General features: G+C 70.2%; 54 protein-coding genes (2 of these 54 running past the window's edge). 26 read left to right on the top strand and 28 right to left on the bottom strand.

Annotation, left to right across the window (positions count from 1 at the left end):
* Both ACW5F0_RS05470 and ACW5F0_RS05465 read left to right on the top strand, forming a co-directional pair.
* Positions 1–942: the 3' portion of a DUF7507 domain-containing protein gene (locus ACW5F0_RS05470; RefSeq protein ID WP_456999231.1), read on the top strand. It extends 9,189 nt beyond the left edge of the window; the window shows 942 of its 10,131 coding nt (coding positions 9,190–10,131); its start codon lies beyond the left edge, outside the window; the stop codon is at positions 940–942.
* A gap of 20 nt (positions 943–962) precedes the next feature.
* Positions 963–4,667, top strand: a complete 3,705-nt coding sequence (locus tag ACW5F0_RS05465; protein ID WP_456999230.1) for a hypothetical protein — start codon at positions 963–965, stop codon at positions 4,665–4,667.
* 987 nt (positions 4,668–5,654) lie between these two features.
* Here ACW5F0_RS05465 and ACW5F0_RS05460 read toward each other — a convergent pair.
* From ACW5F0_RS05460 to ACW5F0_RS05445, 4 genes are all read right to left on the bottom strand, one after another.
* A complete protein-coding gene (locus ACW5F0_RS05460; protein ID WP_456999229.1) occupies positions 5,655–7,325 on the bottom strand; it encodes a cation acetate symporter in 1,671 nt (556 codons plus the stop codon).
* Positions 7,322–7,630: a DUF485 domain-containing protein gene (locus tag ACW5F0_RS05455; protein ID WP_456965435.1), complete on the bottom strand. Its 309-nt coding sequence runs from the start codon at positions 7,628–7,630 to the stop codon at positions 7,322–7,324. The genes ACW5F0_RS05460 and ACW5F0_RS05455 overlap by 4 nt, the downstream gene beginning before the upstream one ends.
* 119 nt (positions 7,631–7,749) lie before the next feature.
* A complete protein-coding gene (locus ACW5F0_RS05450) occupies positions 7,750–8,079 on the bottom strand; it encodes a hypothetical protein (RefSeq protein ID WP_456965732.1) in 330 nt (109 codons plus the stop codon).
* Between the two features lie 85 nt (positions 8,080–8,164).
* Positions 8,165–9,373 (bottom strand): DesA family fatty acid desaturase, encoded by a 1,209-nt coding sequence (locus ACW5F0_RS05445; protein WP_456965434.1) that lies wholly within the window; start codon positions 9,371–9,373, stop codon positions 8,165–8,167.
* Positions 9,374–9,543: 170 nt separating this feature from the next.
* Here ACW5F0_RS05445 and ACW5F0_RS05440 point away from each other — a divergent pair, with 170 nt between their 5' ends.
* The 4 genes from ACW5F0_RS05440 to ACW5F0_RS05425 all read left to right on the top strand — a co-directional run bounded on the left by ACW5F0_RS05440 (position 9,544) and on the right by ACW5F0_RS05425 (position 14,979).
* Positions 9,544–10,548, top strand: coding sequence for a glutathione S-transferase family protein (locus tag ACW5F0_RS05440; RefSeq protein ID WP_456999228.1), 1,005 nt, complete (start codon positions 9,544–9,546; stop codon positions 10,546–10,548).
* Between the two features lie 112 nt (positions 10,549–10,660).
* Positions 10,661–11,485: a bifunctional DNA-formamidopyrimidine glycosylase/DNA-(apurinic or apyrimidinic site) lyase gene (gene mutM / locus ACW5F0_RS05435; protein ID WP_456965432.1), complete on the top strand. Its 825-nt coding sequence runs from the start codon at positions 10,661–10,663 to the stop codon at positions 11,483–11,485.
* A 37-nt stretch (positions 11,486–11,522) separates the two neighbouring features.
* Positions 11,523–12,086: an ECF-type sigma factor gene (locus ACW5F0_RS05430; protein WP_456965431.1), complete on the top strand. Its 564-nt coding sequence runs from the start codon at positions 11,523–11,525 to the stop codon at positions 12,084–12,086.
* 28 nt (positions 12,087–12,114) lie between these two features.
* Positions 12,115–14,979 (top strand): protein kinase domain-containing protein, encoded by a 2,865-nt coding sequence (locus ACW5F0_RS05425; protein ID WP_456965430.1) that lies wholly within the window; start codon positions 12,115–12,117, stop codon positions 14,977–14,979.
* A 3-nt stretch (positions 14,980–14,982) separates the two neighbouring features.
* On the opposite strand, the gene ACW5F0_RS05420 is transcribed toward ACW5F0_RS05425, so the two are convergent.
* Positions 14,983–15,606 (bottom strand): thymidine kinase, encoded by a 624-nt coding sequence (locus ACW5F0_RS05420; RefSeq protein WP_456965429.1) that lies wholly within the window; start codon positions 15,604–15,606, stop codon positions 14,983–14,985.
* A gap of 98 nt (positions 15,607–15,704) precedes the next feature.
* Here ACW5F0_RS05420 and ACW5F0_RS05415 point away from each other — a divergent pair, with 98 nt between their 5' ends.
* From ACW5F0_RS05415 to ACW5F0_RS05405, 3 genes are all read left to right on the top strand, one after another.
* Positions 15,705–17,684: a UvrD-helicase domain-containing protein gene (locus tag ACW5F0_RS05415; protein ID WP_456965428.1), complete on the top strand. Its 1,980-nt coding sequence runs from the start codon at positions 15,705–15,707 to the stop codon at positions 17,682–17,684.
* A 119-nt stretch (positions 17,685–17,803) separates the two neighbouring features.
* A complete protein-coding gene (locus tag ACW5F0_RS05410; RefSeq protein ID WP_456965427.1) occupies positions 17,804–18,712 on the top strand; it encodes a 5'-nucleotidase, lipoprotein e(P4) family in 909 nt (302 codons plus the stop codon).
* A gap of 764 nt (positions 18,713–19,476) precedes the next feature.
* On the top strand, positions 19,477–20,382 hold the full coding sequence (locus ACW5F0_RS05405) for a hypothetical protein (RefSeq protein ID WP_456965426.1): 906 nt from the start codon (positions 19,477–19,479) through the stop codon (positions 20,380–20,382).
* Positions 20,383–20,388: 6 nt separating this feature from the next.
* On the opposite strand, the gene ACW5F0_RS05400 is transcribed toward ACW5F0_RS05405, so the two are convergent.
* The 5 genes from ACW5F0_RS05400 to ACW5F0_RS05380 form a co-directional block, all read right to left on the bottom strand.
* Entirely contained in the window at positions 20,389–21,111 is a 723-nt protein-coding gene (locus ACW5F0_RS05400) for a hypothetical protein (protein ID WP_456965425.1), read from the bottom strand.
* A 75-nt stretch (positions 21,112–21,186) separates the two neighbouring features.
* Entirely contained in the window at positions 21,187–21,546 is a 360-nt protein-coding gene (locus tag ACW5F0_RS05395) for a hypothetical protein (protein WP_456965424.1), read from the bottom strand.
* Positions 21,547–21,625: 79 nt separating this feature from the next.
* A complete protein-coding gene (locus ACW5F0_RS05390; RefSeq protein ID WP_456999227.1) occupies positions 21,626–22,231 on the bottom strand; it encodes a hypothetical protein in 606 nt (201 codons plus the stop codon).
* 113 nt (positions 22,232–22,344) lie between these two features.
* Positions 22,345–22,641 carry a hypothetical protein gene (locus ACW5F0_RS05385; protein ID WP_456999226.1) on the bottom strand — a complete coding sequence of 99 codons (297 nt, stop codon included), beginning with the start codon at positions 22,639–22,641 and terminating at the stop codon, positions 22,345–22,347.
* 9 nt (positions 22,642–22,650) lie between these two features.
* On the bottom strand, positions 22,651–22,857 hold the full coding sequence (locus tag ACW5F0_RS05380; protein WP_456965421.1) for a hypothetical protein: 207 nt from the start codon (positions 22,855–22,857) through the stop codon (positions 22,651–22,653).
* 156 nt (positions 22,858–23,013) lie between these two features.
* On the opposite strand from ACW5F0_RS05380, the gene ACW5F0_RS05375 reads away from it, so the two are divergent.
* A complete protein-coding gene (locus ACW5F0_RS05375) occupies positions 23,014–23,589 on the top strand; it encodes a GNAT family N-acetyltransferase (RefSeq protein WP_456965420.1) in 576 nt (191 codons plus the stop codon).
* On the opposite strand, the gene ACW5F0_RS05370 is transcribed toward ACW5F0_RS05375, so the two are convergent.
* The 13 genes from ACW5F0_RS05370 to ACW5F0_RS05310 all read right to left on the bottom strand — a co-directional run bounded on the left by ACW5F0_RS05370 (position 23,559) and on the right by ACW5F0_RS05310 (position 35,396).
* Positions 23,559–24,170, bottom strand: a complete 612-nt coding sequence (locus ACW5F0_RS05370) for a hypothetical protein (RefSeq protein WP_456965419.1) — start codon at positions 24,168–24,170, stop codon at positions 23,559–23,561. The genes ACW5F0_RS05375 and ACW5F0_RS05370 overlap by 31 nt on opposite strands.
* Positions 24,170–25,816 carry a LysM peptidoglycan-binding domain-containing protein gene (locus ACW5F0_RS05365; RefSeq protein ID WP_456965418.1) on the bottom strand — a complete coding sequence of 549 codons (1,647 nt, stop codon included), beginning with the start codon at positions 25,814–25,816 and terminating at the stop codon, positions 24,170–24,172. The genes ACW5F0_RS05370 and ACW5F0_RS05365 overlap by 1 nt, the downstream gene beginning before the upstream one ends.
* Positions 25,817–25,945: 129 nt before the next feature.
* Positions 25,946–26,632, bottom strand: a complete 687-nt coding sequence (locus tag ACW5F0_RS05360) for a hypothetical protein (protein ID WP_456999225.1) — start codon at positions 26,630–26,632, stop codon at positions 25,946–25,948.
* A 16-nt stretch (positions 26,633–26,648) separates the two neighbouring features.
* Complete coding sequence (locus ACW5F0_RS05355) at positions 26,649–27,131, bottom strand: hypothetical protein (protein WP_456999224.1); 483 nt, start codon at positions 27,129–27,131, stop codon at positions 26,649–26,651.
* Positions 27,128–28,483, bottom strand: a complete 1,356-nt coding sequence (locus ACW5F0_RS05350) for a FliI/YscN family ATPase (protein WP_456965415.1) — start codon at positions 28,481–28,483, stop codon at positions 27,128–27,130. Before ACW5F0_RS05350 ends, ACW5F0_RS05355 begins: the two co-directional genes overlap by 4 nt.
* Positions 28,480–29,193, bottom strand: coding sequence for a FliH/SctL family protein (locus ACW5F0_RS05345; RefSeq protein WP_456965414.1), 714 nt, complete (start codon positions 29,191–29,193; stop codon positions 28,480–28,482). The genes ACW5F0_RS05350 and ACW5F0_RS05345 overlap by 4 nt, the downstream gene beginning before the upstream one ends.
* A gap of 16 nt (positions 29,194–29,209) precedes the next feature.
* Entirely contained in the window at positions 29,210–29,836 is a 627-nt protein-coding gene (locus tag ACW5F0_RS05340) for a hypothetical protein (RefSeq protein WP_456965413.1), read from the bottom strand.
* Positions 29,837–29,839: 3 nt separating this feature from the next.
* Positions 29,840–30,610: a hypothetical protein gene (locus ACW5F0_RS05335; RefSeq protein WP_456965412.1), complete on the bottom strand. Its 771-nt coding sequence runs from the start codon at positions 30,608–30,610 to the stop codon at positions 29,840–29,842.
* Positions 30,611–30,627: 17 nt separating this feature from the next.
* Complete coding sequence (locus ACW5F0_RS05330; protein ID WP_456965411.1) at positions 30,628–31,053, bottom strand: hypothetical protein; 426 nt, start codon at positions 31,051–31,053, stop codon at positions 30,628–30,630.
* 23 nt (positions 31,054–31,076) lie between these two features.
* The gene (locus ACW5F0_RS05325; RefSeq protein WP_456965410.1) at positions 31,077–31,409 is read right to left on the bottom strand and encodes a hypothetical protein; all 333 of its coding nucleotides are present in this window, start codon (positions 31,407–31,409) and stop codon (positions 31,077–31,079) included.
* 35 nt (positions 31,410–31,444) lie between these two features.
* The gene (gene sctD, locus ACW5F0_RS05320; RefSeq protein ID WP_456965409.1) at positions 31,445–32,632 is read right to left on the bottom strand and encodes a type III secretion system inner membrane ring subunit SctD; all 1,188 of its coding nucleotides are present in this window, start codon (positions 32,630–32,632) and stop codon (positions 31,445–31,447) included.
* Positions 32,633–32,693: 61 nt separating this feature from the next.
* The gene (sctV, locus tag ACW5F0_RS05315) at positions 32,694–34,736 is read right to left on the bottom strand and encodes a type III secretion system export apparatus subunit SctV (RefSeq protein ID WP_456965408.1); all 2,043 of its coding nucleotides are present in this window, start codon (positions 34,734–34,736) and stop codon (positions 32,694–32,696) included.
* A 270-nt stretch (positions 34,737–35,006) separates the two neighbouring features.
* Entirely contained in the window at positions 35,007–35,396 is a 390-nt protein-coding gene (locus tag ACW5F0_RS05310) for a FliO/MopB family protein (protein ID WP_456999222.1), read from the bottom strand.
* 90 nt (positions 35,397–35,486) lie between these two features.
* Here ACW5F0_RS05310 and ACW5F0_RS05305 point away from each other — a divergent pair, with 90 nt between their 5' ends.
* From ACW5F0_RS05305 to sctT, 6 genes are all read left to right on the top strand, one after another.
* Positions 35,487–36,587, top strand: a complete 1,101-nt coding sequence (locus tag ACW5F0_RS05305) for a sensor histidine kinase (protein WP_456965406.1) — start codon at positions 35,487–35,489, stop codon at positions 36,585–36,587.
* Between the two features lie 3 nt (positions 36,588–36,590).
* Positions 36,591–37,196, top strand: coding sequence for a response regulator transcription factor (locus ACW5F0_RS05300; protein WP_456965405.1), 606 nt, complete (start codon positions 36,591–36,593; stop codon positions 37,194–37,196).
* 79 nt (positions 37,197–37,275) lie between these two features.
* Entirely contained in the window at positions 37,276–38,310 is a 1,035-nt protein-coding gene (gene sctQ / locus ACW5F0_RS05295) for a type III secretion system cytoplasmic ring protein SctQ (RefSeq protein ID WP_456999221.1), read from the top strand.
* Between the two features lie 5 nt (positions 38,311–38,315).
* Entirely contained in the window at positions 38,316–39,374 is a 1,059-nt protein-coding gene (locus tag ACW5F0_RS05290) for an EscR/YscR/HrcR family type III secretion system export apparatus protein (RefSeq protein WP_456965403.1), read from the top strand.
* 1 nt (position 39,375) lies between these two features.
* Positions 39,376–39,645: a type III secretion system export apparatus subunit SctS gene (gene sctS / locus ACW5F0_RS05285; RefSeq protein ID WP_456965402.1), complete on the top strand. Its 270-nt coding sequence runs from the start codon at positions 39,376–39,378 to the stop codon at positions 39,643–39,645.
* Positions 39,646–39,648: 3 nt separating this feature from the next.
* Complete coding sequence (gene sctT, locus ACW5F0_RS05280) at positions 39,649–40,428, top strand: type III secretion system export apparatus subunit SctT (protein ID WP_456965401.1); 780 nt, start codon at positions 39,649–39,651, stop codon at positions 40,426–40,428.
* Here sctT and sctU read toward each other — a convergent pair whose 3' ends face one another.
* A complete protein-coding gene (gene sctU / locus ACW5F0_RS05275; protein WP_456999219.1) occupies positions 40,429–41,487 on the bottom strand; it encodes a type III secretion system export apparatus subunit SctU in 1,059 nt (352 codons plus the stop codon). It abuts the gene before it with no gap.
* Between the two features lie 203 nt (positions 41,488–41,690).
* On the opposite strand from sctU, the gene ACW5F0_RS05270 reads away from it, so the two are divergent.
* The 5 genes from ACW5F0_RS05270 to ACW5F0_RS05250 all read left to right on the top strand — a co-directional run bounded on the left by ACW5F0_RS05270 (position 41,691) and on the right by ACW5F0_RS05250 (position 47,189).
* On the top strand, positions 41,691–42,008 hold the full coding sequence (locus ACW5F0_RS05270) for a hypothetical protein (protein ID WP_456965399.1): 318 nt from the start codon (positions 41,691–41,693) through the stop codon (positions 42,006–42,008).
* Between the two features lie 36 nt (positions 42,009–42,044).
* On the top strand, positions 42,045–42,722 hold the full coding sequence (locus tag ACW5F0_RS05265; protein WP_456965398.1) for a hypothetical protein: 678 nt from the start codon (positions 42,045–42,047) through the stop codon (positions 42,720–42,722).
* Between the two features lie 73 nt (positions 42,723–42,795).
* Positions 42,796–43,722, top strand: coding sequence for a hypothetical protein (locus ACW5F0_RS05260; RefSeq protein ID WP_456999218.1), 927 nt, complete (start codon positions 42,796–42,798; stop codon positions 43,720–43,722).
* 61 nt (positions 43,723–43,783) lie between these two features.
* Positions 43,784–46,450 carry a glycerol-3-phosphate 1-O-acyltransferase PlsB gene (gene plsB / locus ACW5F0_RS05255; RefSeq protein WP_456999217.1) on the top strand — a complete coding sequence of 889 codons (2,667 nt, stop codon included), beginning with the start codon at positions 43,784–43,786 and terminating at the stop codon, positions 46,448–46,450.
* Positions 46,451–46,607: 157 nt separating this feature from the next.
* Positions 46,608–47,189: a hypothetical protein gene (locus tag ACW5F0_RS05250; protein WP_456965395.1), complete on the top strand. Its 582-nt coding sequence runs from the start codon at positions 46,608–46,610 to the stop codon at positions 47,187–47,189.
* 4 nt (positions 47,190–47,193) lie between these two features.
* On the opposite strand, the gene ACW5F0_RS05245 is transcribed toward ACW5F0_RS05250, so the two are convergent.
* Both ACW5F0_RS05245 and ACW5F0_RS05240 read right to left on the bottom strand, forming a co-directional pair.
* Positions 47,194–49,305, bottom strand: a complete 2,112-nt coding sequence (locus ACW5F0_RS05245; protein WP_456965394.1) for an Ig-like domain-containing protein — start codon at positions 49,303–49,305, stop codon at positions 47,194–47,196.
* 253 nt (positions 49,306–49,558) lie between these two features.
* Entirely contained in the window at positions 49,559–49,774 is a 216-nt protein-coding gene (locus ACW5F0_RS05240; protein ID WP_456965731.1) for a YdcH family protein, read from the bottom strand.
* Positions 49,775–49,874: 100 nt separating this feature from the next.
* On the opposite strand from ACW5F0_RS05240, the gene ttcA reads away from it, so the two are divergent.
* From ttcA to ACW5F0_RS05220, 4 genes are all read left to right on the top strand, one after another.
* The gene (ttcA, locus tag ACW5F0_RS05235) at positions 49,875–50,777 is read left to right on the top strand and encodes a tRNA 2-thiocytidine(32) synthetase TtcA (RefSeq protein WP_456999216.1); all 903 of its coding nucleotides are present in this window, start codon (positions 49,875–49,877) and stop codon (positions 50,775–50,777) included.
* Positions 50,778–50,885: 108 nt separating this feature from the next.
* Positions 50,886–51,791 (top strand): recombination-associated protein RdgC, encoded by a 906-nt coding sequence (locus ACW5F0_RS05230; protein ID WP_456965392.1) that lies wholly within the window; start codon positions 50,886–50,888, stop codon positions 51,789–51,791.
* Positions 51,792–51,858: 67 nt separating this feature from the next.
* A complete protein-coding gene (locus ACW5F0_RS05225; RefSeq protein ID WP_456965391.1) occupies positions 51,859–52,662 on the top strand; it encodes a M48 family metallopeptidase in 804 nt (267 codons plus the stop codon).
* A 47-nt stretch (positions 52,663–52,709) separates the two neighbouring features.
* Complete coding sequence (locus ACW5F0_RS05220; RefSeq protein WP_456999215.1) at positions 52,710–53,216, top strand: hypothetical protein; 507 nt, start codon at positions 52,710–52,712, stop codon at positions 53,214–53,216.
* Positions 53,217–53,232: 16 nt separating this feature from the next.
* Here the strand turns inward: ACW5F0_RS05220 and ACW5F0_RS05215 are convergent, their stop codons facing one another.
* Positions 53,233–54,075, bottom strand: a complete 843-nt coding sequence (locus tag ACW5F0_RS05215) for an alpha/beta fold hydrolase (RefSeq protein WP_456965730.1) — start codon at positions 54,073–54,075, stop codon at positions 53,233–53,235.
* 59 nt (positions 54,076–54,134) lie between these two features.
* Positions 54,135–55,100, bottom strand: coding sequence for a ferrochelatase (gene hemH, locus ACW5F0_RS05210; RefSeq protein WP_456965389.1), 966 nt, complete (start codon positions 55,098–55,100; stop codon positions 54,135–54,137).
* Positions 55,101–55,279: 179 nt separating this feature from the next.
* Here hemH and ACW5F0_RS05205 point away from each other — a divergent pair, with 179 nt between their 5' ends.
* On the top strand, positions 55,280–55,337 hold the beginning of the coding sequence (locus ACW5F0_RS05205; protein ID WP_456999214.1) for a lipid-binding SYLF domain-containing protein. The gene runs 875 nt beyond the window's last position; the window shows 58 of its 933 coding nt (coding positions 1–58); its start codon is at positions 55,280–55,282; its stop codon lies off the right edge, out of view.

The raw sequence follows: 55,337 nt of genomic DNA, 5'->3' as shown, positions 1-55,337 counted from the left end.
GCGCCGACGGTCGAGCGCCGCGTGTCCTCGGTCGAAGGCGGCTACGAAGTGGCCTATGTCATCTCCAACCAGGGGATCGGCGAGCGCGGTATCCCGGGCGTGCGCATCGCCTCGGTGGAAGGCCTGCTGATCGAAACCGATCAGTACGGTCGTTACCACCTGGCCGACGTGCATGGCGGTGACTGGGGCCGTGGCCGCAACTTCATCCTGAAGGTCGACCCGGCGACGCTGCCGGCGGGGACCGGATTCACCACGGCCAATCCGCTGGTGCGCCGCGTCACGCCGGGCATTCCGGTGCGCTTCGACTTCGGCGTGAAGCTGCCGGTGCGGGTCCTGCCGGACGGTCGCGAGCAGGTCTCGCTGGAGCTGGGCGAGGTGCTCTTCGCCCCCGGCAGCGCCGAGGTGCGCGAAGCCTACCTGCCGATGATCGCGCAGGTGGCCGAGCGGATCGAGGCCCATGGCGGTGGCGAGGTGGTGATCAGCGCCGATGGCGACAGCGAGGTCCTGGCCTTCGCCCGCGCCGGTGCGGTGCGCGATGCGCTGCAGCCGCTGGTGTCGGCCGACGCGCAGCAGGGGCTGGAGGTCGTGCTGCGCACCCGCGTGGACGATCCGCATGCGCCCCTGGTCGCGGGTGCGACCGCCAGCGGGGCGATGCTCGGGACCGTGTTGTTCGACACCGACAAGTCGGCGATCCGGCCGGAGTTCAGCGGCCTGCTCGACGCGGTGGCCGCGCGGCTGGAGGCGATGGGTGGCGGCGTGGTGGTGGTCGTCGGCCACACCGACGTCCGCGGCCCGCATGCCTACAACGCGGCGCTTGGCCTGCGCCGGGCGACCTCGGTCTACGAGGCCTTGCGCATGCGCCTGCGGCCCGAGGTCCGCGAGCGGGTGAGAGTGGAATCCAGCGGTGATCCGGCTGCCCCGACCGGGACGGATGCACGATGAACACGAGCCGGAAAATGAAGATGAAACTGCTTGACCGTGCCCTGCTGGGTCTCCTGGCGGGCCTGTCGCCAGTGGCCATGGCGCAGGACGCGGCGCCGGTCACCGCCCCGGCGGAAGCCGTGGACGCGGCGCCGACGGTGTTCGACTGCGATGCCGCCGGCTGCGCCGGCGACGAGGGCCTGCTGTTCCGCCTGCGCACGCGCAGCTACGACGAACCGGTGACCCATGGGACCGACGGGAACTCGGGCTCGGCTGCGCTGCAGCCCGACCGCCGCGTGTCCTTGGCCCTGGAAGGGCCGGGGCGCGCCGACATCGCCGGCAACTTCTCGATCCGCCTGCCCGGCGGCGGCGTGATCTGGGCCACGGAAGACCCGAACCTCGGCCAGCCGGAGCTGTCGGTCTCTGCTCCGACGATGGTGGCCTTCGCCGACGGTCGCATCCAGAAGCCGGTGCGCTTCTTCGCCCGTGGCAATTACACCGCCTTCATCGAGCGCTACGAGGTCATGGTGTTCCGCGGCAACGACGCCGACCTGGTCGCGCCGGTGGCGCGATTCGCGCTGCCGGTGACGGCGGTCGCGCAGGACGAGTGGGACGGCGAGCTGCCGTCGGCCATCCAGTTCCGCGCGGGCGACGAACTGGTCTACGTGCTTCGCGCCTATGACGCGCAGGGCCGCTTCGACGAGACCCATCCGCGCCGGCTGCAGCTGGTGACCCCGGCCGAGGCCGAGCGCGGCCTGCAGCAGGTGCGCAGCAGCGCCGAGCGCAGCCTCGGCACCAGCCTGGGCGCGGAGCAGGCGCAGGACCAGATGCTGGTCGAGGATGTGTTCGCCGGCAACGGCCTGCGCCAGCAGAACATCCCGGTCTATGGTTCGCGCGTGCGCATCCAGGGCCGCAACGTGCCCGAAGGCCAGACGCTGTCGATCAACGGCGAAAGCTATCCGGTGGACATGGAGCGCAAGTTCGTCGCCGAGTACCTGATGCCGATTGGCCAGCACCGGTTCGACATCGCGGTGTCCGAAGGCGGCGCCGGTGCCGGTGCCGGTGCCGCGGCGTCGAGCTATCCGCTCGATGTCGAGGTCAGCGGCCGCTACTTCTTCGGCGTCGCGCTCGCCGACATCACCGTGTACGAGAACCGGGCCAGCGGGCCCGGGCGCGACCTGGCCCTGGCCGGCCGCGACGACGACATCCTCAGCGACGGCCGCCTGGCGTTCTACCTCAAGGGCAAGACGGCCGGCAGGTACCTGGTGACGGCGCAGGCCGACACCCAGAACCGCCCGCTCGGCGACATCTTCGACGGCTTCACCACCGCCGACCCGCAGGACATCTTCCGCCGCCTGGATCCGGACCTGTACTACCCGACCTATGGCGACGACTCCACGACGTACCGTGACGTCGACACCATGGGCCGGTTCTACGTGCGCGTGGACTGGGACAAGAACGAGGCCCTGTGGGGCAACTTCCACACCGGTATCACCGGCACCGAGTACGCGCAGTACTCGCGCGCCCTGTACGGCGCCGGGCTGAAGTGGCGCTCCATGGACAACAACGCCTGGGGCGATGCGAAGACGCAGCTGCGCGCGTTCGGCTCCGAGGCGCAGACCGCTCCGGGACACAGCGAGTTCACCGGTACCGGTGGCAGCCTGTACTACCTGCGTCATACCGACGTGCTGCCCGGCTCGGACCGGGTGGTGCTGGAAGTGCGTGACCGCACCACCGGTCGCGTCGAGCAGCGCATCGAGCTGCTGCGCGGTGCCGACTACGAGATCGACGAACTGCAGGGCCGGCTCCTGCTGACCCGTCCGCTGGCGCAGATCAGCCGCCAGAACATGCCCACCATCACCCGCGACGCGCCGCTGGACGGCTACGAGCAGCGGCTGCTGGTGGACTACGAATGGGTCCCGCAAAGCTTCGACCCGGACGACATCACCGCCGGCATCCGCGGCAAGCACTGGTTCGGCGACCACGTCGGCGTCGGCCTGACCTGGGTCGACGAGAACCGCGCCGGCGAGGACTACAGCCTGATGGCCGCCGACCTCACCCTGCAGGCCGGCCGTGGCACCTACCTGAAGCTCGAGCACAGCCGGACCGAGGCCAGCAGTGCGCCGGTGTTCTTCTCCGACAACGGCGGCATGAGCTTCGTGCAGACCAACCCGACCGGCCCGCGCGAAGGCGATGCGACCGCGGTTGAGGCGCGTGCCAACTTCATGGAGCTGGGCTGGACCCGGCTCGACTGGAGCGCAGGCGCCTGGTGGCGGCAGGTGGACGCCGGCTACTCGATCTCGCGCTTCGACACCGGTATGGACATCGAGGAACACGGCGCCGAAGTGCTGGGCCAGTTCTCCCCGGACCTGAGCGTGTTCGCCCGCTACAGCAATGCCGAACGCGGTGGCGACGTGCTGCGCCAGGCACAGGCCAGCCTGGAATGGCGCCCGGGCGAGTACAACGCCCTGACGGCCGAGGTGCGCCGCATCGAGGAGCGCCGGCAGGCGCAGGCAACGGCGGCGGGCATGCTGGGTGCGGTGAAGTACACCCATCGCTTCGGCACCGCGCTGGACCTGTACGGCATCGCTCAGGTGACCCTGGACGACGACGGCGGCCAGTACGAGGACAACGATGCGCTGACCCTGGGTGGCCGCTACAACTTCGCCAACCTGTCCACGGTCGGCGCCGAGGCCACCACCGGCGACCGTGGCGAAGGCGCCAGCGTCGAGGCGGAGTACCGGGTGTCGCCGCTGCAGAGCTTCTACGGCAGCTATACCTATTCCACCGACCGCAGCGACTACGACCCGCTGTTCAATCCCGCCGCGCGCAACGGCTGGACGCTGGGGCAGCGCTGGAGGATCTCCAACCAGACCAACATGTTCAACGAGAGCCAGTTCCTCAAGTCGCGCGGCGAGTCCGGCCTGGCCCACACCTTCGGCATGGATTTCTATCCGGTCAAGGGCTGGAACCTCGGCTTCACCCTCACCGACGGCGAACTGACCAACAGCGAGGGCGGCAACATCGACCGACGCGCGGTCAGCGTCTTCGGCGGCCACACCTCGCAGCGCACCGACTGGCAGAGCAAGCTGGAATGGCGCGAGGACACCGGCGTGGAGCAGCGCACGCAGTGGGTGAGCACCAACCGCCTGGCGCACCGGATCAACGAGAGCTGGCGGATCGCGGCGCGCTTCAACTACGCCGATACCGACGACGCCATCAACCCGGCCGCCGGCGCGAAGTTCATCGAAGGCAACTTCGGCTTCGCCTACCGGCCGTGGAACGAGAGCCGCTGGGGCCTGTTCGGTCGCTATTCCTACCTGTACGACCTGGCCACGCTGGGCCAGTTGGGCGGCGCCGACCACGACCAGAGGACGCAGGTCCTGTCGCTGGAGGGCGTGTACCGCCTCGGGCACCGCTGGGAAGCGGCGGCCAAGCTGGCGCGTCGCGAAGGCGAGGTGCGCTACGGGCGCGGCACGGGTGACTGGTTCGATTCGGCGACCACCTTCGCGGCCGGCCAGCTGCGCTACGAGCTGACCCACAAGTGGCACGGCCTGGCCGAGTACCGCTGGCTCGACGTGGACGACGGCGGCACCCGCCAGGGCTGGATGCTGGGCGTGGACCGCGACATCGGCCAGAACTTCCGCATCGGTGCCGGCTACAACTTCACCGACTTCAGCGACGACCTGACCGACTTCGATTACGACCACCGCGGCTGGTACATCAACTTCGTGGGCAGCTACTGAGCCCATTCGCGGCCGGTTCCGATCGGAACATGCGAGCCCGCCTGCATGCGAGTGCAGGCGGGCTTTTTAATGGTTCATCTCCCAAGTCCGGGGAAACCGCTTCGACGAGGAGTGCCTGCTTCTTTCGCTACGCCTCACCGTGACCTGGAGGGCCCCGCCGCGGCCGGGAGGCCTTCGCGGCTCATGTCCCCCGGCATCCGCCCGGCGGCGGATGCCTCCTCCTTTACTTCCCCGCGAAGGCCTCCCGGCCACGACGGGGCTCGGGTTCCGCTGCAGATGTGCGAGATCCCGGGCTTTGCTTCCGGGTCACCGCGTACTGCTGCGCACCGGGTGCCAAGGCCCTTGAGAGCGAAGTCAAGGAGGAGGCGATGGCCGCAGGCCAGCGCCGGGGGACATGAGCGCTCAAGGGCCTTGGCACCCGGCACCCGCGCTATCGCGCCATTCCCTCAGTTGGGAGAAGAACCTTTTTTCCTCGTGGGTCCTGCGGGATGGCGGCGCGCTACGGGTGACGGTGATGTGCAGGCAATTCGCGGCATGTCGCAGCTATAGCCGCTCCCACAGATAGAAGCGCTGCGCCCTCCTGGTGCCATCAACCTCCCGTGCGGCCGTCTGCTCTTCCCATCAGCCGCCGCCATGTTCTGATGGCAGGTCGATGGGTGCGCAGTGGGCATTCGGGAGCGGCGCAGCCGCGACGCCCACGGAGTACCCATCGATCTGCCCCTCGCAGCGCACGCCGCTGCAGCTGTCACCAGCGACATCGCTGATGTCGACGCTATTGGTTCTGGTTCTGGTTCTTGTTCTGGTGTGGCTGTTGGTGTTGGTGTTGGTGTTGCGTAGGCGTAGGCCTTGACGTTGCCGCGACCCGCGACCTGCGACCTGTGGCAAAGATGAGGGCATGGCGCTGCAATGCGTCGCAAGCAAAAAAAGAGGGGCGTGCACTCGGTGCACGCCCCTCCTTTCTACTCTGTCGCTATGCGGCGTGGATCATCAGTGGTCGCTGGCCGACGTCGCCCCGATGCCGGTCTCGCTGCGCACGCGCAGCGCGTCGAATGCGGCGCGTTCACTGGTGGCGCGTGCACTGCGGTCCAGCGTCGAGAACAGCCAGATCGAGATGAACGCCAGCGGGATCGACAGGATGCCCGGGTTCGGGAAGGGCACGATCGGCGCGGCGTTACCGAACACGTCCACCCAGACCGTGCTGCTGAGCAGCACCCACACCGTGGCCACGGTCAGGCCCACGAAGCCGCCGATGGTCGCACCGCGCGTGGTGCAGCCGCGCCATGCGATCGACAGCACCAGCACCGGGAAGTTGGCGCTGGCCGCGACCGCGAAGGCCAGGCCCACCATGAACGCCACGTTCTGGTTCTCGAACACGATGCCCAGCAGGATCGCGATCACGCCCAGGGTGACGGTGGAGATGCGCGAGATCTTCAGCTGCTGCTTCTCCGTGGCCCGGCCACGCGCGAACACGTTGGCGTACAGGTCGTGGGAGATCGCAGCCGCACCGGCCAGGGTCAGGCCCGCCACCACCGCCACGATCGTGGCGAAGGTGACCGCGGCCAGGAAGCCCAGCAGCAGGCTTCCGCCGACCGCGTTGGCGAGGTGCACCGCCACCATGTTGGTGCCGCCGATCAGGCCCTTGATCATGTCGAAGGAACCGTCCGACGCGACTTCGAAGAACTGCGGGTTCCTGACCAGCAGGGCGATGCCACCGAAGCCGATGATAAAGGTCAGCAGGTAGAAGTAGCCGATGAACGAGCTGGCCCAGATCACCGACTTGCGCGCTTCCTTGGCGTTGGGGACGGTGAAGAAGCGCATCAGGATGTGCGGCAGGCCCGCGGTACCGAATGCCAGGGCAAGCCCGAGCGACAGCGCGTTGAGCGGATTTCCGCTGACCTGCGAACCCGGGGCCATGATCGCGCTCCCGGTCGGATGCACCCTCACGGCCTCGGCCAGCAGGACGTCGGGATTGAACTGGAACGCCATCAGCACCAGGAAGGCCATCAGCGTGGCGCCGATCAGCATCAGCACCGCCTTGATGATCTGCACCCACGTGGTCGCGGTCATGCCGCCGAAGCCCACGTACATGATCATCAGCGCGCCAACGATCACCACCGCCAACTCGTAGCGGATGCCGAACAGCAGCACGATCAGCTTGCCCGCGCCCACCATCTGCGCGATCAGGTACAGCGCGATCACCAGCAGCGAGGCGCTGGCAGCGAGCACGCGCAGCGGGGTCTCCGACAACCGGTACGAAGTCACGTCGGCAAAGTTGTAGCGGCCGAGGTTCCGCAGCCGCTCGGCGATCAGGAACATCACCACCGGCCAACCGAACAGGAAGCCGATGGCATAGATCATGCCGTCGAAGCCGCTGACGTAGACCATGCCGGCGATGCCGAGGAAAGAGGCGGCGGAAAGATAATCACCGGCGATCGCCAGGCCGTTCTGGAAGCCGGTGATGCCGCCGCCGGCGGTGTAGAAGTCCGACGTGGTCTTGGTGCGCTTGGCCGCCCAGTACGTGATGTACATCGTCGCGGCGATGAAGACCAGGAACATGACGATGGCCGGGGTGTTGGCCTGTCCTGGAGCCTGCGCAAACGCCGGCAGGGGGAGCAGGGCCGCAGACAGGGCCACTGCGGCAGCGATGCGGGCCCTCATGCGACGTCCCTCACGATGGCGTCGATCAGCGGGTCGTAATGCTTGTTCGACAGGTGCACGAAGGCGGCGATCATCAGCACCGCGCTGACCGCCACGATGACCGCGGCCAGCACGCCCACGCTCATGGTGTAGCCCGCGCCGATCGGCTGCGCGAACACGTCCGGCCAGAAGGCCAGAGTGAGGATGAAGCCGGAATACACCACCAGCATCAACAGGAAAAAGCCGAGGCTGGCACGACCACGCCGCCTGTGCAGTTCCTGGTACTTGGGATGCGCGAGCACCCGTTCCACCAGATCGTTCGTCATTGCGTGTCCCTCCCGGTTGTGCGGACGCTGCCCGAATGTAGGAGCAGGCCCGGGGAACCGGACAGACGACTTTGGTAGTAGGTCGGCGACGGAGCGGCGCAAACGCCGGCGGGTGCGCGCTATCGGGGCGGAGCGGCCAGCTCCGCGGCGTCGAGGAAGCCGTCGCCGTTGGCGTCCTGGCGCACGAATCGCGCGGACAGGCGCTCCCGATGCTGCTCCAGGCTCACCGCGCGGCCGCGGCCACCCGGGAGTTCGTCCGGGGTGAGCACGCCGTCGCCGTTGCGGTCCATGCCGTGGAAGGCGTAGCCCATCCAGTCGATGTATTCAGCCAGCGACACCCGGCCGTCAGCATCGCTGTCCATGCGCTCGAGATACTCGCGCGTCGCGGTGACCTGGGCCGCTGCCGGCACCGGCGTGCCGGCCGCGTAGATCCCCGCGGCCAGGGCAATCGCGGAAACGAAACGGCCCGGCTGTCTCCAGCCGGGCCGTCGATGGATGCGTGGCGCCACGGACACCGTGCCTGCGCCCGCCGCCTCAGCCGCGCGCCGGCTGCAGCGAGTAGCCCTTCAGCCGCGCGGCGTAGTCCTGCAGCGCGCGGATGCCGCTGGCCTCGGCCTCGCGGCACCAGGCCTGCAGGTTGGCCAGCGATTCGGAGGCGTCGTGGCTGCGCGCCTCGAGCAGCGCCGCCAGGCGGGCGCGGTGTTCAACCACGGTGCGGATGCGCGGGCGCTGCTGGACCCAGTCCTGCAGCTGCGCGCGTGCATCGGGCTTGAGCCAGCGGCCGTCGTCGACCAGGCCACGGCGGAGCTGCCGGGGCAGCAGCGCGCGCAACTTGGCGCCCGCGGCGGCGGCCTCTTCGCGCAGGGCCGGCTTGAGCACGCGCTTCTGGTAGTCGGTCATGGCCTGGAAGCGCAGCGCCAGCAGGGCCTTGAGGGTGTCGGTGTCGGGCACGTGGATGTTCGGGCGCACGTCGAGCGAGGGCGCGACACGCAGCACCTTCGCCAGGCGCAGCGCCTGCAGGCCCTTGATCACGGCCCAGCCGATGTCGAACTCCCAGCGGCGCAGGGCGAACTTGGCCGAGCTCGGGAAGGCGTGGTGGTTGTTGTGCAGCTCTTCGCCGCCGATCCATACCGCCCAGGGGCTCAGGTTGGTGGCGGTGTCGGTGGTCTCGAAGTTGCGGTAGCCCCACCAGTGGCCGAGGCCGTTGACCACGCCCGCGGCCCAGAACGGGATCCACGCCATCTGGATCGCCCAGATCGCCACGCCCGCCGCGCCGAACAGGAGGATGTTGATGGCCAGCATCAGCACCGGTCCCATGGTGGCGTAGGGGGTGTAGAGCTTGCGCTCGATCCAGTCGTCGGGCGTGCCGCGGCCGTACTGCTCCATGTCCGCGCGGTTCGCACGCGCCTCGCGGTAGAGCTCGGCGCCGCGCCAGAAGACCGCCTTGATGCCCTTGTGCATTGGGCTGTGCGGATCTTCCTCGGTCTCGCAGCGCGCGTGGTGCTTGCGATGGATGGCCACCCATTCACGGGTGATCATCGACGTGGTCAACCAGCCCCAGAAGCGGAAGAAGTGCGCGAGCACAGGGTGGAAATCCACGCCGCGATGGGTCTGGCTGCGGTGCAGGTACAGCGTGACCGTGAAGATCGTCAGCTGGGTGACAACCAGGAAATAGGCGAACAATCCCCAGAGACCGGATTGGACAAGGCCGCCGGCGAGGAATTCGAGCAGGGAGACGGGCATGGCGTTGGGGGGTCAGGGCAAGTACGCCATCCATGATGGGACGCGTTCGGGCCGATTGCCACCCCTGCGCCGGCGCATGCGACAGGCGGGCGACAGGTCCGGGCGGGCGTTGCCCCACCGTGACGCCACCGCGTGCATGCTTGGACGCCACGCCACACGGGAGCACGGCCATGGGCCTGCTGATCGACGGCCGCTGGGTCGACCAGTGGTACGACACCTCCAGCACCGGCGGGCGCTTCGTCCGCACGGACGCCCAGTTCCGCAGCTGGATCACGCCCGACGGCCGTCCGGGCCCCAGCGGCGAGGGCGGCTTTGTCGCCGAGCCCGGGCGCTACCGCCTCTACGTCTGCCTGGCCTGTCCCTGGGCGCACCGCACGCTCATCTTCCGCGCGCTGAAGGGCCTGGAGGAAATGATCCCGGTCTCGGTGGTGAACCCATACATGGGCGAGCACGGCTGGAGCTTCGCGCCCGGTGACGGCGTCGTGCCGGACCCGGAGGGCGCGCGCTATCTCTACGAGGTCTACCTGCGCGCCCGGTCCGACTACAGCGGACGCGTGACGGTGCCGGTGCTGTGGGACCAGGCCAGGCACACCATCGTCAACAACGAGTCGGCGGAGATCATCCGCATCCTGAATTCGGCCTTCGACGATGTCGGCGCGCAGCCCGGCGACTACGCGCCCCCGGCGCTGCTGCCGGACATCGACGCGCTCAACGCCCGCGTCTACGACGCCATCAACAACGGGGTGTACAAGGCCGGCTTCGCCACCGGACAGGACGTCTACGAGCAGGAGGTGGGCCGACTGTTCGACGCGCTGGACGACATGGACCGACGCCTCGCGGGGCAGCGCTACCTGCTGGGCGAACGCGTCACCGAGGCCGACTGGCGGCTGTTCACCACCCTGCTGCGCTTCGACCCCGTGTACCACGGCCACTTCAAGTGCAACCTGCGGCGCATCGCCGACTATCCCCATCTGTCCGGCTACCTGCGCCAGCTCTACCAGTGGCCCGGGGTGGCCGGCACCGTCGACTTCGACCACATCAAGCAGCACTACTACCGCAGCCATCCCACGATCAACCCGAACGGCATCGTGCCGCTCGGCCCGGTGCAGGACCTGGACGCACCGCACGGGCGCGGACACCTGCCCGCCGCACCGGCGCCGTCCACGGCCGCGTAGGCGCAAGGCGCGGGCAGCAGCGTGGCGACCGCGCGCCGACCGCGGACGCCACCCGCCTGACTGCCGGCGTCCGCGGCTTGCGCCATCGCGCGCCCATCCCCACCTTGCACCCATGCCCGAGCTGCCCGAAGTCGAGACCACCCGCCGCGGCCTGGCGCCGCACGTGGAAGGCGCGCGCGTCCAAGGGGTGCTGCTGCGCCGCCCCGACCTGCGCTGGCCGATCCCGGCCGAGGTCGGCGCGCAGCTGCCAGGCCAGCGCATCGACGCCGTGCGCCGGCGCGCCAAGTACCTGCTGCTCGACACCGCCGCCGGCAGCGCGCTGCTGCACCTGGGGATGTCCGGCAGCCTGCGCGTGCTGCCCGCCGACACCACGCCCGGGCCGCACGACCACGTCGACATCGCCCTCACCGGCCGCGGCGGCGCGGCGCGCGTGCTGCGCATGACCGACCCGCGGCGCTTCGGATGCCTGCTCTGGCAGCCGCCGGGCGAAATCCATCCGCTGCTGGCCGGCCTGGGGCCGGAGCCGCTGGGAGACGACTTCGACGGCGACTACCTCTTCAGCCGCAGCCGGGGCCGCCGGGCACCGGTGAAGTCCTTCCTGATGGACCAGCGGATCGTGGTGGGCGTGGGCAACATCTACGTTGCCGAAGCGTTGTTCGCGGCCGGCGTGTCGCCACTGCGCGCCGCGGGTCGCGTCTCGCGGGAGCGCTACGGGCGGATCGCAGGCGAGATCCGCACCGTCCTGGCCCACGCCATCGCCCGCGGCGGCACCACCCTGCGGGACTTCATTTCGCCCGACGGTGCACCGGGCTACTTCGAACAGGAGCTTTCGGCCTACGGCCGCGGCGGCGAGCCCTGCCCGCGCTGCGGCCGGCCCCTGCGCCAGGCCCTCGTCGCCCAGCGGGCCACCGTCTGGTGCGGCACCTGCCAGCGCTGAGCGCAGGCGCTATGATCGGACGTCCGAGGGGAGCCCCATGTCCGACACCGCAGAGATCACGCTGTTGCTCGACGCCGCCCGCGACGGCGACCGCGGCGCGCTCGATCGCGTGCTCGCCACCTTGTACCAGGAGCTGCACGGCATGGCCCGGCGGCAACTGGCGGGTCAGTATGGGCAGACACTCGACGCCACCGCGCTGGTGCACGAGGCCTACCTGAAGCTGATCGGCCGCCGCGAGGCCCGCTTCGACGACCGCGCGCACTTCTTCGCCTATGCCGCATCCGCGATGCGCAGCGTGGTGGTCGACTACGCGCGCCAGCGCATGGCGCAGAAGCGCGGCGGCGACCTCCACCGGGTCACCGACCTGCCCGAGGACATCGAGGGCGGCCTGCGCCTGGACGAGGACATGCTCGCGCTCGACGTCGCGCTCGACCGCCTCGCCGCGGTCGACCAGCGCCTGGCCCACGTGGTCGAACTGCGCTACTTCGGCGGCCTGTCCGAGGTCGAGATCGCCGAGCTGCTCAAGCGTTCCGAGCGCAGCATCCGCCGCGACTGGCAGAAGGCCCGGCTGTACCTCCTCGCCTCGCTGAAGGCGGACTGAGGAGGCGCCCGGCGGGCGCGCGCGGCTGATGGATGCCGACCGCTGGCAACGCCTGTCCCCGCTGCTCGATGCCCTGCTCGAGCTCGAGCCGATGGCGCGCGCGCAGAGCCTGGCCTCGCTGCGCGAAGACGACCCGGCGCTGGCGGCCGACCTCGAAGGCCTGCTGGAGCTGGAAGAGGGCCAGGAAGATTTCCTCTCCGAACCCGTGGTCTCGCAGCTGCCGCTGGCGCGCGCGGACGCGGTCATCGGTCCCTACCGCCTGGAGCGCATGCTCGGCGAAGGCGGCATGGGCCAGGTCTGGCTGGCCAGCCGCGCCGATGGGCTCTACCAGCGCCGCGTCGCACTGAAGCTGCTGCGCCCGGGCCTGGCCGATCCCAACCTGCGCCTGCGCTTCACCCGCGAGCGGCAGATCCTGGCGCGCCTGGAACACGCCCATATCGCACGCCTGCTCGACGCCGGCATCAGCGCCGACCAGCAGCCCTACCTGGCGCTGGAGTATGTGGATGGCGAGCCGATCACCGACTGGTGCCGGATGCGCGAGCCCACGGTCGAGGCGCGCCTGCGCCTGTTCCTGCAGGTCTGCGAAGCGGTCAGCCACGCCCACGCCAACCTGATCGTGCACCGCGACCTGAAGCCCTCGAACATCCTGGTGACGCCGCTGGACGAGGTGCGCCTGCTCGACTTCGGCATCGCCAAGCTGCTCGACACGCCCGACGTCGGCGCCGAGGGCACGCGCACCGGCGTGCGCGCGTTCACCCTGCACTACGCGGCCCCCGAACAGATCCGCGGCGAGCCGGTCACCACCATGACCGATGTCTATTCGCTGGGCGTGGTGCTCTACGAGATGCTGTCGGGCTGCAAGCCGTACCGGCTCAAGCGCAAGAGCGATGCCGAGTGGGAAGAGGCGATCCTCAGCGCCGACCCGGCGCGGCCGTCGGTGGCGCTGCAGCGCGCGGCCGCCGAAGCCGCCACTGAGTCCACGCCGACGGTGCCGGCACCCACCACGGCCCAGGTCAGGCGCGATGCGCGCCGCATCGCCGGCGACCTCGACAACATCGTGCTCAAGGCGCTGTCGAAGCGGCCCGAGCAGCGCTATCCCTCGGTCGAAGCGATGGCCCAGGACGTCCGCCGGCACCTCGATGGCAAGCCGGTGCGCGCGCGCGCGCAGAGCATCGCGTACCGGGCGCGCAAGTACCTCGGCCGCCACCGCTGGGCGCTGGGCACCGCGGCGGCGATCGCCGTGGTGCTGGTGGCGGCGCTGGCGATCGTGGGCTGGCAGGCACAGCAGGCGGTGCAGCAGGCCGCGCGTGCACGCGCCCTGCAGAGCTTCATGGTGGGCCTGTTCGAGAACGCGGGCAGCGCGCCCGGTGGCGCGCACATCGACGTGCGCCGGCTGCTGGAAGACGGCGTTCAGCGCGGCGAGCTCGAGCTTGCGCAGCAGCCGGTGGCGCTGGCGGAACTCCTGGGCGTGGTTGCGCGGTTGCGCGCCGGCCTCGGTGACTACACCCAGGCGCTGGCGCTGCAGCAGCGCCAGGCCGCGGTCATCGCCGACATCGCGCGGCCGCCAGCGGCCCTGAACCTGCAGGCCGCGACCGACATGGGCCGCATCCGCCGGCTGCTCGGCCAGCCCGGCGCCTGCCGCGCCGCAATGCAGCCACTGCAGGCCGTGGCGCTGCGGGAACAGGAGCGGCTGCCGCAGCTGGCGGCGGACTTCCACACCCAGCTCGGGCGTTGCCTGCGCGACGAAGGCGAACTGGATGCCGCACGCATGGGCTTCCAGCGCGCGCTGGCGATCCGCCGCACGGCGGCGCTGCCAGATACCGGCGTGGTCGAAAGCCTTTCAGACCTTGCCACCCTGCGCGCGGCGGCGGGCGAGAGCGCGCTGGCGCTGCGTGAGCAGCGCGCGGCCCTGGAGCTGCTGCGCACGCGCGTGGGACTGCGCCACCCGGAGGCGATCGCGATCCTGCGCGCGACCTGCTCGCTGCACCGCGAGCTGGGCGACCTGCATTCGGCCGAAGCCGATTGCCGCGAAGCGCTTGAACTCGCGCTCGAGATACGCGGCCCGCAGCATCGCGACACGGTGGATGGGCGCCGGCAGCTGGCCGCGCTCCTGGTCGACAACGGACGCCTGGGCGAGGCCGAGGTGATCTTCCGTGACGCGCATGCGTGGCTGGTGTCGCGCCTGGGCAGCCAGCACGCCGACGTCGCCCGCAACGACAACAGCATGGCCATCGTGGCCTGGGAGCGCGGCGACCTTGGCGACGCCATCGCCGGACTCGAGCGGTCCAACGCGCTCTGGCGGAAGCTCGGCAACGAGACGATGCTCGCCGCGGGCCTCTTCAACGAAGCCCTGGTACTGCACGAGGCCGGCGACCAGGTGCGTGCGGCGCGGCTGCTGGAGGAGTCACTGCAGCTGCGCAGCGAGCGCTTCGGCAGCGACCACGGCCTGGTCGGCGCCACCCTGCGCCTGGCCGGCGAAGTGGATGCCGCGCGCGGCCATGACGCCACGGCGCTGGCGGCGCTGCGCCGTGCGGTGGCCCTGACCAGCGCGGGCTACGGCGCGGCGCACCCCGCCGCCCGGCGCGCCGAGCTGGCGCTGGCGCAGTTCGAGGCCACGCGCGGTACGCACGGCGCGCTGGCCCGGCTCGACCACCTCGCCGGCCTGCCCAAGACCGACACCGAGCTGCGCAAGATCGCCTGGCGCGCTCAGGCGGTCGCCGCCGCGCTGCGCTGCCACGGCCCGCGGCGCGAGGAATCCCTGGCCGTGTTCACCGCGCTGGAGCAGCTGGTCCAGATGGCACGCCCCGAGGGCGGCGTGGTGGTGCGCGAAGTGCGCCACTGGCGGCGGCACTGCGACGCACCGCTGGCCTTCGCGGCGGTCGCCGCGGACTGAGCCTCAGTCGAGTTTCAACGCCGGCTGCAGCGGCTCGATGCGGCCCTCGCCGCGCCGGATGCGCTTGAACTCCGCGCGACTGACCGAGACATAGCGCTCGTTGCCGCCGATCTCCACCTGCGGCCCGTCCTGCACTGCGCGTCCCTGGTCGTCCACGCGCACGGTCATCGTGGCCTTGCTGCCGCTGTGGCAGATGGTCTTGATCTCCTGGATCTCGTCGGCCCAGGCCAGCAGATGGCGACTGCCTTCGAACAGCTCGCCCTGGAAATCGGTGCGCAGGCCATAGCAGAGCACCGGCACGCCAAGCGCATCCACCACCTCGGACAGCTGCCAGGCCTGTGACCGGCTGAGGAACTGCGCCTCGTCCACGAGCACGCAGTGCAGGCGCCCTCCGGCGGCGATGTCGGCCTGCACGACCGCTTGCAGGTCGGAGTCGCGGCCGAAGGCCAGGGCCTCGGCCTGCAGGCCGATCCGGGACGCCACGCGGCCGCTGCCCGCGCGGTCGTCGAGCGCGGGCGCAAGGATCAGCACCCGCATCCCGCGTTCGCGGTAGTTGTGCGCGGATTGCAGCAGGGTGGTGGTCTTCCCCGCGTTCATCGCCGAATAGTAGAAATAGAGCTTGGCCATTCGGGGAATTCTAACGGGAGCGCCTGCGCGTGCGCTGCCCGCGGCGCCCGGGCCGGGTGGCCGCTTTGAGTACAATCGCCGGCCGTTCCGGAGTTCCCATGCACGGCCTGAATCCCCAACAATCCGAGGCCGTTGCCCACTGCGAAGGTCCGCTCCTGGTACTGGCCGGCGCCGGCAGCGGCAAGACCCGCGTGATCGTGGAGAAGATGGCGCACCTGGTCGGGTCGGGACGGTATCCGGCGAAGCGGATCGCGGCGATCACCTTCACCAACAAGTCCGCGCGCGAAATGCGCGAGCGCGTGGCCAAGCGCATCCGCGGGGACGCCGCGGACGGCCTGACGGTGTCGACGTTCCACGCCCTGGGCCTGCGCATGCTGCAGATCGAGCACGAGCGCGCCGGCCTGCGCCGCGGCTTCTCGATCTTCGACTCCGATGATTCGATGGCCCAGTTCAAGGACCTGATGCCCGGCGCCAAGCCGGATGCGATCCAGGCCGTGCAGGGCCTGGTGTCGCGGGCCAAGAACGGCGGCCTGTCGCCGGAGCAGGCGCGCGCGCTGGCACGTTCGACGCCCGAACACGAGGCGGCGATGGTGTACGAGCTCTACCAGGCGCGGCTCGCGGCCTTCAACGCGGTCGATTTCGATGACCTGATCCGCCTGCCCGTGCAGCTGCTGGAGTCCGACGAGACCTGCGCGCTGGGCTGGCGCGAGCGCATCGGCTACCTGCTGGTCGACGAATGCCAGGACACCAACGACGCCCAGTACCGCCTGCTGAAGGCGCTGGCCGGCGACAAGGGCAACTTCACCTGCGTGGGCGACGACGACCAGTCGATCTACGCCTGGCGCGGCGCCAATCCCGAGAACCTGTCGCAGATGGCGCGCGACTATCCGGCGCTGCGGGTGGTCAAGCTCGAGCAGAACTACCGCTGCTCCAATCGCGTGCTGCGCGCGGCCAACGCGCTGATCGCCAACAACCCGCATGAGCACCTGAAGACGCTCTGGAGCGCACAGGCCGACGGCGAGCGCATCCGCATCTGGGAGTGCCGCGACGCCGCCCACGAGGCCGAACGCGTGGCCGCCGAGATCCAGTTCCTCAGCAGCGCGCGCAAGGCCGAGTGGAGCGAGTTCTGCATCCTGTTCCGCGGCAACCACCAGTCCAAGGCGCTGGAAAAGGCGCTGCAGATGCTGCGCCTGCCCTACCACCTGTCCGGCGGCACGGCCTTCCTGGATCGCGGCGAGGTCAAGGACGCCCTGGCCTGGCTGCGCATGCTGGCCAATCCCGACGACGATTCCGCCTTCCTGCGCGCGGTGCAGTCACCCGGCCGCGGCGTCGGCGCGACCACGCTGGCGAAGCTTGCGGAAATGTCCCGCCACGCCGGCATGCCGATGTCGCGCGCCATCGAGTCCATCGGGCTGCTCAAGCAGCTGCATCCACGCGCGGCCTCGGCGCTGTCCGCCTTTGCCGAGGTGGTCCGCGGGCTGCGCACCGACGCCGTGCGGCTGTCGCCGGCGGAGCTTGTGCGCGTGCTCAACGAGCGCTCGGGCCTGCTGGCCGCGCTGCGCGCGCAGTGCAAGACCGATGAGATGTTCCGCATCCGCCGCGGCAACCTGGACGAGCTCGCCGACTGGTTCGACAGCGCCCGCGGTGGCGCCGGTCCCGGCGAACTGGCGGCGTCCCTGGCGCTGCTCAGCCACGCCGACAAGGGCGACGCCGGCAACCAGATCCGGCTGATGAGCCTGCACGCGGCCAAGGGCCTGGAGTTCCGCTACGTCTTCATCGTCGGCGTCGACGACGACACCCTGCCGCACGAGGCCAGCGTCGAAGAGGGCCGCATCGACGAGGAGCGGCGCCTGCTCTACGTCGGCATCACCCGCGCCAAGGAACAGCTGTGGCTGTCCTACGCGCGCGAGGCGCAGCGCTGGGGCGAGCGACTGCGGCTGGCGCCGAGCCGTTTCCTCGTCGAACTGCCGGCGGCCGAGCTGCAGCGCGACGGCGCCGACCCGGTGGCGGATGCCGCGAGGAAAAAGGAGCGCGCCGACGTCGGTTTCGCCGCGATCAGGGCGCTGCTGGACGGCTGAACGCCGGCGCTTTTCCCCGCGTGGCGGCCTTTCCGCCCACGCCCTGCATGGCGGACATTCGTCGTGGGGATTCGCCTGCCTCGGCTAGACTCGGCGCCTGTCTTCGACCAGGTCCCGCCATGCGCACGCCCCTGTACACCGTTGCCCTGCTCGCCACCGCCCTTGCACTGGCCGGGTGCCACACCGTCCCCGCCCAGGCGGACGTGCCCGTGACCGCGCCGCCGCCATCGGCCGCGGATACCGTGCCGGCGAACGACAACCTCAACGCAGTCCTGTGGCTGCAGCGCTCGATGGAATACCGGGCCCTGTCGGAAACCGTGTTCCGCGCCGCCACCGAACGCCTGGACGCCGCATTGGCCGATCCGTCCTGGGATGCGCTGGTCCCGGCCGAACGCGCCGCGGCCGGCGACGCGGCATCGCTGCCGCCGGCGGTCATCCTCGACATCGACGAGACCGTGCTCGACAACTCGCCCTACCAGGCGCGCCTGGTGGTGGACGGCAAGGAGTTCGCCGACGCCACATGGGATATGTGGGTGGAAGAGCGCAGGGCGACCGCGCTGCCGGGCGTGGTGGCGTTCACCCACGCCGCCGCCGACAAGGGCGTGACCGTCTTCTACGTGTCCAACCGCAGCGCGGCACTGACCGAGGCGACGCTGGCCAACCTGCGCAGCGAAGGCCTTCCCGTGCAGCACGAAAACGTGTTCCTGGGCCTGGGCATGCAGGTGCCGGACTGCGAGCAGAAGGGATCGGGCAAGACCTGCCGTCGCCAGCTGGTCGGACGGGAGCACCGCGTGCTGATGCAGTTCGGCGACCAGCTGGGCGACTTCGTGCAGGCCACGGCCAACACCAACGCGCAGCACGCACTGCTGCACGCGGAATACCACGGCTGGTTCGGGGAGCGCTGGTGGATGCTGCCCAATCCGACCTACGGCGCGTGGGAACCCGCCCAGTTCAATAATGACTGGAGCCTTCCGGCAAGCGAGCGGCGCCGGCAAAAGCGTGACGCGCTGCGCATTGATCGCGATTGATATCAATGACTTAAGTATCTACTCCTAAGGTATTGCATAAGGAGCCGGGCGGCGCTAGGCTGTCCGCGCCACAACATAGTCCTCCGGCTCCGGCCGGTTTTTACGGGAGGCCCCAGGGCCTCCCGTTTTTTATGGCGCCGCCCCTGGGGTTTACCCGAGGCTGCGGTCAGGCACCGCTGGGACTAACGTGCGTGTGGAGGGGATCCACCCGCCATCGCTGGCGGAGCACTCCTGCCTGCGCGAGGCGTCCGATGTCGATCGACCCCATCAGCTCGCTCATGAACGCGCTTTCGAAGGGACCGCCCCTTCCGGGCGCGCACAACAAGAGCTGGGTATCCAACCACGGGCAGGCCCATGACGGGGGCCGCGGCGGGTTTCCACTCGGCCTGGGCGGGGGGCCAGCGGATCTCGGGCGCCAGCTGCCCGGCTTTGGCGGTGATCGGCCCCAACACCCGCACGGCATCGATCGACCGAACCTCCCCCACGGCGGCGCGCCGGGACTGGATCGACCGAATCTTCCCTACGGCAATCCACCCGGGTTCGATCGACCGAACCACCCCCATGGTGGACCGCCCGGCCTGGACCGCCCGAACCAGCCGCATGCCGCACCACCTGGTGTTGATCGCGCGCAGCCCGGGCTTGTCAGCCAGGTGCAGGGCGTGGTCCGCGACGTGATCGGCCTGCCCCAGCAGCTTCCGGGCGCTCCGCCGGCGGGTCCGCAGGGCCCGGGCAATTCGCAGCCCGTGCAGTTGCCGGCGCCAACCATGGCTGCCGCCCAGGCGCACTCGACCCCGGTGCCCATGCACGCCGCGCAGGCCCAGACCGCCCATTTCGCTGGCTTCGCCACGGCCACCGCGCAGCAGGCGCTGGCGCCGCAACAGGCACAAACCGCCCTGCCCGTGCGGTCAGACGTGGCAACGCAGGTTGCACACGCAGCGCAGCCCCCACGCGCCGATGCCATGCAGGCTCCGCCAGCGCGCGCCGAACTGGCGCAGGTGCCACGCAGCGATGCGGCCGCAGCCGAACGCATGGCGATGCTCCAGCGAACCGCCGCCGCACCCATGCCGCTTGCCAGCATGACGACTGCGACCACCGCGGCGAACACCGCTGCAACCCAGGCCGCCGCCGTCGCCACGGCCGCTGCCGGCACCACCATGGCCTCCGTACCAGCCGCCACGATGGCCACCCAGGCCATGGAAGCGCGCAGCGTGAACCCGCTGATCGCGGCTGATCGCGGACAGGTGGTTGCGCGCACCGATGCCGGTGGCACCTATACCGGCGAAGGCCCGTATCGTCGCGGCCTGCGAAGCGCGGCACGGGCGCTGCCCGGCGGCCTGTCGACCCTGCTCATGGCGCTCGGCGCCCAGGGCAGCACCGGCGCATCCGGACGCGACCCGGCGGCCATCGAGCGCGAGCTGCGCGCGGCGATGATGCAGTGGCTGTTCTGGCTGCTGGCGATCATCGCCTACGGCTGCGTCGCCTTCGCGGTCATCGGACTGCTGCCGCCGGGCAGCCTGGGCGGAGGCGCCAGTACGCCTGTCGACAATCGTGCGTGGACCGGCGGTTTCGCCCTGGCGGGCCTGGTCGCGGCACTGGGCGCCTGGTGGTTCGCGCGCGGCATGGCGCATGGGAGTGGCGATGGATCGCGCGACGGGGATGACGATGCCTGAGCTGCCTCAGCGCCGGCACTCCGGCACCCGCACCATGCCCATCGCTCCGCCGCTGAGGTTGGGTACGAGCTTGTTCCGGTAGACCACTTCGCGGCACCCGCCCTTGGGCGTCCTTCCACCCTGTCCGGGCGCGCGCTCGAAGGGGCGCCACAGGTCGTAGCGGAACTGGAAGCGGGTCCCCGCCGGGAACCCGCCGCCGCTGTCCGCCAGCAGTTCGATCTCGAAGAAGAGGTCGAGCCGGCGCCGGTCGATGCTGCCCTCGATGGTCATCGCATTGCCGCCTGCCTCGCCGCCCCCGGAAATCGCGCCGTCGGGTTCGATCCGCAGCGTCACACCGTCACTGCCGCCGCTCCAGCCGCCGCCGGCGAACCCGCCGTCGGCCGCAAAACCGGCGTCGGCCTCCTGGTCGATATCGCCCACCACCACCAGCCGTCCGGAGTCCTGGAGCTCGGCGCTGCCGGTGCCATTGCGCGACGTGGCGCGCGCGTCCGAGCCCTCGGGCGGAAGCACCCGCACCTTCACCACCCCGATATACGCGCCCCCGGCGAGCGCGCGGATGCCGGGAGATCCACGCGCGCCTTCCTTGCCATCGCCGCGTTCGCTTTGCGCCTCCGCGCTTGCGGCCGTCGGCCCAGAGGCACGGCCTGCCGTCTTCGCATCGCAACCGGGCAGCGCCGCGCCCACCGCGATCGCTGCGAGCAGGACCATCGACGCCACCGTGATGCGCATGCCTTTCCTCGCCCTGGAAACGAAAACGGCCCCGGATTGCTCCGGGACCGTCGTGTTGCAATCCCTTGGAGAGGATTACTGCTTGCGCGACACGTCCCTGTTGGCTTCGCCCACGCTCTTGATCACGGTGTTCATGGCCTGCATGAACATGTTCATGATCTGGGTCTGCGCCTGCAGCTGGGCGGTCAGCTTGTTCTCGCCCATGCCGCCCGGATCCTTGTCGTCGTTCTTGGCCTTGGCCTTTTCGTCCTGGAGATTGTCCAGCTGGTCGGCCAGGTCCATCACCCGGTCAAGCATCTTGTCGGCGATGTTGCCGAGCATGATGGCCAGCGCCATCAGGTAGCTGCCGCCCTCGGCCGCTCCGCGGGCTTCGCCCTGGCGCTGCATCTGGACGTTCTGGATGAAGGAGAAGTTGTAGCTCTGGATATCGCTCATGGTGGTGCTCCGAAAGTCTTGAAGGGTGTGGTGCCACGGCTGCGCTTGCCGGCCGGCCGCGGATGCGGCCAGCGGCGCGTCATCGCCGCGGCGGACCCCTCAGGCGATGCGAGCGGGCGTTGACCACTTCGCTGCGCAGGGCCGCACCGGTGTTCTCGCGCTGCGCACCGCCCGCAGCGCTGGTATCCGCAGTGCCGGCGGACGCCTTCATGGCCTGGGTACGGAACCAGGCCAGCGCCTTTTCCTCGCCTTCCGTGGCGAGCAAGCGTGCAAACTCGAGCGCAACCCGCGACTCGCGACGCTCCAGCGGCTGCAGCGAGGCATCGAAGGTACGGATGAGCTCGTTGGCTTCTTCGCCGCCGATCGCGCCGTTGTCCTGCAGCGCCTGGACGGTATCGGACCAGGACGCACGATCCGGGATCGATGCGGTGGCGCTGGCCGCCGTGGCGGCCGCGTCTTCCAGGGCACGCGAAAAATCACCCTGCAGCTGCTCGCGCATCTCGCGGTCGATGGACGGGTTCGCCGCCAGCACGGCGTCGAACTCGCCCATCAACTGGCCCATCAACGCCGCCGGATCGAAACCCGTGCTCGCCCCGTCACCCTGACGTCCCGCGAACGCAGCGCCAGCGTCGGCGTTGGCGCCGGCCCAGGCTTGCATGTCTGCGGGGGTCTTGGTTCGGGACATCGCGGGCTCCGGTCTGGAGTGGGGATGAGGATGGCTTGGTTTCGAGTCTGTCCAGCGTGAAGGTGGCCGGCAAGCTGGGGCAAACCCTTGCCGCCGGGACACCGAGCGCAGGATCAGCCCGTGACCACGCGCAGCTGCTCGGTGATCACGCGGGTGGCCTCGCCATGGCGACGGCCGAGGTCGGCGGCAATGTCGCGCAGCCATGCGTTCGCCTTGTCCAGGCCGTCCTCGCGGATGCGCCGGTTGTACTCGGGCTCGAGCTTCGCCTTTTCATCGTTCATGTCGCGGAGCATGTCGTCGTAATGCCCGAGCAGGCGGGCTTCCTCGCCGGTATCGAGCACGCCCTGCTGGCGCAGGTCGGCGAGGCGTTCGGCCAGCGCTTCGCGCGTCTTCGGGGGGGCGCCATCCATGGACATGCGTCAGCCGTTCCCGAAGCCGAGGTCGAAGCCGGCGCCGTAGGCGTTGCCGAACAGCGAGTCGAAGTTGAAGCCCACGGCATCGGTCATCTCGCTGCCGAGCGCTCCGCCGAGCCAGGAACCGATCTGCTGGCCGATTGCCTGGCCGATGGGACCACCGAAATATGTGCCGACGAGGCTGCCGACGACTGAACCGATTTGACTGCCCATGTCCTTGTCCTCTCTTGATGGGTGTTGGAAGCCCGGGTGGACTCCGGGTGCAGGTTCAAGTTTCCGCAGCGGCGCGGCGGCGCCAAGCTGGTGCGTACCCGACCTAGGGCCGGCCCGGGGCGCGGCCGCGGCGGTTCGCGACGGCATACTCGCGCCATGGCCATCGCTCCCGACGACGAGTTCCTGCGCACGCGCCGCCTGGTGCTGCGCGGACTGCGCCCGGGCGACGTCTTCGACCTGCAGCGGCTGGGGCGCGACCCGCGGGTGGCGCGCGCGCTGCTGGACGCCCCCGTGGACGACATCGCATCGGCGGCCGCCCTGGTCGAGACCGCGCGCCGCATCCAGCGCGAGCGCCCGGGCCTTGGGCTGTGGCGCGCGGACGATGCCACGGGCTTCGTCGGGTTCTTCTCGCTGGTGTCGGAGTACGCACCGGACGAGGTCGAGATCGGCACCCGGCTGCTGCCGCGCGCCTGGGGCCGCGGCTATGCGCTGGAGGGCGGGGCGGCGCTGTGTGCGCACGCCTTCGACACGCTTGGGCTGCCAGCGCTGGTGGGGCTGTGCAACCCGGCCAACCGCTCGGTACCGCCGCTGTTGGCGCGCCTGGGCTTCACGCCCGACGGAAAGGTCGAGCAGTTCGGGAAGCCTGCGCTGAGAATGCGGCTGCAGCGTGCGGACTGGCGCGGCGTGCGCCGCCGCAGCGATCAATCGCGAATGACGGGCGAAGCCACGTAGACAGCGCCGTCGTGGCGCACTTCCAGGTCGCGATCACCCTCGCGCTGCAGGCGCAGGTCGCGGAAGCCGTGGCTTCGCGAAGGCAGCGCTTCCACGGCGCGGGCACGGCCGGCGGCAAGCAGGAGGCTGCGACCGGCGGCGTTCTCTGCATACAGCCACCAGTCGGCGCCATCGGCATCGCTGAGACAGGGGTGGCGGCCTTCGACCAGCCAGTCGGCGCGACCGTCGTCATCGAGGTCAACCCGGTGCGCGAGCACCCAGTCGGGGGCGAACGCCGAGCGGCCATCGACCACACCCTGGTCGCAGGCGAGCACGCGCACGTCGGTGGAGAGGCCGCGGACGATGTCGTCCGCCAGCGTCTCGCCGGATGCGGGGGCACCGGCGACGAAGCGGATGCTGGCGGCGGGCGGGCCGGGGGGATCACTTGCATCGTCGCCCGGCGGTCCCGGCGGCATCGTTGCCGATGACGTTGCCGGCACCGCGCGCACGGCCTCCGCGTCATCGGGCTGCGCACGCTCGCAGCCCGCCAGCGCAAGGCCGGCGGCCAGCAGCGCCGCCAGCCAACCCGGCGGGTGCCGCACTACTGGCGACGCCCGTCGAAGCGGCCGTCAAGCAGGTCGTGGACCCAGCGGTCGATCGTCGCGGTCGAGGCTTCGATGTGCACGTGCGGGCCGGTGGAGTTGCCGGTCGAGCCCTGGTCGCCGAGGTCCTGTCCGTAGGCCACGCGCTCGCCGGCGCGCACGTCGATGCTCGACATGTGGAAGATGTAGACCAGCTGGCCCTGGTCGCCGCGCAGGATGACCGCGTTGCCGGCGTTGCCCATCGCGCCGGCCGACACCACGGTGCCCGCGATCGGCGCCGGGATCGCCTGGCTGGTCTGCGACTGGCCGTTGCGATGCAGGACGATGTCGCGCACCTCGAGCGTCTGCCCGTCGCGCACCTGCGTCTGGTAATCGTGGTGCGGCTGCATCTGGTCGGGGTGGGATACCGAAATCGCCGGCTGGTGGCCGGTGCTGTACACGGTGTACGGCGCATAGGTCGGCGCGTCGCCCGACGGCGGCGTGGGGCCGGGCGCGGGCGACGGCGCACCCGGCCCTGGCGCGGGTGCTTGTCCGCCGCCGCCACCGGGCACGTGGACCGTCTGTCCCGGGTGGATCAGGTTCGGGTTCGCGATCTGCGGATTGGCCGCGACCAGTGCATTGAGCGACACGCCGTTGCGCGCGGCGATGCCGGACAGCGTGTCCCCACTGCGCACGGTGACCTCATGGGTGGCACCCGCGCCGCCCGGCAGCCTGATGGTCTGCCCCGGATGGATGAGGTCCGGGTTGCTGATCTGCGGGTTGGCCGACAGCAGTGCGCCGAGCGACACGCCATTGCCCGCCGCGATGCCCGACAGCGTGTCGCCGCTGCGCACGGTGACTTCGCCGCCGCCGCCGCCGGGCAGGTGCACGGTCTGGCCGGGATAGATCAGGTTCGGGTTGCGGATCTGGGGATTGGCGGAGAGCAGTTCGCCCAGCGAGACGCCGTTACGCGCGGCGATGCCCGACAGCGTGTCGCCACTGCGCACGGTGACGGCGTCTGATGGCATCGGAGCGGGCGTGGGGGACGGCGAGGGCGAAGGCCCCGGCGCCGGGGACGATGAAGGCGGCGGCGCGTCGCCATCGATACGCTGGCGCACGAAGGACGTCGCCTCGCCGGCGGTGATCCGGCCATCGCGGTTGACGTCCAGCGGTGCGTTCATGCGATACGCGGCGCTGCCCTGGCTGAAGAGGGTCGCATCGGGATCGGGACGCGGACTTCCGTAGAGCACCGTGGTGTAGACGCCCTCGAGCGTGTTGAGGTCGCCCGGATCGGAGCGGTTGTTGAAGTAGCGCTCGACGTACTGCAGCTGGTCCAGAGCACTCATCCGCGCCAGCGCATCGGTCGAGGTGCCGAGTTCGCGCGCGGTATTGGGCATGAACTGGATCAGGCCGGTGGCACCGCTGCCCGCGCCGTTGCGCACGCCGGGACTGAAGCTGGCACCGGTCTCGAAGCTCATCACCGCCAGCAGGTACTCGGGCTGCGTGCCCAGGCGCTGCGCCATCGCCTCGACCTGGGTGATGAAGGCGGGCGTGACGTTGGCATTGCCCTGCACGCCCTGGATGCGGTTGTAGTCGAAGCCCGACGGGCTGAGGTGGTCGCCGACGGCGTTGTGCCCGCCGCCGTTGCCGCTGACCGGATCGACCATGGCTTGGCTCCTGCTTTGATGCGACACATGCCGCGCATGCGCCCATTACAGGAAGCAAGACGATGGCTTGCCAGCTAGGTCAGACCCTAAGGCGGGCGTGCAGGGCGCACACTCCGCGCGGCAAAACGCTCAACCGTGGAAGTGCGGATCCACGCGCAAGCTGCCAAGGTTGCGCTCGGCGAAGCGCTTCATCAGCTCCGGCGCCGCATCGCGGATGGCGTCGTAGCTTCCGCGCGAGCGTACGTCGGCACGCAGCACCCAGCCGTCGCCCTCGCGGCTGAGCAGCAGGTCGGTACCCGGCAGGGTGGCGTCGGCCATGCGCAGCAGCACCTGGCCATCGCCCTGGGGATCGGCCGCACCGCCGGCCACGGCGAGCTGGCGCACGTGGCGCTCGATCATTTCCAGGACCGCGTTGCTTGCGCCCACCGGGGCAGGCATGGCGGCAGGGGCATCGCCGCGCAGGGCGTGCTGCGCCTGCCACAGCAGGGCGGGGTCGAGCAGCTTGGCTTCGCCGCCGTCGGCGCCGTCATTGGCCTGGCCACCACTGTCGCCGCGCTCCCGTTCACCGGTGCGGTGCACGGCGTCCTCGGTCACGGTCTGGCGCAGCTCCGCGGAGTCGCCATGGTCGATCTCGGCCTGGCCTTCGCCCAGGCGCTGTGGCTGCTGCTGCACGCCCTGGCGCGCATGGTCGAGCGCGTCGCGAAAGCGGTCGGTCTGTTCGCGGTTGGCCGGCGGACGCTCGCGCGCCTCCGCCGTACCCTCGCGGGCGCGGGCGGCATCGGCGGCGGAACTCTGGCTGGTGCGATCGATCGACATGGAGGAACTCCTTGGCTCAGGCGCCGGCCAGGTGGCGTGCCTGCAGCAAGTCTTCGGCGGCGCCCTCTTCCTGGCGCAGCTCATGGGCATTCTGTTCGCCGCGCCAGACGTCGCGGCGCTTCTCCAGCGCATCCAGCCGCGCCTTCGCGCGGAAGAACTCCGTGCGCGCCTCGGCCACCGCGGCCTCGGCGGCGCGCAGCGTTTCCTGGGCCTGGAACAGGCGCTGGCGCGCGGCGTCCGCCTGCTCGCCCAACAGGCCGATGTGGGCCTCGCGCTGCGCCAGGGCATTCGGCCACGGCACGCCCGGCGGCGGCGCGTCGAGCAGGCGCACGCGCTGCTGCTTCTGCTCGAAATCCAGCGCGATGATCTCGCCCTCGATCTTCAGGCACGCATCACTGCAGGCCTGTGCTTCGCGCTGGCGCTCGAGCACCCGCTGGCGCGCGGCTTCGGTGCGGTGCTCGCGCAGCCTGATGAGCGTCTGCAGCGGATAGCGCTTCACGGAAACAGGCCCTTGAGCGCGTCGGCCGACTGCGCGAACGGCACCAGCTCGTGCGCCGATTGCTGCAGCAGCTTGCGGATCGGTCCGATCTTTTCGATTGCGGCATCGGCATCGGGATCGGTGCCCCGCTTGTACTCGCCCAGCTGCAGCAGCAGCTCGATGTCCTGGTATTTCGCAAGCAGCTTGCGCAGCTGTCCGGCCGCGCGCACGTGCGCATGGTCGACCACGCGCGGCATCGTGCGGCTCAGGCTGACCAGGACGTCGATCGCCGGGTAGTGGTACGCGGCCGCGAGTTTTCGCGACAACACGATGTGGCCGTCGAGGATCGAGCGCACCTCTTCCACGATCGGGTCGCCGCCGTCTTCGTCTTCCGCAAGCACGGTATAGAAGGCGGTGATCGAACCCTTGTCGTTGTTGCCCGCGCGTTCGAACAGCCGCGGCAGCGCGCTGAACACCGAGGGCGGGAAGCCGCGCCTGGCCGGCGGCTCGCCCACGGCCAGGCCGACGTCGCGCAGCGCACGCGCGAAACGGGTGACCGAGTCGACCAGCAGCAGCACGCTCCGGCCCTGGTCGCGGAAGTGCTCGGCGATCGCGGTACCGACCCAGGCCGCGCGGCTGCGCTCGAGCGCCGGCCGATCGGAAGTGGCGACCACGACCACCGACTTCGCCAGGCCCGCGGGCCCGAGGTTGTCGTGGATGAATTCGTTGACCTCGCGGCCACGCTCTCCGACCAGGACGATGACGTTGACGTCGGCATCGCCACCGCGCGCGAGCATGCCCAGCAGGGTGCTTTTGCCGCCACCGGCCACGGCGAAGATGCCGATGCGCTGGCCTTCTCCCGCGGTCATGGTGGTGTCGATCGCGCGCACGCCGGTGGAGAACGGCCGCTCGATCAGCTTGCGCGCCAGGGGATTGGGCGAGGCGGCATAGATCGGCGCGTCGACCGTGTGGCCGACCGGGCCAAGGTCGTCGATGGGTTCGCCGTGGGCATCGAGGATGCGACCGAGCAGGCCCGGGCCGACGCGCACCGCCGCCTGGCGGCCACTGGCGTAGACCTCGGTGGTGGCGGAGACGCCGTCCAGCGCGCCCAGCGGGGTCAGCAGCGTGTGCTGCTTGGACACGCCAACCACTTCGGCGGCAAGGCGGAAGGATGCATCGCCCTCGCCGCGCGGGTTGCGCAGTTCGCACAGTTCGCCGATCGCGGCCTTGAGCCCGGTCGCGCGGATCAGCGTTCCGTAGGCTTCGGCGACGCGGCCGACGCGTTCGATCGATTGGACCCGCGCCAGCGCATGCAGCAGCGGATCGGGATCGCCGACGAGACCCGTGAAGGGTGCGGGCGCCGTTGCGCTCATGCCCGGCGCTCCGCCTCGGCCGCGCTGCCCGCCTGCGCGGCGCTGCCGGCCAATGCGGTCCGGATGGCCTCGATCTGCTGCGCGACGCCGGCGCGGACTTCGCCGGCTTCCGACACCACTACGCAGCTGGTGGGCTCGAGGCTTGGATCGTCGACGAGCTCGATCACGCCGACCGCGGGATGTGCCTGGCGCACCGCGCCGAGGCCCGCGGACACGCTGTCACGCACGCTGGGATGCACGCGGATCAGCAGGAACTGCTCGGCCTGCGCGGCCTCGACCGCCTGCATCACCAGCGGCGGCACCACGCTGCGCGCATCGAAGCCCGGCGCGATGCGATCGACGATCGCGCAGGCAAGTTCGGTGATGCGGCCGCTCGCCTCGCCCAGCACGCGGGCACGACGTTCGTTGAGCGACGCGAGCTGCTCGGTCATCTGCAGCTTGGCGGCCGCGATGCCCTCGGCGAAGCCTTCGGCATGGCCCTGTTCGCGCGCGCGTGCGATGTCGGCGATGGCCTCTTCGTACAGCCCGTTGACGCGCTCGAGCAGCGCATCGAGCTCACCCAGCTGCGCCCAGGCCGCAGCCGGCACGACGCTGGCGCCAAGCGAGCGGCTGAACTGACGCTGCTCGAACACCGCTACGCCCGCTGCGGGTGGGCTGCGGCCGGCAGGCGCTTCGCGGGTGGCGACGGGGAGGGTGGATTCTGCGTTCATGGGTGCGTGTGCGCGCTCATGCGGCGCGCGCCTCGTGGTGCGTATAGACCCGGAGCACCGGCTTTTCAGGCAGGTGCACGGGGCGCTCGTCGGCCGGTGGATGCAGCAGGTCGCACCAGTCGGCCAGCGCGGGATCGCGACGCCGGGCCCAGGCACCCAGCTCCGCGCGGCCCTGCAGGTCGAAGAGCGCGAACAGCGGCGCCGGATCGTCGTCGGCCATGGTCGCGGCCAAGGCCGCGCTGAAGTCGGCGCCAAGCGCCTGCAGCCTGGCAGGCGGCAGCGTCCCTTCCCACACGGTCCGGTCGAGCGCGAGCATGTAGCTGTGGCCAAGCGCCGTCTTCAGGCGTCGGACCGGTTCGCGGCGCACCTCCGCGCGGATCGGTGGCGCATGGGCCAGCAGGCCGAGGTCGCGGCACAGGGCGTCGAGCCGCGGTCGCGGCCAGCGCTTGCGGATGTCACCCGGAGCGCGCGCCGGGTCGGGTGCCAGCAGTGATGCCGCCGGGCCTTCGGCCAGCCGGCTGGCAAGCAGGCGGCGGCCAAGCGCACTGTCGCGCGCGCGCGCGACCAATGCCGCGTCCAGCGGGGCACCGGCGTCTTCAAGCCATCCGGGGTCGACCTCCGCCAGCAGCGCCCGCAGCGACATGCCTCAGCCGTTCCAGACCTGGTCGGACGTTTTCTTCGGTTGTACCGCGGCCCGCAGCCGGCCCCAGAAAGCGACCAGCAGGCCGAGCAGCACCACGACGCCGGCCGCCATCGCCAGCGTGACCGGACTGATCGCCGACAGCGCCGGCCCCTGCGGACGGCGCGCCGGCAGCGGCGGCGCCTCGGCGAACTTCACCGTGACCTTGTTGATGTCGATCAGGCCCGGCACTGCGTCCTTGATCAGGAGCTTGATGTCGGCCTCGCGGTCGCGGGCGCTGGCACCGGCGTATTCGAAGATCGCGACCGACGCGGAAGAATCCTGGCTGGACCCGCCCAGAGGATCGCGCTCGGCCAGGGTCACGTGCACGCGGGCGTCGACCACGCCCGGGAAGCGGCTGAGCGTGTCGGCCAGCTCCTGCTGCAGGCTGCACTGCTCGCGGCCACGCTCCTCGGTGGACGAGGACGCGAAGCCTTCCTTCTTGAACACGTCGCAGGTATTGGCGAACTGGGCGCGCGGCAGGCCGTGCGCACCAAGCAACTGCATCGCGTACGGGAAATCCGACGCCGCCACCCGAACCTCCCAGCCGACCTTCGACGGCGACGGGTTCTTGTCGGCGTCGATGCCGGCTGCGATGAGCACGCCCATGATCTGGTTCGCCTGGTTTTCGTCGAGCTGGCTGTACAGCGGCTTGCCACCGCAGGCGGCGAGCAGCGTCGCCGCCGCCAGGGCGAACAGGGCCGCGCGCAGTGCCCGCGGCCGTTGCTTGGAATCCATGGACTTGCCCCCTTCCGTCAGGACTGCTGCCGGAACAGCTGCTGGATGCCGTCCGAAGTGCGGTTGGCAACGTTCGAGGTCAGCTCGGCCTGGAACAGGAACTGATGGCACTTCATGGTCATTTCCATCATCTGCCCCGGCGTGAGCTCGGCGACGTTGCCGCTCATGCTCTGCGACAGGGCGTTGATGTTGTCCGCGCCCGTGTTGAGGTTGTTGATGGCCGAGATCAACGCCCGCGTGCCTTCGGACGGCTGCGCCGGCGTCAGGTCGACCGGCGCCGCCTGCTGCTGCGGGGCGACGCCGCCGCTGCGCTCGAGCGAGGCGGCGAAATCGCGGATGTCGTACGGCGTGGCCTGTGCCTGCCCGCCGCCGCCCGCACCCTGCATGCCGGCCTGGCCGGCCATCGCCGGGTCCATGGCTGCTACCTGGATGGCTTCGATCATGTGATCCTCCCGCGCTTGCGCGCTTAGTTGCGCTTGCCCAGGGTCTCCAGCGCCTGGCCCACGCTGTTCTGCGAGGTCGCGGCGTTGTTGGACATGAACTGCATCTTCAGGCTGGCGGCGGTCAGCTGGACCATGTCGGAAGGCTGGTCGCTGCCGCTGCTGATGTTGGCGGACATGTCGGTGATGACGGCGGCCTGCGAGTCCAGGGTCTGGCCCCAGGCGCGCGACATGGCTTCGTACCAGCTGCCACGGTCACCGGCGGACGATCCGCCGCGGATGCCACCGGCGCCACTGGTGGCGGCTGCGCCGGCGATGAACTGGCCCAGGCCGGGCGTACCTGCTGCGATGTTGGTCATGGTGCTCTCTCCTCTTCTTCGGTCTTTTCTGCGATTTACATCCGCAGCGGCATGACGTCGCTGCGCACGTTGGAAAAATCCTGAGGTTCCGGCGCGTCCTCGCCGGGCTTGGGCGCGGCCTCGATCTTCAGCCGCTCGAGGCTGCCGTCGGGCCGCAGCGCGTGCGCGGTGCCCTCGGTGATCGACACCAGGGTGCCGATGCCCGGCAGTTCAGCGCCAACCTGGTAACGGTCGCCCTTGCCGGACACCACGTGCGGATCGTCGCCACGCACGATCGCGGCCACGCGGATGCGCACCGGCTTGGCGGGAACGGCGGGCAGGTTGCGCTTGGCTGCGGCGACCTCGGACACGTTCACCGGGATGACCCGGACCACGCCTTTTACTTCCCGCATCGCGCGCGAATACGACGCGGCCTCGAGGGCGGCGCCGTCCTCGAAGGCGCCCCTGACCTCGACGTCGCCGTTACCGAGATAGCGCGTGCGCGCGCTGATGCCCTGGCCGCGCAGGATCTCGGCAACGTCGCCGGCGATGTCGTCGCCGGTCCGCAGTTCCAGCCGCGCGTCGATCTTCTCCTCCGCGATCCGCCGCGCGATTCGTTCGCGCGTGGCGGCATCCGGAACCGTTCCGGTCAGCACCAGGCGGCCCTGCTGGTCGATCGCGGCCAGCCCGTCGTCGATGCCGTATTGGGGGACCAGGCGCTGCAGCTGGGCGCGCGGATCCGGGACGTCCTGCTGCTGCGGCACGACCATGGCGAAGATCGCGAGCGACACCAGCGACAGCACGGCCACCGCGGCCACGGCGGGCAGGCGGCGCAGGTAGGGGCGGGCGGGCCGGTCCGGCGCCGGGCGCGGCCCGAGCCCGCCGGGCACGAGGCGGTCCCAACCGGCGTCATCAGCGGCGCCGAAGGCGATCGCGGCCTCGCCGATGCCCACGCGCTGCACGCGGTCCAGCTCGATCGGATCACCGGGATGGACCATGGCGGTAGCGACGTGCAGCGGTGCGTCCAGCGCGCGCAGCGAGAAGCGGCCATTGACGAAGCTCAGCAGCGCGTGGCGCGCGGCCACGCCCGCGTCCGCCAGCACCATGTCGCAGTCGTCGCCGCTGCCGATGAGGATCATTTCGCCACCGGCAAGCTCGCGTTCGGCACCGGCGTGGAGACCCGACACGACGCGCAGCACGATGCCGCGATCGTCCAGTGCCTCCATGTCGTTCTCCCTTCCCATGCCACTCTCCGTTTGACCGAATCCTGCAGCTGTCCCGTTACCTTGCGGTGAAGCCCCAGGGTCAGGCGTTCACCTGCCCGGCCTGCACGATGCGCAGGTCAGGCGCGAGTTCCTGGTACGACAGCACCGGGAGCTCGAAGAAATCCACTTCCATCAGCTTGCGCAGATGCCTGCGCACATCCAGCGAACACAGCAGCACCGGACGCACGCCTGCGGCCTGTCGCGCCAGGTGCGCGCGCACTTCGGCGCCCAGGCGCGACGCCAGCTCCGGCGAGATCGCGAGCTGGCTGGCGCCACCAGCCACGCGCACCGACTGGCGCAGCTTGTCTTCGAGTTCCGGGTGGATCAGCAGCACGTGCAGCGTGCGCTCGGTATCGGCGTGGCGTTCGGCGATCTCGCGCTTGAGCGCGACGCGCACGTACTCGGTGAGCAGCACCACGTCCTTCTCACGGCCGCCGACATCGGTGATGGCCTCGAACACATCGCGCAGGTTGCGGATCGGCACGCCTTCCTCGGCGAGGCGGCGCAGGACGTCGGCCACGCGCTGCGGCGCGACCACGCGCAGCATTTCCTTCACCAGGTCGGGGTAGTCGCGCTGCATGCGCGCGAACAGGTTGGCGGTTTCCTGAATGCCGATGAAGCCGCCGAGCCTGCGCTGCAGCGCGCCACGCGCATGGGCGGCGAGCAGGTCGTCGGCGGCCAGCGCACCCTCGCTGCCCGGGGCGACCCACTCGCCTGCGAGCGCCGGGAAGAATCCACCCTGTCGATTGCCGCCATCGGCGGCGGCCACGCCCTGGCGGAAGGCCGCATCGGTGCGCAGCTGCCCCGAGGCGAGCCGAGCACCGAACGCACTCAGGCGATAGCCGCCCTGGCCCAGGCCTCCCACGGTGCGCGTGGCTGGCGCAGGCACGGGCACGCCGAATTCGTCGCGCATGTCCTGCGCCACCGCGGCCACGCGCGAACGCAGCAGCTCCTGCATCGGCGCCAGGTCCGGCGACAGGTCGAGCTGCAGGGGCGCGGGCGGCGCGAGGTCGTCGACCTGTGCCGGGCGCTCGGATTCCGCGACCTCGCCCTCCGGTACGCCGAAGGCGCGTCGCAGCACCTGGAACCCGTGCCGGTAGCGCCATGCGCTGATGCCGATCAGGACCAGGCCAAGCACCAGGAACACGATTTTCGGGAAGCCCGGCACCAGGGTCATCAGCAGCGCAAGGATGCCGGTGATCAGCAGCACCCTCGGCTGGCCGCTCACCTGGCGGCCGATGGCGGCGCCCAGGTGCTTGTCGTCGACGTCGCTCGTGGTACGCGTGACCACCAGGCCCGCGGCAATGGTCGCGAGGATGGCCGGGATCTGCGAGACCAGGCCGTCGCCGATGGTCAGGATGCTGTAGGTGCGGGTGGCGTCGGCCAGCGCCATGTCGCGCTGCAGGACACCGATGGCCAGGCCGCCGAGCAGGTTGATGATGATGATGACGATGCCGGCGATGGCGTCGCCCTTGACGAACTTCATCGCGCCGTCGAGCGCGCCATGCAGCTGGCTCTCGCTCTCCAGCAGGCGGCGCTTGGCGCGGGCCTCGTCCTTGTCGATGAGCCCCGAGCGCAGGTCGGAGTCGATCGACAGCTGCTTGCCGGGCATGGCGTCGAGGGTGAAGCGCGCCGAGACCTCGGCCACGCGCTCGGCGCCCTTGGCGATGACGATGAACTGCACCACGGTGATGATCAGGAACACCACCAGGCCGACCACCAGGTTGCCGCCGGCGACCATGTCGCCGAAGGTCTCGACGATGTGGCCGCCCTCGGCGTCGAGCAGGATCGAACGCGTGATCGCGATCGAGAGCGCCAGCCGGAACAGGGTGGTCAGAAGCAGCACGCTGGGGAAGCTGGAAAACGCCACCGGCGTGGGGATGTAGATCGCCAGCAGCAGCAGGCCGAAGCCGATGGAGATGTTGATCGCCACCAGGGCGTCGATCACCACCAGTGGCAGCGGCAGGATCATCACGCTGATGATCAGCACCGCGGAAACCGCGAGCACGATGTCGCTGTAGCCGAGCCGCGCGCGCTTGGTGTTGGCCGGCGCCGCGAAGAGGTTGGCGATCAGCGCGCGCACGGCGTCATCGTGTCCACGGACGGCGCCAGGAAGTGGGTCTGCCCACTGCCTTGCATGTCCCTTGCCACATCATCGTCCTGCCGCATCCGAGCACTGACCCCATGCGTCACTTTGTGGCAAATTACGATAGTCTCGCTACAAGAGCAATCGCGGAAAATTTAATCCGGGCCGCGCGTGAGAGACGTTCCGGCTGTTCATGGAGGTGAAGGCAAACGCCTGTAATGAAAGGGAAATTTTGCGGTAACAAGAAACCGTGACCGCTGTCCCGATCTAGGGCTTCGCATCCTCGGGTCTGCCCGGGCTTGCGATATCGGCCTCGTCCAGGTCAGTGATGAAATTCACGTTCTGGGCAGCGACACCCACGGTGAAGACGCGGCCCGAACGGGACTTCACCAGCACCAGGCGTTCACGCGGGCCAAGCGGAAGGATCTGCAGGATCGACAGCGGCGCATCGGGGCCGGTCAGGCCGTAACGCCGGCGGAGCAGGCGCAGGACGACCAGCAGGCCGGCAATGATGAAGGCCAGCGGAAGCACGATGGCCAACAGCTCCCCGGCAAAGGACGACGCCGCCGGAGCATCGGGAATGGCTTCGGCCGACATGGCAGTGCCACTTGCGAGGGACAGGATGGCGAAGATGGCAGTCAGGGATCGTTTGGACATGGGCGGATGCATGGGCCTGCTGTGGCGCACGGAAGGTGCGGGCGCAGCCTACCGCAGCCGCTGCGGCGCGCGCGGCACCGGGGCCACTGCATGACGCCGGCCGGGCGCGCGGGCGGCCGCATGCAGGTCGCTGCCGGCGACAGCGCCGTGACCGCGATGCTGGAGGCGATCCCCTTCCCCTGCGCTGCCTTCGCAAGCAACGGCGGCGGCCTGGTAGCTGCCAACAACGCCTACCGGCAGGCCTTCGCCGGCCTGGAGGGCCACGACCATCGCGCCCGCCTGCTCGCCGCCCTGGCCGACGGCGACCACGATGGCGACGAGGCCGGTGGCGCGCCGCGCGAGGTCAACGCGCCGCACAGCAACCGCTGGTACGCGCTGCACTGGGGCACGGCGCAGGTTGAAGGCACCGCGATCGACCTGCTCACCGCGGTCGACATCAGCGCCCGCATCGAGGCGCTGGATTCACACAAGAGCCGCCAGGAGAAGCTGCTGTTCACCTCGCGGCTGATGACGGTGGGCGAGATGGCGGCGACCCTGGCGCACGAGCTCAACCAGCCGCTGGCGGCGATCGTGAACTATCTCAACGGCAGCCTGCGCCTGGTCGACCAGGCCGGCGGGCCGGTGCAGGTGGAGCGCGCGCTGCTCGCCGCGCGCACGCAGGCCGAACATGCCGCCGCGGTGATCTCGCGGCTGCGCGAATTCGTCCGCGCCCGCGAGCCGCGGCGCGATGCGCGCGATCTGGTCGAGATCACCAACACCGTGGTCGAACTGCTGCGCCTGGAGGCGGAGCGCCTGCAGCTGCGCATCGAACTCGCGCTCGCCCCGGGACTGCCGGCGGTGTATGCCGACCGGGTCATGGTGGAACAGGTGCTGCTGAACCTGGTGAAGAACGCGATCGAAGCCATGCGCGAAGTCCCTGCCCACCACCGCGGCCTGCGCATCGAGGGCCGGGTCAACCTGGACGGCGAAGTCGAAGTCCGCGTCTGCGATCGCGGCGAGGGGCTCAGCGAGGAACAGGGCGCGCAGCTGTTCTCGCCCTTCTTCACCACCAAGAGCGACGGACTGGGCATCGGCCTGGCGATCTGCCGCTCGATCATCGAATACCACGAGGGGCGGCTGTTCTTCGAGCCGCGCGAGGGCGGGGGCAGCGTATTCGGATTCACGCTGCCGCCGGCGGAAGGAAGGGGATAGGCAATGACGGTGACACGCGTCTACCTGGTGGACGACAACGATGGTTTCCGCGACTCCACCGCATGGCTGCTGGAAACGTCCGGCTACGAGGTCGAGGCCTTCGCCTCGGGGCCGGCATTCCTCGCCGCGTTCGGGGGCAATCGCCACGGCGACGCAAGCGAGTGCCTGGTGTCCGACATCCGCATGCCGGAAATGAGCGGGCTGCAGCTTCAGGACGAGCTTGGCCGACGCGGCATCCAGCTGCCGGTGGTGTTCGTGACCGCGCACGGCGACGTGCCGCTGGCGGTGGAGGCGATGCGCAAGGGCGCGGCGAACTTCCTGGAGAAACCCTTCTCCGAGGATGCGCTGATCGACGCCCTGCGCACCGCCCTGGCCAACGCGCGCAACCGCGGCGCCGGCGGCGGCATGGCCAATGAGCTCCTGGCGAAGCTGAGTCCACGTGAACGCCAGGTCCTGGACCTGGTGGTGGCCAGCAAGCCGAACAAGATCATCGCCGACATCCTCGGCATCAGCATCAAGACCGTTGAACTGCACAGGGCGAACATGATGGGCAAGCTGGGCGTGCGCTCCCTGCCGGAGCTGATGAAGGTGGCGCTTGGCCACGCCTGAGCGCGGCGCGCGCAAGGCGACGTCGCGACGCACGCGGACGCCCGCGACCGCGTTGCCGGCTGCACCCGGGGCACGGCCGTTGCGCGGCCTCCTGCCCGAGGTCGATGCGCCTAATTGCGAGGCTCTGCGCGCGTTCTTCGCGGCGCCGCGCTGGTGGCTGCTCGGCGACGGCGCGGCGATCCAGGCCGAACCCGCGAACAGGGCCACCGCGTCGTTCGCGGTCGATGCCGAAGGCACGCGGCTGCGGCTGCACGTCGAAGGCCCTGCGTCGGCGGGCGTCGATGATCCCCGCCTGCGCTGGAGCGACCATGCCGGGCGCGCGCGCGTGCTCGCTTGGAGCCTCGCCCACGAAACCACGCTGCGCCGGCTCAGCGAATGGCTGGGCAGCTCGCTGTTGCCCGTGCTCGACGACGCCGGCGGCGATGTGCCCGCGCCATCGCTGTGGCTCGCGGTCCGCATCGAGGACGCGCCGGCGAACGACGGCGGCGACGCCGGTGCGCCCCCGCTGGCCGTGACTGCCCACCTGTGCCTGCCCATCGCGTGGCTGCAGGCGATCGCCGCGCGCGGCGAGCCGCCGCATGAAGACGACCCGGTGCCCGATGCCGGGCGCTGGCGCACGCTGCAGGCCGCGGTTTCGCTGCAGTTCCCGACCACCCTGGCGATGCGCGAATGGCGCGCGCTGCGACCCGGTGACGTGATCGTCGCCGGCCATCGCGGGCAGCCGCCGACCTGCATCGCCCGCGCCGCCGGCCGCGACTGGCCGCTGGCGCCCGCGCCTGGCGGCTGGGCCGTGCAGGGCCAGCCGATTCCTTCCCCCACTTTCCACGAGGAACTTTCGATGAGCGAAGCAGAGCAGGACGGCGGCGTGCCGCCCGAGGCCGCCCCCGTCGCCGACCCCGCGCGCAGCCTGCCGGTGCAGCTGGGCTTCGAACTCGGCCGCACCGAGATGAGCATCGGCGAACTCGCCGACCTGCAGCCCGGCTACGTCTTCCCGCTGGCCGCGGCGCTGGAGGGCAGCAACGTCACCATCCGCGCCAACGGCCGCGTGGCCGGTCGCGGCGAGCTGGTCGCCGTCGGCGACACCCTGGGCGTGCGCCTGCTGTCCTGGAGCTGACGGGAATGGACTTCACCACCTTCTCGCCGGCGGTCGTCCTCGTCACCGTCGTCTTCATCGCGCTGGCACCGTTCGTGGCGGTGATGGTGACCTCGTTCACCAAGATCGTGGTGGTGCTGAGCCTGCTGCGCAACGCCCTGGGCCTGCAGCAGGTTCCGCCGAACGTCGTGATCAACGGCCTGGCGATCGTGCTGTCGGCCTACGTGATGTCGCCGGTGATCCTCGATACCCAAGCCGCGGTCAGCGCCTACCTGGCCGGGCAGCCGCCGCCGCCGCAGATCCAGGAGCAGATCGAAGCCCGCGCCGTCGCCCGCGCCGAACGCATGGCGGCGCGCGTCACGCAGTCCCCGGCCCCGGCGACACCGGGCGCGATGCCGGCAGCGACCACCGCGGCCGGCACGCGCGCCGACCCGCCGCCGGCCAGCCCCGCCGCCGCCGACGCCCTGCGCGCGGAGGCCGAAGCCCGCGCTGGCGGGGACGGCAACATGGCACCCGATCCCGCGGGCGCCGAGCGTTCGCCGCTGTTCGCGAACGTGGACAACGGCAGCGGCGTCACGCCTGCCGACGGCCCCGAAGGCGGCGCGGATGCCGGCGAGCAGGGACCCGTGGTGATCACCGCCACCGGCGCGCCGCGCCCGCCAACCCCCGTCGAAGGCGCGCCCATGGACGCCGCGCGGATGCTCGGCATCTTCGAGGCCGGCAAGGAGCCGCTGCGCAGTTTCCTGATCCGCCATTCCAACGACGCCGAACGCGCCTTCTTCCTGCGCAGCGCGCAGCGCCTGCTGCCGGCGGACCGTCGCGACGACCTCGATGTCGACGACTTCATCGTGGTGATCCCGGCGTTCACCGTGAGCGAACTCACGACCGCGTTCCAGATCGGCTTCCTGATCTTCCTGCCCTTCCTGATCATCGACCTGGTGGTGGCCAACATCCTGCTGGCGCTGGGCATGATGATGCTGTCGCCGACCACGATCTCGCTGCCGTTCAAGCTGCTGCTGTTCGTGCTGGTCGACGGCTGGGCGAAGCTGGTCCACGGCCTGGTGCTGACCTACGGGGGCGGATGACATGAACGAGGTCCTGGAGCTCACCAAGGAAGCGCTGTTCCTTGTCATGCTGCTGTCCGGCCCGCCGATCGGCGCCGCGGCGCTGGTCGGGCTGGTCATCGCGTTCCTGCAGGCCGCCACCCAGCTGCAGGAGCAGACGTTCGCCTACGCCTGTAAGTTCCTGGCGATCGTGCTGATGCTGTTCGTGACCGCGGCGCTGATCGGCGGCTCGCTGTACAACTACACCGACCGCATCTTCCGCGACTTCCCGGGCCTGACGGTGCGGAACTGACGGGTGTTCGACTTCCTCGGCAACCCGCTGCTGGCGCTCGCGCTGGTGCTGCCGCGGGTGATCGGCGCCTTCCTGATGCTGCCGCTGATGACCCAGCAGACGGTGCCGGCGATGGTGCGCAACAGCTTCATGGTGAGCCTGGGGATCATCGTGCTGCCGGTGGCGCTGGCCGGCCTGCCGATGGAGAACCTGGGCACGATCGAATGGCCGCTGATCGTGTTGAAGGAAATCTTCATCGGGGTGGCGATCGGCTTCTGCTTTGGCATCGTGTTCTGGGCCGTGGCCGCGGTAGGCAGCGTGATCGACACCCAGGTCGGCATGTCGATGGCGCAGGTCTTCGATCCCATCCAGGGCCACCAGGTCACCCTGCACGGCGAGTTCCTGTCGCAGCTGGCGACCTGGCTGTTCATGGCCAGCGGCGCCTTCCTGGTATTCCTCGACCTGCTGATGGGCAGCTACGTGCTGTGGCCGGTGGCCTCGTACTTCCCCAACCTGCCGGCGGCGGGGATGAACCTGTTCGTCGGCCAGTTCGACTACATGATGACCACGGTGCTGGTGCTGGCGGCGCCGGTGATGGTGGTGATGCTGGTCATCGACCTGTCGTTCGGGCTGGTGAACCGCTACGCGCCGCAGCTCAACGTGTTCGCGCTCACGATGCCGATCAAGGCCTGGCTTGCGACGGCGCTGATCCTGCTGCTGATCGGCGTCTACGTGGAAATCCTGCTCGAGCGCCTGGGCAGCAACCGCTACCTGCTCGGCGTGCTCAAGCACGCGCTGGGCTGATCACTCGCCGCGGCGGATGCCCTCGGCCCAGAACAGCACCTCGGCCACCGCGTCGAAGAACTCGCTGTCGATGTAGTCGTCGACCTCGACCTTCTCGTTGAGGCCGCGCGCGAGCGGGATGTTCTGCAGGATCGGCACGCCGGCCTCTTCGGCGACGCGCTTGATCTCCTCGGCCTGGTGGCCCTCGCCCTTGGCGACGACCAGCGGCAGGTCGGTGACCCCGGCCTCGAACTGCAGGGCGACGGCAATGTGCGTTGGGTTGGTCACGACGACGTTCGATCCCCGTACGGCATTGAGCATGTTCTGCTGCGACCACTCCTGGTGCAACTGCTTGCGGCGCTGCTTCACGTACGGATCGCCCTCGTTCTCCTTGACCTCCTGCTTGATGTCGCGGCGGCTCATGCGCAGCTGCTTGAGGTAGGAGAACTTCTGGTACCAGGCGTCGAGCACCGACACGAAGAAGAACACGCCGATGGTCCAGATGCCGATCCGCACCAGGGCGTGCCAGATCGCGGTGCCCATCGCCCCGGGCGGTGCATGAGGCATCTGCAGCAGGCTGTGGCGCATGCCGTAGAGCACCACGGCGCCGATGAAGATCAGCGCCGCGCTCTTGAAGATGGCCTTCACCAGCTCCACCAGGTTGTCCATCGAGAACATCTTCTTGACGCCCTCGACCGGGTTCATCTTCGACACGTCCGGGGTGAGCTTCTTCATGCTCGCTACCGGCCCGGTCTGCAGGAACTCGACCACCACCGCGAGGAAGAGCGCCACCAGCAGCAGCGGCACGCTCAGCGCGACCAGGGTCCAGAAGGCCTGCAGCCCGAGCGCCGGCGCGGCCTCGAGGAAGGGCGTGCCGATGGCATCCAGGCTCGCCTGGAACAGCGCACGCATCCGGTCCCACATGAAGCCGAGCATCATCCAGCCGCCCACCAGCCAGCCCAGCACGAGCACCGTGCTGGTCAGCTCCTTGCTCTTGCTGACGTTGGCGTCCTTGCGCGCGTCGCGGAGCTTCTTGGGGGTCGGCTGCTCGGTCTTGTCGGCGCCCTGGTCCTGGGCCATCGCGTCTCTGCCTGGTTCGCGGCGGAACGCTACCATGCACGACCTTGCAGGCGCGGCTCCGGCGCGCAGTTGCGCGGCACGCCGGACTACCGGCAGCTGAACGGGTCGCGGCGGCTAGGGTCGGCCCGAGGTGGCAGGCGCAGCCCGCGGCGATACAGTCTGCCCATCGCCCCGAATCCCCCTCCAGGTCCCACGGCATCGCCATGAGCACCATCGGTCCCGACTCCCACCTCAACCTCGCATCCGGCCTGCATCGGATCGACGGGCCGCTGGACGACCTCCGTCGCCAGCAGGGCGGGGATGCGCACGAGGTCCAGCCCGGGAGCTCCGTCGCCGAGGTCGAGGCCGCACCGGTCGCGCTGGCGGATGCCGGCGAACGGGTCCTCGCCGCGCCGGCCTGGGACAGCGCCGGTCCGCGCATGCTCGCCGGCGACCTCGCCCTCGAGGCCCGGCTGGGTGCCCTGCCGCTGGCCCAGGCCGCCGAGGGCGCCGTGGATTCGGTGCTCGACGCGTTCGCCTGACCCGCCGGCACCACCAGCCGCGATAATGCCGCGGCCATGACCGATTCCCTGCCCACCCCCGCCGCCCTGCGCACCGCCGCCGACCGCCTGGTGTCGGCGCTGGCGGCGCATGCCGATCCCGAATACCGCCTGGCGGTGCTCAAGCGCCTGGTGCGCCGGCTGGGCGAGGAGCGCTATCCACTGTTCCTGCGCATCGTCGGCGTGGTGGCCGAAAGCGACGACGAGCGCGCGCAGCGGCTGCTCGCCGAGACCTTCGGCGTGGCCCTGCGCCGGATGGACCTGCCGGGCGGGGCCCTCAGCTCCTGGGGCGCCACCGGCCTGCCCGACCCCGGCGCGCCGATGGCCGCCAGCGCGCTGTCCGGGCACTTCTTCGGCGCCACCCCGCGGCGCATGCTCGGCCCGGTGGAATACCTGGTGGTGTGGCACCTGCAGCGGACCCAGCGCACGGCGCTGTCGGCCGAGGCCTTCCGCACCAGCCTGGCGCGCATGATCGCCATGCTCAACCGCAGCGAGGAGGCGCGCCTGCTGTACCCGCAGAAGCTGGCCGCCGACGCCCAGAACGAGCTGGAAGGCGCCTACACCCGCGCCACCCGCGACAGGCTGGCCGCCATTGCCGCGGCCTGGGCCGCCGGCGAACCGCCGGAACGCGTGGCCGAAGCCGCCATCGATGCGCCCGCTGCCGCCGCCCACGGCTGGGTGGTCCGCGACCTGTGACCGGGTAGGCTTGCCGCGGCTGCCGGCCGGCGGCCAAGATGCGCCCTGCTGCCCGGGGAGGGATGCGATGCCCATGCCACCGTTCCTCCGGTCGCTGCTGGCCGCCGCCGCAGTGACCGCCATGCTCGCGGCGTGCCGGCCCGTGACGCCGGATGCACAGACACCCGCAGCCAGCGACCTGAGCCGGCCCGCGCTGGCCGTGCAGGTGCTGGGCGGCCACATGCGCAGCGGCGATCTCGACGCGTTCGCGCGCGATGCCGTGCCGCCAGCGCTGCACACGCGGCTGCAGCTGGCCTGGCGCGCCGGCCACACACGCTGGCCGCTCGACGAGCTGCCGTTTTCGGAGCAGTTGCCGCAGGTGCTCGAAGCACTGGCGGCGGACGATGCCGAGACCGCCCTGCTGGCCGGCTTCGAACGCCAGTTCGCCGGTTCCGCGCGCGAAATCCGCGCCGCCGCCGCGACCATGGGCATGTTCGGCGTCCAGTATGTTGAGCATCAGGGCGACTTCAGCGACTCCGAGCGCGACCATTACGCGCAGCTGGTGTCGGCCGTGGCGCAGTGGGCCGCAGGGGCGCCACTGGCCGATCGCGAGCACGCGGCGGCCGCGATCACGCGCCTGGCCATCGCGGCGCGCGCCGTGGGCGCGGTGTCGGCCGAAGGCATCGCCGCGGCCGGCATGGATGCGTCGCTGGGGCGCATCGGCGCCTTCACCCTCGAGGCCCGGTCGGTGCTGGCCGGCTACGGCCTGGACCTCGATGCCGCCTTCGACAGCGTCGAGGCCGGCCTGCAGGTGCAGCAGGGCGACCGCGCCACCGTCCGCCTGCGCTACGTCCTGGCGGGCAGCGCCATCGACACCGTGGTCGACATGGAGCGCATCGACGGCCGCTGGTACCTGGCTGATTACCTGCGCCATGCCCGCGCGGCCGCCGGTGCCACGGACCTCCCGGCCGAGACGCAGCCCGCGCCCGCCGCACCGCCGGCCCCGGTGGCTGCTCCCTGAACCGGGACGCGTCCCGGCCGCTGCGCGGGGGCCGGAACCGCCCACGGGCATAATGTCGACGATGCCGAACCAGCCTTCCCTCTTCGATTCCAACTCCACGCCCGACGACCGCCCCGACGCCGACACCGGTCCCGGGCCGGCCGTTGAAGCCACCGTGCCCGGGCGTGGCCCGCGCCCCGGCCGCCCCTCCCGCCGCACGCGGCCGTGGTGGGCGCGCCTGATGGGGCGCGCGCTGTCGCCATGGATCGGGCTGAGCACCGAGCCCCAGGCCCCGGGCGAGGCAATCGACGACCGCCAGGTCTGCTACGTGCTCGAGGATTACGGCCTGTCCAACGCGCTGATCCTTGATCGCGCCTGCCGCGAGGCCGGACTGCCGTCGCCGCTGGTACCGCTTCCGGGCGACCTGCTCGGGCGCAAGCGCGCCTACGTCGCGCTGTCGCGGCGCAACGCCGGCAGTGCGCTCGACCTGGCCACCCGGATCGCCACCCAGCGCAAGCCGGAAAAGAAGAAGAGCCACTCCGACTCGCTCGCGCGCCTGCTTGAAGCGCACCACGACGACCCCGCGCTCGACGTGCAGCTGGTGCCGGTGTCGATCTTCGTTGGCCGGGCGCCGGACAAGAACAGCGGCTGGTTCTCGGTGCTGTTCTCGGAGAACTGGGCGCTGGTCGGCCGCTTCCGCCGGCTGCTGGCGATCCTGCTCAACGGCCGCGACACCTTGGTGCGCTTCGCGCCGCCGGTCGCGGTGCGCGACATCATCGCCGAGGGCCTGGAGCGCGAGCGCGAGGTGCGCAAGCTCTCGCGGCTGCTGCGCACGCACTTCAACCGCATCCGCGCCGCGATCATCGGCCCCGACCTGTCCACCCGCCGCCTGCTGGTCGACAAGGTCCTGTCATCGTCGCCGGTGCGCGACGCCATCGCCGACCAGGCCCGGCGCGAAGGCGGCGATGCCGCCCGCGGCCAGGCCGAAGCCTGGAAGAAGGCGCACGGCTACGCCTACGAGATCGCCGCCGACTATTCGCATCCGGTCGTGCGTTCGGCCAGCTTCCTGCTGACCACGGTCTGGAACCGCATCTTCCGCGGCGTGCTGGTGCACCACCTCGACCAGCTCAAGGCCGCGGCACCGGGCCACGAGGTCGTCTACGTGCCCTGCCACCGCAGCCACATGGACTACCTGCTGCTGTCCTATCTGCTGTACACGCGCGGCATCGTGCCGCCGCACATCGCCGCCGGCATCAACCTCAACCTGCCGGTGATCGGCACCATCCTGCGCAAGGGTGGCGCGTTCTTCATCCGCCGCAGCTTCCGCGGCAACGCGCTGTACTCTGCGGTGTTCACCGAGTACGTGGCCAAGCTGGTCGCCGGCGGCTATTCGATCGAGTACTTCATCGAGGGCGGGCGCTCGCGCACCGGCCGCCTGCTGCAGCCCAAGGGCGGCATGGTGGCGATGACCGTGCGCGCGTTCCTCCGCCAGCCCACGCGCCCGGTGCTGTTCCAGCCGGTCTACATCGGCTACGAGAAGCTGATGGAGGGCAACAGCTACTTCGACGAGCTGTCCGGCAAGCCCAAGGAAAAGGAATCGATCTGGGCGCTGCTGTGGAGCATCCCGAAGGTGCTGCGGCAGAACTACGGCCAGGTCGTGGTGAACTTCGGCGAGCCGATCGCGCTGGCCGACATGCTGGCCGAGCACGCCGCGAGCTGGGACGGCACGCCGCTTCCCGACGAGGACAAGCCCGACTGGCTGGCGACCACGGTCGATGCCACCGCGCAGCGCATCCAGGAGCGCGTCAACAGCGCCGCCGACGTCAACCCGATCAACCTGCTGGCGCTGGCGCTGCTGTCCACGCCCAAGCACGCCATGGGCGAGGGCGACCTGACGGCGCAGATCCTGCTCTCCAAGAAGCTGCTGGCCGAAGTGCCCTACAGCCCGCTGGTCACCGTCACCCCGCATTCGCCGCAGCAGATCATCGCCCACGGCGAGGAGATCGGCGTGCTGCACCGCGTGGTGCATCCGCTGGGCGACGTGCTGCGCGTTCACGGCGACACCGCGGTGCTGCTGTCGTACTTCCGCAACAACGTGGTGCACCTGTTCACGGCCTCGGCGTGGATCGCGTGCTGCTTCCTGCACAACCGGCGCATGGCGCGCGAGACCCTGCTGCGCATCGGCCGCAGCATGTACCCCTTCCTGCAGGGCGAACTGTTCCTGCCCTGGGACGAGGACGGCTTCGCCGAACGCATCGACGCGACGATCGAGCTGTTCGTACGCGAGGGGCTGCTCGAGCGCGTCAGCGAGGACGACGGCGGGATCCTTGCCCGCCAGGCAGGACAGTCGGACGAGGTGTTCCGGCTGCGTGCCATCGGCCATCCGCTGCAGCAGGCCTTCGAGCGCTACTACATCGCGATCTCGGTGCTGGCCAAGAACGGTTCGGGCACGCTCGGCGCAGGCGAGCTCGAAGGCCTGTGCCAGCTGGCGGCGCAGCGGCTGAGCCTGCTGTACGCGCCCGCGGCACCGGAGTTCTTCGACAAGGCGCTGTTCCGCGGCTTCATCCAGAAGCTGCGCGAACTCGGCCTGGTGAAGCTGGACCACAACAGCAAGCTGGCCTTCGACCAGCGCCTGGACACCTGGGCGCGCGACGCCAAGGTGATCCTGGGCCGCGAGCTGCGCCACACGATCGAGAAGATCAGCCCGGAAGCGGCGCCGGCCACGGCGCCGGCCACGCCCGGGCCCTGACGTTCGTCGGCCGGTCCATCACCGGCTTCACTCGCGACGCGGCTGCCCGCACAATGCGCCCACGCCATGGGGAGTGGCGTACGCAGAGGCGCCGATCCAGGCTCGCCCCTGCGAACCGCACGCGCGGCGGCCCGGCCGCGACACACAGGGGAATTCCATGCGCTTCCGCAACGCCATGCCGGCGCTTGTCGCCGTTGCCATCGCCACCGCAGCCACGCCCGCCATCGCCCGCCAGGCAGGACAGACCGAAGGCTTCCTCTGCTGCAACATGCGCGCCTTCGACGGCGAGATCTACGACATCAACTACGACGACGAAGGCGCGCGCATCGTGCCCTTCGGCAGTCCGCTGACCGTGACCCGCCAGGACCGCCGCAAGCTCAGGCTGCTGGTCGACGGCAAGCGCCATGTGATCGAGAACCATTACAGCCGCGACCTGTCGGAAGCCGAATTCGCCGCCCGATACGTCGTGGCCGAAGACCCGCGCATCGCGGCCGCGGGCTTCCCGGACAAGATCCGCGAGGCCATCGCCAGCGCGCGCATCACGCCGGGGATGACCCGCGAGCAGGTGGCGATGTCGCTGGGCTGGCCCGTGAGCAGTGAGAACCCCAACCTCGAGGCCGAGGTCTGGCGCTTCTGGCTCAGCAGCTTCGACGAGATCCAGGTCGAGTTCGACGCCAACGGGCTGGTGATGGATGCCAGTGCCAGCCCGGTGACGCGACGGAAGATCTGGCTGCCCTGAGTCGTCAATGCGGCGGCGGGGCATCGATCTCGTAGAAGTTGCCGCGCTGGCTGAGCAGGACCAGGGGAAGCAGGCCGGTCGTATCCACGGCCGTCCAGAGTTCCTCGTGCAGGTAGATCCGGCCGCCGGCACGGGACACCGGCACCCAGCGCCGCTCCATGAACAGGTAGCAGCCATCCACGCCCAGGGTGCACTCGGCCTGCCAGCCATGGTGGTTCCGGTACCGGCGCGCCACCATCACGCCGTCGACCAGGTCCCAGCTCAGCGGCGTGCTGCTGATACCAACGTCCGGATAGATACTCACCTGCCTTCCCGTCTGGTCCGGCCCATCGAGAACGATGTAGAAGCCGAAGAAGTTCTCGAAATCGTAGGCGGTCTGCGAGATGTCGAAGCCCGATCGCCAGGGCCGGGCCAGGTTCGCCGTGGTGAACTCCAGGCTGCCGTCCCGCACCGATGACAGGGCGTAGATCGTCTTGGAGCGGCCGTCGGGCAGCTGGTAGGCGGCGATCACACCGTCGCCCTTGGCGCCATCGCGCACCAGGCGTACGAGCTCGGCGACTTCGCCGTCTTCGTAGACCAGCTGCAGGCGTCCGTTGCCGGCCAGCGACCAGGTGAACGCCTGGGCATCGTCGAGCACGATGCCGCCGCCACCGCTGTTGAACCGATGCAGGGCGTAGTTGGAGCCGTTGGTCTGCTCGCTGCCGTCAACGCCGTAGATTTCGGGCCGATGCAGCTGCAACGTGCGGTCCGCCGGGAACTCGTCCGCGCGGAACGGGATCTCTGCCACCCCCTCGCGATAGGACAGCATGCTGCTGGTCCCGGCGGTGACGACGTCGGGATACTCCGGGTTGTCCGGATACGACTGCACGTAGTGGTACGTGATGCCCACGAGGTCGCGGCCACTGGCGCCGCCGTCGACCAGGCGGGTGAAGTCCAGGCGCCCAAGACTGGAAACCCTTCTGACATCCGCGCCGTCCCGGTAGTGGAGGTGTTCGGTCTCGCGCGGCGTATCCAGGACGACGGCCGCCGCTCCGCCGACAACGACCCAGCTCGCGCCCGTATCGAGCGCCGGCACGGTATCGACGTAGGTGCCGACGCCGCCCTCTTCCAGCGCCAGGTGCTGCCCGGTGATCAGGCCCACGCGGATGGTGCCGGTGGCGCCGGGAGGTGCCAGCCACTTCGCGCCGACCATTCCGGCCGCGTCCGTCGGCACCACGACATCGGCATCGGACAGCGTGTACGCAATGGCGTTGTCGATCGCCTCGGGGTCACTGGATCGCACCGCCTGCACGAACTGCTGGTAGGCATCGGTGTCGCTGATCAGCGCCATCGTGTCCGCAACGCCCTTCGGGAGTGCGTGCGTTCCATCGGCCACCAGCTTGATCGCGGCCGACATCTCCAGGAGCACGTCGAGGTCCATCGCGCCCTGCGCCGCCGCGAGCTGTCCTTCGGACTCCACCGGGGCCCCGCCGTTGGCCAGCTGCAGCAGGTAGGCAAGCGCTGCGCTGAGCCGGGTCACCTGCACCTGGTTGTTTTCCTCGCGCGTGAGCACGCCGTCCTTGCCCGCCTCGGCCAGCAGGCGCTCGAAGCCACCGACGATGCTCGCCAGGGCCACCTCGCCACGGCTGCTTTCCAGCCTCACCATCTCGCCCTCAAGGCCGATCACGTCGATCGTGTAGGCACCGGTGGCATCGGCCTTGGCGTGGAAGCGCCGCTCGCCGACGCGGGCCGATACCGCGGCGCCCGGGCCGCGCTCGGTCACCCTGCCCTGCAGCCTGAGGGCGTCGCCGACGTCCACGGTCACAGTGGCGACGCCGAAGCTGCGTCCGGTCTTGACCGAATACGCGAGGCTGTCGCGCCCGGTGAATCCCGCGGCGGGCGTGTACAGGAGGCGTCCCTCGCCCACCTGCACGCTGCCGTGGGACGGCTGCCGGTACACGCGGAGGTCGGTCCGGGGCGTGGTGCCCGGATCGTTGGCCAGCACATCGATGGCGATTGCGTTGCCGCGGGTGGTCACGGCCACATCGTCGCCAGGCGCGTGGTCAAGGCCGGCGGCGGCCGCGGCGCCGGCCAACAGGCCGCCAAGCAGCAGTGCGGCGGCGGGGATCGTCTTCATCATCGGGTTGTCCTCGTAGGTCCGGGCGGAAGCGTGCCCGGGCGGAAAGCCAGCCGCGCGGCGACCAGGCCGGGAGAGAGGACCAGATGCGCCACGAGGCTGGCAGGGGATGTCCGCCAGGCCGCCGCCCGGGAAGGCATGCGGCCGAAACGGCTTGTCACCCCATATACGAGGAAACGGGGACAGAACCGACAAACGCGCCACGCATGTTGCGGTCCGGCGTGGCACCGCCGATCAGCGGCTGCCGCCAGCCTCAGGCCGGCTCGTCGGGAATCAACGCCGATTCCAGCAGCTCGATGCAATCGCGCAGCTGCAGCTTGCGCTTCTTCAGCCGCTTCACCATCAACTCGTCTGCGCCCGGGTCGAGCTGCAGCCGGGCAATGGCGGCATCGAGGTCGCGATGCTCGGCCTTCAGCGCCACGAGGCGCTGGGCGAGTCGGGCCTGTTCAGCGGCGTCGGAAGAATGCATGGCGTCCGAGAGTACACGCTGCCTGCGTTGCTCGACCATCGTCCGCCGCGACCCGCGCCGAAGCGGCGGCCGTGACCGGTACCGTTAGAATGCGTGCTCCATGAGCATCGCTCTCCCCCTCGCCGAACCCGCACCACGCGCACGCCGCGCAGCCCACGGGACCCAGCGCCTGGGCAAGCGCCTGCGCCACCAGGTCGGTCGCGCGATCGCCGACTTCGGCATGCTCGCCGACGGTGACAAGGTCATGGTGTGCCTGTCCGGCGGCAAGGACAGCTACACCCTGCTCGACGTCCTGCTGCAGCTGCAGAAGAAGGCACCAGTGTCGTTCTCGATCACCGCGGTCAACCTCGACCAGAAGCAGCCCGGGTTCCCGAAGCACGTGCTCCCCGATTACCTGCGCTCGCTGGGCGTGGACTTCCACATCATCGAACAGGACACCTATTCGGTGGTCTCGCGCGTGGTGCCCGAAGGCAAGACCATGTGTTCGCTGTGCTCACGGCTGCGCCGCGGTGCGCTGTACGCGCACGCCACCGAACATGGGTTCACCCGCATCGCCCTGGGCCACCACCTCGACGACATGGTGGCCACTTTCTTCCTCAGCATGTTCTTCCACGCCAGGCTCGGCGGCATGCCGCCGAAACTGCTCAGCGACGACGGCCGCCACGTGGTGATCCGCCCGCTGGCCTACGTCCGCGAAGACGATATCGCCGCCTACGCCGAGGCGAAGGCGTTCCCGATCATCCCCTGCAACCTCTGCGGCTCGCAGGAGAACCTGCAGCGCAAACAGGTGCAGCGGATGATGGCGCAGTGGGAGCGTGAATCGCCCGGACGCGTCGAGCAGATCGCGCGCGCGCTCGGCAACATCCGGCCCTCGCAGCTGGCAGATCCGAAGCTGTTCGATTTCCTCGGCCTGGGCCACCGCGACGCGGCGGCCATGGTCGACGCACGCGACTGGCTGGCCGGCGAACCCGACGACACGCCGCACGCCGGCCACGGCGCCTGATGCCGCAGCCCGGCAGCTCCCATCCCGCCCGCGCGGGACGCCAGCGCGTCCCCTGAGACAGCGCACACGCATCCTTCCCCGAACCCACCACCACGGCCCCCGATACCCATGTTCTTTCGCAACCTGACCCTGTTCCGTTTCCCGACCTCGCTCGACCTCGAAGGCCTGGAGGAGGCGCTTGCAACGCATCCGCTCAAGCCCGTCGGCCCGCTCGAGCTTTCTTCCCGCGGCTTCGTGCCGGCCCTTGGCCGCGACTCCGAAGCCCATGCCCACCGCATCGGCGACGCCGCCTGGGTGGCCGTGGGCGGCGAGGACCGCCTGCTGCCCTCCGCGGTCGTCAACGACATGCTCGCGCGCAAGCTCGACGAAGCCGAGGAGCGCGAGGGCCGCCGCCCGGGCGGCCGCGCGCGCAAGCGCATGAAGGACGAGCTGGTGCACGAGCTGCTGCCGCGCGCCTTCGTCCGCCCTTCGCGCACCGACGCCCTGCTCGACCTCAAGCACGGCCTGTGCATCGTCGACACCTCCTCGCGCAAGAACGCCGAGGCCGTGGTCTCGGCGCTGCGCCAGGCGCTGGGCAGCTTCCCGGCGCTGCCGGCAAATGCCGAAGTCGCGCCGCGCAGCGTGCTGACGGGCTGGATCGCGGGCGAGCAGCTGCCCGAAGGCCTGTCGCTTGGCGAGGAGTGCGAACTCAAGGACGGCAACGACACCGGCGCGATCGTGAAGTGCCAGCGCCAGGACCTGGGCAGCGAGGAGATCACCCACCACCTCGAAGCCGGCAAGCAGGTCACCCGTCTTGCGCTGGTGCTCGACGACCACGTTTCGTTCGTGCTCGGCGAGGACCTGGTGGTGCGCAAGCTGAAGTTCCTCGACGGCGCGGTGGACCAGCTCGAGGGCAACGACCGCGACGACCTGCACGCCGAACTCGACGCGCGCTTCGCGCTGATGTCGGCCGAAGTCCGGCGGCTGTTCGAGATCCTGGAGCCTGCGCTGAAGCTCTCGCGCGTCGATGCCTGAACGCAGTCGCATCGCAACCGCGCCCACGGATGCGCGCGACGCGGGTGCACGCCGGTAGAATCAGCACATGTCGTCCCTGCTCCGCCTGCTGCTCACGAAGTCCGATGCATCGGGCACCCGCAACATCCAGCGCGACACCGTCGCGCTTGCGATGGACGACGGCAGCCATGTCGAAGTGATGCGCGTGCGCGATCCACGCGCGCGTCGCCTGCGGCTGTCGGTCGACGAACGCGGCGCGCGCCTGACCCTGCCGCCGCGCGCGAGCGCGATCTCCGGTGAACGCTTCCTCGAACAGCACCGTGACTGGGTGCTTGCGCAGCTGCGCGCGCACGCCATCGACGACCTGGTCGCACCACTCGCGCGCGACACCACGACCGCGCTGCCGCTGCGCGGGGTGATGGTGCCGCTGCGCTGGGAAGCCGGGCGCTACGCCTGCGTCGTCCGTGACGGCGACGGCCTGGTGTTCCGGCATACCGGCCGCGGCGGCGACGCCGCCCTGCGTCGCGCGCTTCGCGATTTCTACGAAGGCGAGGCCCGCGCCGACATCGGCACCTGGCTGCCACGCTACCTGCCCGGCCTGCCGCGCGCACCGGTGCGCGTGCGCTTGAAGGCGATGTCATCGCAGTGGGGTTCACTGGCGCCCGACAGCACCGTGGCGCTCGACCTGGCACTGGTGCTGGGCCGGCCTTCGGCCTTCGAGTACGTGCTGGTGCACGAGCTCTGCCACCTGGTGCATGCCGACCACTCGCCCGCGTTCTGGGCCGAAGTGGATGCGCGCTGTCCGGACTGGCGCGTCGAACGCGATTACTTCCGCGACCACGGTCGGCGCTTGAAGGCGATGCTGAGGCTCCTGTCCGGTCCGGCGGCCTGAGAGCGTTCTACGGGTAAGGCATCTGTCGGCGAAGTCCCAGGAGATCCATGCGCCATTTTCTCTTACCCCTGCTCATGGTCGGGCTCGTGGTGACCGGCAGCGGCTGCCAGCGCGCCGCCGACGCCGCAGCCGAGGCCGCCATCGAACGCGCCAGCGGCCAACAGGTGGAGGTGGACCGCGATGGCAACCGCATGCGCATCCACACCTCGGAAGGCGAGATGAGCATCGCCACCGGCGCCGGCATCGCGCTGCCGGCGGATTTCCCCGGCGACCTGTTCCTGCCGGCCAGCTATGGCGTGAGCAGCGTGATGGACATCGGCGGCGCGCGCCTGCTGAGCCTCGAGTCCGACGGCACGGTGGCGTCCATGTTCGACGACGCACGCGCTGCCATGGCCCGCGGCGGCTGGACCCAGACCCTGGCGATGCAGCAGGCCGACAGCGCCATGCTCGGCTTCAGCCAGGGCGAGCGCGAAGCGACCTACACCTTTACCCGCCACGGCGACGCGCAGCTCATGGTCGGCATCCAGCTGCGCGAGCGGTCCACGCAGCAGTAACCGGCGCGCGCACGCTTCAGCCGGCCAGGAATCCGCCGATCGCAGCGGCGACTTCGCGGGGTTGCTCCATGTGCAGGTGGTGGCCGCCCGCCAACACGACCAGTTCGCCCGCAGGCAGCAGTGCCGCGCGCGCGCGCCGTAGCGGATCGGGCAGGTAGGGCTGCGCGGGATCGGCGAACAGCACCTTCGTCGGGCAGGTGATGCCGGCCACCAGGTTCTCGACCTGGGCTTCGGTCATCCGCACCAGCGTCGGCAGGGTCAGGCGCGGGTCGCTGCTCCAGCTCCAGCCACCCTCCACCGCCACCGTTCCCCGCTCCACCAGCAGCCGCGCGGCCGGCTCACCAAGGCCGTTGGCCTTCATCCGTGCGCGCACGGCGGGCGCGATGTCGTCGAACACGCGAAGACGCTTGCCTGGCAGGACCCGCGCTGCGGCAACCGCGTCGCGCAGCCGGTCGACGGTACGTCCGGGCTCCTCGGCCAGCGCGCCCAGGGCCTCGATCGCGACCAGGCGTTCGACGCGCTCCGGGCAGGCCGCAGCCACCAGGCTGGCGATGCCCGCACCCATGGAGTGGCCGAGCAGCGTGAAGCGCTCCCAGCCCAGGGCGTCGGCGATGTCGAGCACGGTGTGCACCGCGCCCGCGAAGGAATAGTCCATGCCGCGCGGCAGGTGGTCGCTGGCACCATGCCCGGGCAGGTCGGGCGCGACCAGGTCCAGGCCCGGGAGATATGGCGCCAGCGGGACGAAGCTCGCGGCGTTGTCGAGCCAGCCATGCAGCGCCAGCACGCGCGGAGCGCCGGCATCGCCCGTGCGCAGGCCGCGCACGGTGCCCATCGGCAGGAGGAGTTCGAAGTCGTGCATCGGCGAGCTGTGTATGGGTGTGCCGTGCATGGGCGTGCCTTGCATCGCAACCTCGCGCTTCAGCGCCAGGCCGCGAATTCCCGCGCCGCGATCCCGGCGATCGCGCGCGCATGCGCCGGATCGTCGTTGAGGCAGGGGATGTACGACAGTGCCTCGCCACCCGCCTCGCGGAAGAACTCCGCGTTCTGCATCGCGATCTCCTCCAGCGTTTCCAGGCAGTCGGCGGCGAAGCCGGGGCAGGCGACGTCGATGCGCTTGACGCCTTCGGCGGGCAGCGCGCGGACGGTGGCGTCGGTGGCCGGCAACAGCCACTTGCCGCCGCCGAAGCGCGACTGGAAGGTCGCCTGCCAGGCGCCGTCAGGCAGGTCGAGCGCTGCGGCGATCGCCCGCGCGCCGGCGAGACACTGGCGCTCATAGGGATCGCCCTGGTCGACCAGGCGCTGCGGGATGCCGTGGAAGGAGAACAGCAGCCGGTCGCCGCGGCCATGGCGCTCCCAGTGTGCGCGGATCGAGCCGGCGACCGCCTGCACCCAGTCCGGGTCGACGTGGTAATCCTCTACCATCCGTGCCTCGGGCAGTTCGCGCCCGATCACGTCGCTGACCGATGCGGTGGTGGTGGTGGAGTACTGCGGATACAGCGGCAGCACCAGCACGCGCGCGCCTTCGCTGCGCAGTTCGCACAGGCGGCGCGTGAGCGCGGGCTCGCCGTAGCGCATCACGTGTTCCACGTGCACGCCGGGCATCCGTTCCTGCACCGCGGCCGCCAGCCTGCGGGTATGCACTTCCAGCGGCGAACCGCCGTCCATCCAGACCTCGGCGTAGTTGTGCGAAACCCTGCGCGAACGCAGCGGCAGCACCACCAGGCGCAGCAGCGGCAGCCAGAAGATGCGCGGCAGCTGGACCACGCGGGGATCGGACAGGAACTCGGCCAGGTAGCGCGACACCGCCGCTGCGGTCGGGGCCGAAGGCGTGCCGAGGTTGGCCAGGAGGAGGACGTCGCGGGCGCGTTGCGTGGAGTCGGTCATGTCGTTGCTGGCGTGTTGGCGGGCAGACGGCGGCCGTCCAGTGTACGGTCGGTACGTGCACGGGCACGCGAGGCTCACCGTCGATTCATCGCATCGCGCATAGCCTGAGCCCCCACGCGCGGTCGACAGCACCCGCCCCGCGTCGCATCCTTCCCAAGCATTCCGTCCCGGAGTACCCCATGTCCGCCAAGCGCCATCCGCTCCGCCTGCCCGTCCTCGCCTCCGCGCTGTGCCTGG

This window comes from Luteimonas sp. A534 (assembly GCF_054072805.1).
The sequence above is the reverse complement of the archived record's forward strand: the minus strand, read 5'-3'. Positions and strand labels throughout refer to the sequence as shown.

What these genes read in the sequence shown, in the direction of transcription:
- ACW5F0_RS05465 (WP_456999230.1), top strand. Translation starts at nt 963, where the DNA reads ATGAAACTGCTTGACCGTGCCCTGCTGGGTCTCCTGGCGGGCCTGTCG.
- ACW5F0_RS05460 (WP_456999229.1), bottom strand. Translation starts at nt 7,325, where the DNA reads ATGAGGGCCCGCATCGCTGCCGCAGTGGCCCTGTCTGCGGCCCTGCTC.
- ACW5F0_RS05455 (WP_456965435.1), bottom strand. Translation starts at nt 7,630, where the DNA reads ATGACGAACGATCTGGTGGAACGGGTGCTCGCGCATCCCAAGTACCAG.
- ACW5F0_RS05445 (WP_456965434.1), bottom strand. Translation starts at nt 9,373, where the DNA reads ATGCCCGTCTCCCTGCTCGAATTCCTCGCCGGCGGCCTTGTCCAATCC.
- ACW5F0_RS05440 (WP_456999228.1), top strand. Translation starts at nt 9,544, where the DNA reads ATGGGCCTGCTGATCGACGGCCGCTGGGTCGACCAGTGGTACGACACC.
- mutM (WP_456965432.1), top strand. Translation starts at nt 10,661, where the DNA reads ATGCCCGAGCTGCCCGAAGTCGAGACCACCCGCCGCGGCCTGGCGCCG.
- ACW5F0_RS05430 (WP_456965431.1), top strand. Translation starts at nt 11,523, where the DNA reads ATGTCCGACACCGCAGAGATCACGCTGTTGCTCGACGCCGCCCGCGAC.
- ACW5F0_RS05425 (WP_456965430.1), top strand. Translation starts at nt 12,115, where the DNA reads ATGGATGCCGACCGCTGGCAACGCCTGTCCCCGCTGCTCGATGCCCTG.
- ACW5F0_RS05420 (WP_456965429.1), bottom strand. Translation starts at nt 15,606, where the DNA reads ATGGCCAAGCTCTATTTCTACTATTCGGCGATGAACGCGGGGAAGACC.
- ACW5F0_RS05415 (WP_456965428.1), top strand. Translation starts at nt 15,705, where the DNA reads ATGCACGGCCTGAATCCCCAACAATCCGAGGCCGTTGCCCACTGCGAA.
- ACW5F0_RS05410 (WP_456965427.1), top strand. Translation starts at nt 17,804, where the DNA reads ATGCGCACGCCCCTGTACACCGTTGCCCTGCTCGCCACCGCCCTTGCA.
- ACW5F0_RS05405 (WP_456965426.1), top strand. Translation starts at nt 19,477, where the DNA reads ATGGCTGCCGCCCAGGCGCACTCGACCCCGGTGCCCATGCACGCCGCG.
- ACW5F0_RS05400 (WP_456965425.1), bottom strand. Translation starts at nt 21,111, where the DNA reads ATGCGCATCACGGTGGCGTCGATGGTCCTGCTCGCAGCGATCGCGGTG.
- ACW5F0_RS05395 (WP_456965424.1), bottom strand. Translation starts at nt 21,546, where the DNA reads ATGAGCGATATCCAGAGCTACAACTTCTCCTTCATCCAGAACGTCCAG.
- ACW5F0_RS05390 (WP_456999227.1), bottom strand. Translation starts at nt 22,231, where the DNA reads ATGTCCCGAACCAAGACCCCCGCAGACATGCAAGCCTGGGCCGGCGCC.
- ACW5F0_RS05385 (WP_456999226.1), bottom strand. Translation starts at nt 22,641, where the DNA reads ATGGATGGCGCCCCCCCGAAGACGCGCGAAGCGCTGGCCGAACGCCTC.
- ACW5F0_RS05380 (WP_456965421.1), bottom strand. Translation starts at nt 22,857, where the DNA reads ATGGGCAGTCAAATCGGTTCAGTCGTCGGCAGCCTCGTCGGCACATAT.
- ACW5F0_RS05375 (WP_456965420.1), top strand. Translation starts at nt 23,014, where the DNA reads ATGGCCATCGCTCCCGACGACGAGTTCCTGCGCACGCGCCGCCTGGTG.
- ACW5F0_RS05365 (WP_456965418.1), bottom strand. Translation starts at nt 25,816, where the DNA reads ATGGTCGATCCGGTCAGCGGCAACGGCGGCGGGCACAACGCCGTCGGC.
- ACW5F0_RS05360 (WP_456999225.1), bottom strand. Translation starts at nt 26,632, where the DNA reads ATGTCGATCGATCGCACCAGCCAGAGTTCCGCCGCCGATGCCGCCCGC.
- ACW5F0_RS05350 (WP_456965415.1), bottom strand. Translation starts at nt 28,483, where the DNA reads ATGAGCGCAACGGCGCCCGCACCCTTCACGGGTCTCGTCGGCGATCCC.
- ACW5F0_RS05345 (WP_456965414.1), bottom strand. Translation starts at nt 29,193, where the DNA reads ATGAACGCAGAATCCACCCTCCCCGTCGCCACCCGCGAAGCGCCTGCC.
- ACW5F0_RS05340 (WP_456965413.1), bottom strand. Translation starts at nt 29,836, where the DNA reads ATGTCGCTGCGGGCGCTGCTGGCGGAGGTCGACCCCGGATGGCTTGAA.
- ACW5F0_RS05335 (WP_456965412.1), bottom strand. Translation starts at nt 30,610, where the DNA reads ATGGATTCCAAGCAACGGCCGCGGGCACTGCGCGCGGCCCTGTTCGCC.
- ACW5F0_RS05330 (WP_456965411.1), bottom strand. Translation starts at nt 31,053, where the DNA reads ATGATCGAAGCCATCCAGGTAGCAGCCATGGACCCGGCGATGGCCGGC.
- ACW5F0_RS05325 (WP_456965410.1), bottom strand. Translation starts at nt 31,409, where the DNA reads ATGACCAACATCGCAGCAGGTACGCCCGGCCTGGGCCAGTTCATCGCC.
- sctD (WP_456965409.1), bottom strand. Translation starts at nt 32,632, where the DNA reads ATGGGAAGGGAGAACGACATGGAGGCACTGGACGATCGCGGCATCGTG.
- ACW5F0_RS05310 (WP_456999222.1), bottom strand. Translation starts at nt 35,396, where the DNA reads ATGTCCAAACGATCCCTGACTGCCATCTTCGCCATCCTGTCCCTCGCA.
- ACW5F0_RS05305 (WP_456965406.1), top strand. Translation starts at nt 35,487, where the DNA reads ATGACGCCGGCCGGGCGCGCGGGCGGCCGCATGCAGGTCGCTGCCGGC.
- ACW5F0_RS05300 (WP_456965405.1), top strand. Translation starts at nt 36,591, where the DNA reads ATGACGGTGACACGCGTCTACCTGGTGGACGACAACGATGGTTTCCGC.
- ACW5F0_RS05290 (WP_456965403.1), top strand. Translation starts at nt 38,316, where the DNA reads ATGGACTTCACCACCTTCTCGCCGGCGGTCGTCCTCGTCACCGTCGTC.
- sctS (WP_456965402.1), top strand. Translation starts at nt 39,376, where the DNA reads ATGAACGAGGTCCTGGAGCTCACCAAGGAAGCGCTGTTCCTTGTCATG.
- sctU (WP_456999219.1), bottom strand. Translation starts at nt 41,487, where the DNA reads ATGGCCCAGGACCAGGGCGCCGACAAGACCGAGCAGCCGACCCCCAAG.
- ACW5F0_RS05270 (WP_456965399.1), top strand. Translation starts at nt 41,691, where the DNA reads ATGAGCACCATCGGTCCCGACTCCCACCTCAACCTCGCATCCGGCCTG.
- ACW5F0_RS05265 (WP_456965398.1), top strand. Translation starts at nt 42,045, where the DNA reads ATGACCGATTCCCTGCCCACCCCCGCCGCCCTGCGCACCGCCGCCGAC.
- ACW5F0_RS05260 (WP_456999218.1), top strand. Translation starts at nt 42,796, where the DNA reads ATGCCACCGTTCCTCCGGTCGCTGCTGGCCGCCGCCGCAGTGACCGCC.
- plsB (WP_456999217.1), top strand. Translation starts at nt 43,784, where the DNA reads ATGCCGAACCAGCCTTCCCTCTTCGATTCCAACTCCACGCCCGACGAC.
- ACW5F0_RS05250 (WP_456965395.1), top strand. Translation starts at nt 46,608, where the DNA reads ATGCGCTTCCGCAACGCCATGCCGGCGCTTGTCGCCGTTGCCATCGCC.
- ACW5F0_RS05245 (WP_456965394.1), bottom strand. Translation starts at nt 49,305, where the DNA reads ATGAAGACGATCCCCGCCGCCGCACTGCTGCTTGGCGGCCTGTTGGCC.
- ACW5F0_RS05240 (WP_456965731.1), bottom strand. Translation starts at nt 49,774, where the DNA reads ATGCATTCTTCCGACGCCGCTGAACAGGCCCGACTCGCCCAGCGCCTC.
- ttcA (WP_456999216.1), top strand. Translation starts at nt 49,875, where the DNA reads ATGAGCATCGCTCTCCCCCTCGCCGAACCCGCACCACGCGCACGCCGC.
- ACW5F0_RS05230 (WP_456965392.1), top strand. Translation starts at nt 50,886, where the DNA reads ATGTTCTTTCGCAACCTGACCCTGTTCCGTTTCCCGACCTCGCTCGAC.
- ACW5F0_RS05225 (WP_456965391.1), top strand. Translation starts at nt 51,859, where the DNA reads ATGTCGTCCCTGCTCCGCCTGCTGCTCACGAAGTCCGATGCATCGGGC.
- ACW5F0_RS05220 (WP_456999215.1), top strand. Translation starts at nt 52,710, where the DNA reads ATGCGCCATTTTCTCTTACCCCTGCTCATGGTCGGGCTCGTGGTGACC.
- ACW5F0_RS05215 (WP_456965730.1), bottom strand. Translation starts at nt 54,075, where the DNA reads ATGCACGACTTCGAACTCCTCCTGCCGATGGGCACCGTGCGCGGCCTG.
- hemH (WP_456965389.1), bottom strand. Translation starts at nt 55,100, where the DNA reads ATGACCGACTCCACGCAACGCGCCCGCGACGTCCTCCTCCTGGCCAAC.